Genomic DNA, 57671 nt, shown 5'->3' on the forward strand with positions numbered 1-57671 from the left:
AAAGTATTCGATCTGGTATTCTTTTATATTAACTATGGTTATGTCTGATGACAGCATACTTTTTAGAACACCACCAATTATTTAAATATTATCATTTAAAAATGGCAGACAATTTTAATCAACAGATATATAACCTTAATGACCGATGCTTAAAAATCATTGATAACAATCATTTAAGAAAAAATTTTGGCTCTAAACTTTGGCTCTAAACAATGCAGGACGAATATCTATAGTAAGCACTATATGGATAAAAATTCATTACCAATCTATATAGCGATTGACGAAATTACTGAGCAACCACGCCTTTCCTAATAATAAGTTTTTAGCCATTCAAAGAATAAGGCCGTAGCAGCTGGCTATCATCCGATCAACATTTACATACGACAGTTTCACAACGTCACAAGAAAACATCAAGCTGTTAGAACTTTAATGAGTTTACTACTGAAATAGAAATCATATAGTTGATAATTTGCAGACAGTATTTACCGTCACACTTAAATAAAAACGGCTCATTATTAAACATGAGTTATGGTTTTTAATTCTTGTTAATTTTATACCTTTTGGAGTTTTATAATGAAAAAGAATATTTTATCGCTAATCATGGGCGCTACTCTTGTACTACCAACTATGGCAATGGCGGCACCTGTTAACCATTCATCTATCAACCATAGTGACATTATGCCAGCAGATATGCGTGATGCTCCTGTCGAGAGTACTGTACAAGCGGAAGTAGAAGGTCCTGATGGTGAGCTTCTTGCTACCCAGCCAGGTGCTGTCGATGTCGAAGAGTCAGATACCACTGATATAGACATGGGCGATGAAGCAGATGATATGAATGACGAAACTGACGATATGGATAATGAAGCAAGCGATGACACGGTAGCTCTAATGACCAATACTGAAGCAGCAGCCAGTCCTGAAGCAACGCCAAGCGCTGAAGCAATGACTACTGCCACAACTGCTCAGGCTCCTGTACATAATGCTCAAGCCCCTAATATGCAGCACAGCAATGCAAATTATCAGCCATTGATTGCAGGTGAAGCTGCTTCTGATAACAAAACTGCAGATGCTGTTAGTACCTTGCAAGAAAAGAAAAAAGACAAGCGTGGTGAATTATTAGCCACTCAGCCAGCCAATGTACAGTTTAAGGAAAACCGTCGTATCGCTGTATCGCGCTAAGCAGATAGGTAGTTTATTGTTTCAGTTCTTGAGAATATCTTATACGTAAAAAAGGCAGCCATAAGGCTGCCTTTTTTGTTGTACATGACTATAAAGTCTGGCTATTTTTTCGCAGTATTTATTTCTTAGCTTTGGTCACGCCAGCTTCTTGTAACAATGCGCCAAGTGTGCCCATTTTACTTGGGGTTTCAGCTTTATCACTTCTTACAGGCTTGCTACGATTATTGCTCGCATTGTCTTTATCCTGACGCTTACCACGTGGCTTAGACGGACGCTTATCAGCAGCTGGGCGATTGCTATTTGCCTGATTGCTGCGTGGGCGACTGGTTTTCTCACCATCTGTACTGGCTGTCGTAGACTTGGCAGCAGTACGTACAGGTTTTTCAGATTCAGGTTTCATGCTAAATCCGATACGACCACGTTTCTCATCGATAGAGATGACACGTACTGACACGATATCGCCAGGTTTGACACGGTTCATGGGATCAGCGACAAAGTCATTGGCCATCTGCGAGATATGTACCAAGCCATCCTGATGCACACCGACATCAACAAAACAACCAAAGGCCGTTACGTTGGTGACTACCCCTTCTAATGTCATGCCTTCGCTCAAATCTTTGATGCTATTGACGTCATCACGGAAATTGGCCGTTTTAAACTCAGGGCGTGGATCACGGGCAGGTTTAGCAAGCTCCTCGATAATCGCTTTTACACTGACATTATCGTCGTTAGCAGCCAATGTAGTCGTATCAATAGTATTTAACACACCATCATTACCGATGACTTCTGGCAGCGGCTTACCCGCTTGTGCGAGTAAGCTATCGACCAGCGCATAGCTCTCTGGATGCACACCAGTGGCATCTAATGGATTGCTACCATTGTGAATACGCAAGAAACCAGCTGCTTGCTCAAACGTCTTAGCACCTAAGCGTGGGACATTTTTGAGGGCTTCACGGCTATCAAACGCACCGTGCTCTTTGCGATAGGTGACAATTTGCTGTGCCACATTGCGATTAAGACCCGCGATGTGAGCCAAGATAGCTGGGCTGGCGGTATTTACATCCACACCAACGGCATTCACGCTATCTTGAGTCACTTTATCGAGACTGTCTGCGAGTTGATTTTGATTGACGTCATGCTGATATTGACCCACACCAATGGCTTTTGGATCAACTTTAACGAGCTCTGACAACGGATCTTGCAAGCGACGCGCAATAGAAACTGCACCGCGAACTGACACATCCAAATTAGCCAACTCATCACTAGCAAGCTCACTGGCTGAGTAAACAGATGCGCCTGACTCATTAACAATGACGGCTTTGGCTTTTAGCGTATCATTCGCAGCCAAAATCTCTTTGATCATCGCATCTGTTTCGCGACTTGCAGTACCATTACCGATAGCGACCAAATCAACGTTATAAGTGCTTAATAGCGTATCGATAACTTTTTTGGCTTCACCCATTTTATTATCAGGTGCAAACGGATAGACGGTTGCAACAACAGGCTTGTCTTCGCTGTCTAGCATGACATGGCCTTGCGCATCGACAATCGACATTTTTACGCCATGACGGATGCCAGGATCAACACCTAAGATTACTTTAGGGCCTGCAGGTGCAGACATTAATAAATGCTGTAGATTGCTAGCAAACACATCGATAGCATCTGCTTCTGCTGCCAAACGCTTCTCAGTCAGCAAGCGGTGCTCGATATGCGGGCGCCATTTGTCTTTCCACAAGCTACTGGCTGCCGCTGCCAAAAACTCACGGCGTTCTGCTGGTGTTTTGGCATCGACGTCGAAATGACTGATAATTTTTTCGATAAATGGTGCGTCTTCGCCTTCAATTTTTAGACCCAAGACGTTTTCTTGACGGCCACGTAACATCGCCAATAAGCGATGATTTGGCAGTCGAGCAAGGCTTTCGCTATGTTCAAAATAGTCTTTGAATTTTTCGCCAACTTCGCGCTTTTCTTCACTGGCAACGGCGGAGACGATATTGGCAGTTTTGGCAAAACCACTGCGCAAGTTGTCTAGCAAGCCCAATGCTTGTGTCCATTCATCAACGATGATGGCTTGCACGCCCGCGAGTTGTTTTTCGATATCGCTAAAATCAACCTCGATTTCATTACCACTATCATCAGTGATATTTGACTGGATTTGATAACCAGCCAAGGCATCCGTTGGGGTGATTTCTTGCGTCAAGACCGCTTGGGCGGCAATATCGAGACCAGCGGCACGGGCTTTGGCAGCGGGTGAACGGCGACGCGGGCGATATGGCAGATAGATGTCTTCAAGCTCAAGCTTGGACGTCGCATTATCAATACGCGTCTGTAGCTCATCGGTCAGATTGCCCTGTGTGCTTAGCAACTCAGTAATTTTGAGGCGACGTGTTGCCATGTCACGCTCATAATTGAGAGACTTCTCTAAAGCACGCAGCTGCGCATCATCAAGGTTTTGAGTCTTTTCTTTGCGGTAACGCGCAATAAAAGGAACCGTCGCGCCTTCATCGTAAAGTTTGACAAACGCATTGACTTGAGCAGTCTTAATGCCAAGCGCGCGAGCAAGCTTGTCGTGAATATTCGCGTGTGTGGTTGCATCTAAAACCTGTGCATTTGTCGAGGTTTGAGATGACGTCAAGGTATCAGTGCTACTCATATACGTATCAATCGTTGAGAAATGTAGCTTTGCATTATAGCAAAAGCTGCATGAATAAAAATACCTTTTATCTTTTCGTTATTTATTGCTCATTTTGAGGCGTAAATCGTTTTATATCAGATGTCCTAAGGACTTGTTAAACAAACGCATACAGCATTTATCCTTATGGGTGATGCAATTCGCGGTGCAATCTTATACACTAAAGTATCAATAACACAAATATTGATATGTGCTGACATATTGAACAATAGTCTTTAATTTTATGAAGTACTTATTCGCAACCAATAATTAAATAATGATACTTGGTTAGCAGTCATTTTTTACTCATGGCTTTTTATTTATAGTCTCTGCTAACCGCCGTTTTTGCTAACAATAATTTTTATAAAAGGATGCCTGTATGCCTGATAATACCAGCCCCGATACTTTGACTCAGCGTATTTTAGTCGTCGATGACGATGCACGTCTGCGCTCGTTGTTACAACGCTTTCTGGAAGACGACGGCTTTGTCGTTCGTACTGCTCATGATGGCAGCCAGATGGACAAACTCATGCAGCGTGAGCTTTTCTCTTTGGTCGTGTTAGATTTGATGCTACCAGGCGAAGACGGTATCAGTATCTGTAAGCGTCTGCGTGAAGACAATGCGGACATTCCTATCATTATGCTTACCGCCAAAGGTGGCGATGCGGACCGTATCGCAGGTCTAGAAGCGGGTGCAGATGACTATCTGCCCAAGCCTTTTAATCCAAAAGAGCTATTGGCTCGTATCAAAGCCGTACTACGCCGTCAAAACCGCGAGCTGCCAGGTGCGCCAAGTCATCAAATGGAAGTGGTCGAATTTGGTCCATGGACATTGGATCTATCGACTCGTACGCTCAAACGCGATGGTAACGTAGTCACTTTGACGACAGGTGAGTTTTCAGTATTGAAGGCATTGGTGCAACATCCACGTGAGCCATTGACACGTGACAAGTTGATGAACCTTGCCCGTGGTCGTGAATGGGGTGCAATGGAGCGCTCTATCGATGTCCAAGTATCACGCTTACGTCGCCTGATTGAAGACAACCCTTCTCAAGCACGCTACATCCAGACTGTTTGGGGCGTGGGCTATGTATTCGTTCCTGATGAAGCCGAGGTAGAATCTATCAAGAGTGAATAACTTTTGAGTGATCTAATTTCTTTTAATATAGGCCGTGTTTGGTTACTCACAAACACGTGCCAATATGATGAGCATGTCTGTGAAGAACCCTATTATTTTTCAAAACATACCCTGCACGTTAGTGACAGGGTTTTTAGGTGCTGGCAAGACCACCGTCATTAATCAATTACTGGCCACAAAGCCGAATGACGAACGCTGGGCTTTATTGATCAATGAGTTTGGCCGTATCGGTATTGATGGCGCACTCCTAGCAAGCTCCCAAGATAACGATCTTGAGCAAAAAAATATCGCCATTCGTGAAGTCAGTGGTGGTTGTATTTGCTGCACCAGTCAGCTGCCCTTACAAATTGCGATCAGTCGTCTGCTCAGTGAGCATCATCCACAGCGATTAATAATCGAACCCACAGGATTGGCACATCCACGCGAGCTGATACTACAACTCAGTGCTTCACATTGGCAAACGGCACTAAAAATGAATGCGGTCATAACCGTACTGAGTGGCGTGCAGTGGCAACAGAGTAAGTATCGTGACCATGATGGTTTTCAAGCGCATGTCCGTGATGCTGATGTGCTGATAATAAATCGCTATGACCAGTTAAATACTAGCGAAAAACAATCCTTGCTAGAATGGATAGCCACGCTAAATTCACAAGTAAAAATTATTTGGGCAGCATCAGGATTAACGGCAACTGAAATAACAGACTCATCAGATCTCCATTTAGCAGATAATCTTGTAGCACATGCATATTCGACAACATTGAACGACCAACTGAACAAGCCCAGCTATATCATTTCGAATCAACGAAAAGTCAGTATCGCTCACCCTCAAAAATCTATGAGTGGTTTGCTACCTCAAGCCAATTCTCTAGCAGCTATGCCATCATCGAATTCATTTATAGATGAGAACGAAGCTCAAGCCAGTATTGATAATGACCTGCCCTATCGCTACCATGAAGATCAGCAAGATTTTCAGTTGGCTGGATGGCGACTACCTGCACACTACATACTAAACGCTGACGATTTACAGGATTGGTTATTAGCACTGCCAAACTGGCAACGCATCAAAGGCGTGGTACATACTTCTGATGGCTGGATGCAGATCAATTTTAACCCTGGTAGTCTAACCACCAAAACCATTGACCCACAGACTGATAGTCGATTGGAAGTTATTTTGCAATTAGACAATGCTGTCGATACAAATGCTGCCGATACAGATATAGAAGAAACTGAGAATGATGCCAAAGCCTCATCGGCCTTGATAGATTGGGAAGCATGCGATCGCGAACTGATGGCACTGGTTATGTAGTAATAGACAAAAAAAGGGCGGACATTGCGATATAAAATAGCAATGTCCGCCCTTTTTCTTTTTTAGCGTAGTTGACTGTCCTTACTGCCCCGACGATTGAACAACTCGGCAGCTCTCGCCTCTTGTTCAAGTTCTGTCTGACAACCTACGCAGTGTTGAATACCTGGTACGGCTAAACGCCTTGCCTCTGGAATAGAATTGCCACATTCATCACACAGCTCAGCACTATCACCCGTTGGCAGCGAACGTCGTGCCCGTTCTAATGCATCATTAACGGTCGCATCCATTTGCTCGTGCTCAGCACCATCTCTTGACCAACCACCTGCCATAATTTTATCCTATTTTTTATTCATTATAATTAGACAATACAAATGTCTTTAATAACAAATAGATGGGGCTATCTATGGTTAATTGCAACCTGCGATAATTTACAGAACCATCAGCAAAGAGTGATAAAGTCGATTCAACTCAAAAACCTCACTGCTAGTCTTTTGGTTGTAGCTCAACGACTTGCCCACGCACGCCAATACTGTCATCACTCATCAGACAGACATAACCTGCCATAATATCCTCAGGCGTTTTTAAGCTCATAGGGTTTTCACCTGGATACGCATGTGCGCGCATGTTGGTACGAGTACCACCCGGATTGACACAGTTAAAACGTAGGTTGGTGGTGTTTTGTGTCTCTTGAGTAAAGATATCACTCATACCTTCTACTGCTTGTTTTGAGAGGGCATAAGCACCCCAAAACGCGCGCGGATGCGTGCCTACTGTGCTAGAAGTAAAAACGATAGAACCATGATCAGCATCTTTTAGCAGTGGCAATAGCGCTTGAGTAAGCATAAAGGTCGCCGTGAAATTCACTTTCATCACTTGCGCAAACGTATCGATATCATACATCTCAAGTGGCGTTAGCTGTCCAAGCACACCCGCATTATGCAAGATACCATCTAGCTTACCAACTTCTTTATTGATTAGTCCTTCGAGTTGCTGCATTTCAGCATAAGTTGCCCCTTCTAGATTCATTGGCAGCATGGCAGGCTGCTTGCCACCAAGGCTCTCAATCTCATCATAGACGTATTCAAGTTTGCTGCTAGTACGGCCTAATAACAAGACAGTGGCACCATAACGGGCATAGGTCAATGCGGCAACACGGCCAATACCATCCCCTGCACCAGTCACCAAAATAGTCTTACCATCTAAGCATTTATCAGGTGGCACAAAGCCGCGAATGTCGTCATGAGTCAAAGTCTGTGTAAGGCTTTGGACGGTTTTTTTATCATTTTTCTGATCAGCTGGCTGATTATTATTGTCACTCATGGCATGGCTCACTACTTATCATTAAATCGTTGAGGATATGTACTGGTGATTATGAATCTGACGTTATTTATATTGATGCGCTAATTCTCCTGATACTCTAATTCTACTAAGGCAGCTTATAAAAAGACTACTCAAAAAAGAACAGTCTATAAATACTCAAACTTACCTGAAGAGAGCAGCAATTTATTTAACTGCTCAGGGGTGTCTGTAATATAGTCGGCGCCCCATTTTTTCAAAGACTTTTGATCTTCGGGTGGAATATATCCATAAGCGGCCAAAATCGTTGGCATACCAGCGGCGTTGCCAGCTTCAATATCACGTATATGGTCACCGACATAGAGGACGCAGCCAGCCGCCCCGCGAGGAATACCGAGCTTCTCTAGCGCCATATACATGGGCTCTGGATCTGGTTTGGTACGAGATACATCATCTGGACAAACCAAAACTGCACAGCGTTCATCCAATTGCATCACACTTAATAGCTTCTCTGCCAGATAGCGCGGCTTATTGGTGACAATACCCCATGGCACCCCTTTTCCTTCCAGCTCAGTCAGTACCGTGTCCAGCCCTTGAAACACGCAACTGTCGACACAGATATCTGCTTCATAATCCTCTAAGAATTGTTGGCGAAAATCAAGCAATGCTTCATCGCTGACTTCTAATTGATTATTGTGTCTTAGCATCAATTGCACCATGGCTGAAGCACCCGCAGAGACTTGCTCACGGATTTCTACTTCAGACGGCGCTTGCCAATTATTTTCGAGACTCATTTTGCCAATGATACGAACAAAATCAGCAGCAGTATCGATTAATGTCCCATCAAGGTCAAATAAAACAGCTTTTACAAATTGGGTCATAGTGAATGCTCTTGAGATTGATAATGGGTTTATTGAGAATATGGCGGATACAGGTCATCGACTACAGCATTAAACCAGTGGCTTTTGGACGGCTATCATATAATTGACATCAACGTTTTGGGCAAGCCAGTAGCGCTTCGTCAACGGATTATAATGCAGACCTATAATATCCTGACGGACAAATCCGGTATTGATTGCCATTTTATCTAACTCAGCTGGCGTAATAAATTTGGCATAGTCATGGGTACCACGATCAAGCAATTGCAGCACATACTCTGCACCAACGATGGCAAACAAATAGGACTTAGGATTGCGATTAATCGTTGATAGCACACAGACACCACCAGGAGCCAATAATTCATAACAAGCCTGTACAATCGAGCTGGGATCAGGCACGTGCTCCAGCATCTCCATACAAGTCACGACATCAAACTGACCCGCATGCGTTTTTGCCAATGCTTCAACCGGTATGTGCTGATAGCGAAGCGTATTCTCTAATCCACTTTGCTCTGCATGTAACGCAGCAGCTTTGAGGTTTTCTGTACCTAAATCAATCCCTGTCACATCAGCACCGCGGCGTGCCATAGACTCTGATAATATTCCACCGCCACACCCTACATCGAGTACTTTTTTGCCAGCAAGTCCCTGCTCAGCAGTTTTTTCAGCAGCAACATGAGTGGCACTGTCATTTTTATAACCACGCTTGATGTTTTCTTCTATCCAGTTCAAACGTAAAGGATTGATCTCATGTAGCGTTGCAAACGCGCCAGTATTGCTCCACCATTCACTCGCCAAGTTATTAAATTTTTCGACTTCACTAGGATCCACGTTGATGGTGTTAGACTCTATATTATGTAAAACGCTATTCTTATTTTGGTCACTTGAAGTTGACGAAGAATTCAAAGCTGAGCTCATGGTATTTTCCTTGATTGTCACTATAGTTATTATCGTTTGCAGTGCACGATTATGTGCTCAATATTAGCATGCGAGCAGCGGTTTTGTCGTAAGTACATCGTCACTGATTGTGAATAGCTTTAGAAATTTACTGCTTTCATTCGGCAGGGTTTTCATAGAGAATGGATAAATAGCATTTTGACAAAATCCAATAATGATACTTCTCGTTATCGCCAACCGCGTATAGCAACGAACTCTGAGTTTCAGAAACAATACGTCTGAAAAGTTACAAGTAATATACCTTAAATAATAGCTAACAGCTTTACAACTGTCGGTTAAGAATACAATTCACAAATACATATCTTTTACGTTATCATAGTCGATACTTTGCTATTGTTCGATTATACTCGACACTGTCTGGTTCCAGACGCTTTAAAAGCTGTATATTTTGAAGTGTCCTGTGTTTCACAACCATATAGACACCAACCTCTTAACCAACTCTAAGCCTCCACACCTCAAGGATAAAGTATGAAACGTGTCATCACACTGACTGGCCTAGCCATGGCCATTGGACTTGCCTCTATGGGCGCACAAGCTGCAGATTATGTCGCCGGAAAAGATTATCGTGTGCTAGACAATCCAGAGAAAATCAGCGGTGATGCTATCATTGTTCGTGAATTTTTTTGGTATGGTTGCCCGCATTGTAATGTCCTCAACCCACATATGGAAAAATGGGCAAAGAGCAAAGACAAAGACGTTGCTTTCTTTAAAACACCAGCTGCACTTAACCCTGTTTGGGAAGCCAGTGCCCGTGGCTTTTATTCTGCCCAGCTTCTAGGGTTTGAAAACAAGACTCATGATGCCCTATTTGATGCCATCCATAAAGACGGTAAGAAGTTGTTTGACCAGTCTTCATTGAGCAAATGGTATGCAACAAAAGGCGTTGATGAAAAGAAATTCAACAGCCTTTATAACTCATTCGCGGTTGGTACAAAAATCGGTCGTTCACAAGAAGGTGCTAAGCGCTATCAGCTCTCTGGTGTTCCTGCCGTTGTCGTACAAGGTAAATATGTTGTGACTGGTGAAAGTGCGACCATACCTAAGGTTGTAGATTACCTAGTCGATAAAGTACGTACTGAGAAAAAATAATCTAAGCACTATTTTTTTATAGCTGATGTCGCACATAAAAAAGCCAATCCTCAAGTGATTGGCTTTTTTATGTCTTAACCGTCGTTTTCATTTTTATAGAGTCAATCCAAAATAAAAAGGGCCACATACGATCATTATTTTCTACTGGTATAAACATCGCTTGCTAGCTGTTTACTAATATGACAAAGGCCTCGAAAAGCTCATCCCAGTAGAAACTTACTCTTCTTAAAATGGATCGACTTTAGATAGATATTATTTCTTTAGCTGCGATAAAATAGCCACTTCGCGAATATAACTGGCCAAATCTTCTTTGGATTCTGCCATCAGCTCATCGTCGTGCGTATGTTTGGCGTATTCAATCCATAGCAATAATTGGTACATGCTATTTTGCTCAGACGCTTTATACTGTTTGACGAACTGCTTAAGCGTACCTTCATCATTAATATTTAAGCGTTCTGCCCAACTTTCTATCTTAGAGATTTGCTCTTTAGGAAAAAATGCATCAAACAATGCTTTGACCAATTCGTGGCGGTTTTCTTCGCTAATCAGCTTACCGACTCGCTTGGTTTGGCGAATGCGAGCATTAGCGCTGGTGATATCAGCCAATGCCATGAGCTCTGCCATAAAATAATCACTGGCTGGCAAGTTCTTCAGCTGCTTTTTCGATAAGCTGGCAAGCGGTATCGACAACTGTTGCAAGCGCTCATGGGCTTTTTTGAGTTCTGTGCGCGAGACGCGCATATCCTGTTCTTTCCAGTCAATCATAAAAGCTTTCCAAAATAATAAGTAATAAAATTAATAGTGTCTGGTATCACTACCAACGATTTTTTTCACGATGTTTTGCCAGTACTTTGATACCTTGTGGCATCGCATCAGCAAGACGACGCTGTAAACTGTCGGTGATGAATACTGAACGATGCTTGCCGCCCGTACAGCCTATTGCTACTGTCACCGTATGGCGATTATTGTGCAAAAACTCTGGTAGCCAACGAGTCAGAAATCTGTCTATATCATCCGTCAATTCAGCCACTTCTGGATAGTCAGCAAAGAATGCGGTCACTTCAGTGTCCAGACCTGTCAAAGTACGCAGTTTAGGATCCCAATGCGGGTTGGGTAAAACTCTCACATCAAAGACAAAGTCAGCATCAATAGGGCTACCATGTTTAAAGCCAAAAGAAAGCAGATTAACGACTATCTGATTGTCCACGCCAAGATGTTCACGCAAGCTGTCTTTTAATTGATGAATATTCAGACTACTGGTATCAATTTTGATGTCGGCATGAACTGCAATTGGTTCTAATAGTTCCACTTCTTTTTTGATGGCAGCAGGTAGATTAAAAGCCACATGCTTGATATTGTCATTATCAATATCCTGCGACATCAAAGGATGTACGCGTCGTGTCGCATTAAAACGTGCAATCAATGTACTCTCTTGTGCCGTCACATACACCACTTTCACCGCATGTGTCCCATACATTTTCTTTAGGGAAGCATAAATCTCTGCAAAGTTGGATAGATCCGCTTGCGGCGTTCGAATGTCAACGCCGAGCGCAATACGATGAATGCCACTTTCATTGACCAGTTTATGGGCTGCATTTGGCAATAAAGATAACGGTAAATTATCAATAGAGTAATACCCCAGATCTTCTAAGATATTCAATACTGAGGTTTTACCAGATCCTGAACGTCCTGATACAACTAGGATACTGAGCTTATCAGCCGCTATTTTACACGCTGCCTGCTCAGATTGATCGTTATTTTGACCCTGATTTATATCCATGACCTACCCATCCTAGTTCATTGCAGCCTGCAAATTACGATAGTCAGCTTTTATAAATCAGATACGGAGTCAGGCTCGCTTAGACTACCAGTGGTAGTGCTTTCACTCACTTTACTTGTCTCTAAATTATCTTGAACCGACTGTATGTCATAACGACTGATCTACCGCCACCCATTGATTGTCCAATAACCGTGCCCGTCCTAGCCAAGCTGCAACTAAAATAACCATGTTCTCATTTTTTGTATTAAATATTGTAGAATCACTCACAACAGACCCTAACGCTTCGGTTTTTACTTCTAGATAATCAATAGTGAAACCTGCGTCGCTAATGCGTGTACGCGTCTCTACTAATAGGTCGCCAAACGCTTTCTGACTCAGTGCAATATTTTTTAATTTCTGTGCTAAGTCTTGCAATGCTTGATGCAGAACAGGGGCAACTTGTCGTTCAGACCCGCTCAAGTACTGGTTACGCGACGATAGTGCCAGACCATCATCAGCACGAACAATGGGCGCACCAATGATGTCAATGGGATAGCTCAAATCACGTACCAACTGCTTAATGATAGCAAGCTGCTGATAGTCTTTTTGTCCAAAAATTGCCACATCTGGTTGCACAATGTTGAACAGTTTAGACACCACAATACCAACACCATCAAAGTGACCGGCACGCGATTGACCACATAATTGATCAGTGATGGCACCCGCCAACACAGTAGTAGGGGGTGGCAATACTGGATACATCTCATCAACGCTAGGGGCAAACACATAATCTGCGCCAACCGTTGCAAGCTTAGCCACATCTGCCTCTAGCGTACGCGGATAACTGTCAAAATCTTCACCAACCCCAAACTGAGTAGGATTGACAAAGATACTCACCACCACCACATCTGCATGTTGCTTAGCAATCTTCACTAATTCAAGGTGGCCATCATGCAGGTTGCCCATCGTGGGTACTAAGGCAATACGCGGTTGGCTGCTCTGATTCTCGTTTTCTTGACAACGATAAGACCGTAAAGCGGCACGCAATGCTGAGATATGATGATGAATAATAGGCATGATTAAATATTCTTCTATCTATAATCGTAAAACAAACTATCAATTGAATTGATGCTGTTCAGTAGGGAAGCTGCCTTCACGCACTGACTGCTGATAAAGGGCAAATGCCCCTTCAATACTGTGCGCAGTATTACGCTCATCTGTCAGAAAATCATGAACAAAGCGTGGCACACGGCCGTGAGCCATGCCTAACATGTCATGCATAACCAAGACTTGGCCGTTAGTATCTGCACCAGCACCAATGCCAATAACTGGCACGGCAACCGCATCTGTCACTGCTTTTGCAAGCTCAGCAGGCACACATTCTAATACTAGTAGTGCAGCACCTGCAGCGACAACTGCTTTGGCATCAGTAAGCAATTTGTCCGCCGCTTCATCACCACGACCTTGAATTTTGTAGCCACCAAAGACATTGACTGATTGCGGCGTCAGACCGAGATGCACACAAGTCGGCGTGCCCGCTTGCGCTAAGGTCGTCACCAATTCACAAAGCTCACTACCGCCTTCAATTTTTATGACATGCGCCCCTGCTTGCATTAGCGTTCGGCTATTGGCTATGGCTTCTGGCAACGTCACATAACTCATAAACGGTAGGTCAGCCAAGATCAGCGCGTGTTTGTTACTACGGGCAATATTAGCAGTATGATAAGCCATATCATCGACCGTCACGGGCAGCGTTGAGTCATGGCCTTGCACGACCATGCCCAAACTATCACCGATTAAGATGGTATCAATCTGCGCCTTGTCCATCATCCGTGCAAACATCGAGTCATAGCACGTCAAGCAAGTGAACTTGGTACCGTCTTTTTTAAATTTATTTAACGTAGATAATGTCGTCATATGACCCTCAATTAATCTGCAGTGCCTTTAATTATCAATACTGCTAACCACTATCTTGACTGTGACAAAGAAAACCTCATAAGGTGTTCCCAATCACTTAGCACAGTTTACTTGGTATCAGTTATTTAAATTCAGTCACCTGATAATAATCTTAGACCTGTCCAATCGAGACTTTGCGAATAGTCATCTATCGATTTTCCTGCGATGGCTAAACTTGGTGCCAACTCTCGCAGTGGTATTAAGACAAAATTGCGCTCACCTAAGCCAGCATGCGGTATCGTAAGCTGTGGCTCAACCATCTGCGCCTCACCATATAGCAAAATATCAACATCTAGACTACGTTCACCCCAGTAGCGCAACCGTGCTCGCTTGGCCATGCTTTCTAACTGCTGACAAAAGGCAAGCAGCTCATAGGGTGTGAGCGTTGTCTCAAAACCAGCCACTGCATTGACAAAATCTGGCTGATCTTGCGGCCCCATCGGTGCTGAAGCATAAAAAGAAGACACGCTTATTTCGCGTATCTGTTCATGTGCTCGCATCATTGCAAGCGCTTGCTCTAAATGCTCTGTAGGAGAACCCAACTCATTAGCGAGATTACTGCCCAATCCCACGTAACAGGTAATCCAATTGGTATGATCCGCATTGTTATCCATATTACGCATTTTCAGTGCTAGGCTGACGGCGGCGGCGCTTCGATGGTACAGGGCCTTTATTATCAGCTACTTGCACAGCAGGCATCTGATCGCTCATATCTTGCTTCGCTTTAGCAGGCTTTGTAGTAGTCGCTTTCACCGATTTTTTGGCTCTTGCAGGTGCAGTGGCCTTCTCTGCGCCTTTACGTGCTACTATTTTTACAGCGTTAGCATCACCTTCATCAGTCGATTTAACGGCGGGCTTAGGCACTTTTTTTGCATATTTCGCTGCTGGCGGTGCTTTGTCATTACTGCCCTTCGCGTCGCTATTGCCTTGTACTTCGATATTGCTCGCACTATCTATAGTAGGCTGACGACGGCGACGCTTGTGTGGGATCGGCTCATTATTCATACTGACTAGCGCAGGTGATCTTGCGATCGAGCGAGTTGGTCTAGCTGATGCATGAGCTTCTGGCTGGCTAGTGTTTGACGGCTGCGACGCGTTATCTTCTGATAATTGCTTTTGTAATGGCGGCACGACGTTTGCGTGCTCTATAACAAACAACGGCTTAGGCTTAATCTGTTGGCTTGCCGATTGCTTATTACTATTGGCAAGAGACAACTGCTGTAGCTGAGCAAGCTCATTACTGTCTTGTTCTACTTGCTGCTTGCTGTGTCTGCCACTGTCATTACGGCCAGTGTTAGATTGGCTTGCAGCACGGCGACGACGGGCTGGAATATTTGACGAATCGTTTACCATTGTTTGATTGTTTCTACCTTTTTCAGCACGGTCATCGGCTTTGCTTTGCTTTGTACTGTTTTGATTAGGTGTTGCGTTATCAATAGCCTGTGTGTTTGGTTCTTGACGATTACGTCCGCGACCACGTTGCCCTTTTTTATAAGCACCTCGGCGAATATTCTCATCAAACTCATCAACAGCTTGCTCTTGGTCTTGCTCAGACAGTGTCTGATACGTCTGCCACCAATCACCCATACCATTGGTAGACTCTGATAGCGGATGCTCAGCATCACCGCATTGCTCACGCAATAACAAAAAGTCAAAACCCGCACGGAAGCGTGGATGCTCAGAGAGCTGGACGATTTGTTTGCTACGTGGGGCTGCAAGTTTTGGCTGTAATACCCAAATATCACGGATAAACTGCTCTGCAAACTTAGGAATCGCGGTCTTAATACGTTGACGGTCAATCACTTTACCAGCAGCATGCATTTGTGCTTCAGCAAATGGCATATTACGCTTTTTAGCTTTTGCCAACTGATGGAGATAGTTTTCCCACAATAATGCGGCATAAAAGAACGCAGGATTGATACTTTTGCCCGCTGCAATACGTTTGTCCGTATTGATAGCTACTTGTTTGACGAGCGCACTTGGCTCAGACGGTGGATAAATAATGAGACTATCAATCGCGCCTGATTCAAACAATAGTGGCAACAAAGGCACTAGATAGCCGCCAGTAAACATCTTTTGCGTTTCATCATACAGACGATGCGGTGATATTTGCTCAAGCAGCGCCCAGTTCCCGTCGTTAAACTGCTGAGACAAAGCTTCATCAAATTCAAAGCCTAGCTTGGCCTTGAAACGCAAAGCACGTAACAAGCGCACGGGATCTTCTTCAATACGCACTGGCGCATTGCCCAATAGACGAATGATTCTATTGTCAATATCATCGAGCGCACCGCAAAAGTCATGAACGATGCCTTTGAGCGGCTGATAATAAAGCGCATTAATAGAAAAATCACGACGGGAGAAATCTTGTTTGATATCGCCCCAAACATTGTCGCGCAGGATCATACCGTCTTGATTGGTATTAGCATCACTGGTTGGTGGGCCACGGAAAGTAGCAACTTCTATCAACTCGCGACCTGAATACACATGCGCTAATTGGAAGCGACGACCGATAATGCGGCAGCGCTTACCAAAGACATCTTTAATCTCATGCGGTTTGGCATCAGTGACCGCATCAAAGTCTTTCGGGCGCAGACCTAATAAAGTATCGCGCACACCACCGCCGACGATATATGCGTCAAACCCAGCTCGGGTTAAAGTGGCAATTACTTCAGTAATGGAATTGGGTAATTCAGATTTATTCAGTTCTAACTGCTTGGCGGCACGCTCGGCCATGCATCTACTCCTCGCCGGTATTCTTTGACCACCCCTGATGAACACAGCGTTTATCAGGCGGATGTACCCACTAGTTTAACAAATTTTGGACGCAGTAGGTGTGTTATGACATTTACTTACGTGCTATTTTGTCAATATCGGGGTTAATTAAAGCAAAATAATGCCCTTAATCTTGTACGCTTAAACGTCCTCGATTTTTCTCAACGGTTTTTGCACCGATACCTTTAACCTTTGCTAACTCATCAACTGTCTTAAAATTACCAAACATCTCACGATATAAAATAATCGCTTGGGCCTTACTGCTGCCGATACCATTGAGTGAAACCAACTCACCTTCGCTGGCACGATTGATATTCACGGTATATTGCTCACGCGCTTGAGTTTTGGCATTTTCTTGTGACAACAGGTACTCATAGGCACGCTGAGGATCGTCAAAACAGGGCGCTGCATTAGCATCGTTAAGTATCAAAATAGCCAAAACACAACCTAAAATAGCTGTCTTGGTTACGCTAGCAAACGAGTCTTTAGGATGAGCGTTCATGTTGTTTCGCCGCTTCCCACAATGCATCCATCTCTGTTATATCGCTGTCTTCCAAACGCTTGCCAGCTGCATCTAATTGCGCTTCAATATAACCAAAACGTGACTTAAATTTATGTACACACGTCAGCGTTGCTGTTTCTGCATCAAGATTTAACTTGCGTGCGACATTGACTAGGGCAAACATACAATCACCCAGTTCTTTTTCGACTTCTCTGATATTGGCTTTGCTTATGTCATATTTAGCAGCTTCTTTGGATTTATCCGTCAATTCACTTTTTAGCTCGGCAATCTCTTCATCTAGCTTATCCACTGCCCCTGCAATACCTTCCCAATCAAACCCCAATTTTGAGGCCTGCTTTTGTACATCTTGTGCTTGCATGAGCGCACTGCCTACTTTGGTATTATCCAGACGTCGCTTTGGTTTACCGCGTGCCTCACGTGCGTGCTGCTCTTCCGCTTTAATCTCATCCCAACGTACTTTTACCGCTGCATCATCTTTCAAGTTTTCGGCCTCAAACACATGCGGATGACGACGAATCAGCTTCTCTTGTAAGGTGGTAATAACGTCACTCATATCAAAGCGCCCTTGCTCAGCATACATCTGACAATGAAACACCACTTGCAGTAGCACATCGCCCAGCTCGCCTTTGATATCTTCATCATCATCGCTTTGTACCGCTTCGCCTAGCTCATAAGCCTCTTCGATGGCATAAGGAATGAGGCTATGATTGCTTTGCTTCTTATCCCATGGACAATCAACTCGCAGCCGCGCCATCAATGCTAAAAGATCATCAAGCTGGCCTGTGGCTTCTGGTGTTCCTTGTACTGGTACAGGCACTGTGATTTTATTGTCGAGAGTATTCATAAGGGAAGCTCTTATCGTTTTGTTTGTTATTTTATTCGGTGGCTTAGTATAAAGTTAATCAATAACTATTGGCGCGCGTTTGGTTCATCATTGAGTGGTTAGTGTATCATTGAACTCTGATTGGCCTATAATTGTGCTATCTACTTTATTATTTTACCACTGCTCACGCGCAAGGAATTTTTACCATTATGTCTACTTCTGCGACCATTAGCTATCAGCCAAAGACTGAATTCAATCCTATTACGATCAGCTCATTCAAAGCTTACGATATACGCGGTGAGCTTGGCGTTAATCTGGATGAAGAGATTGCTTACCGTATTGGGCGTGCCTTTGCGCAGATTCTACATCAGCGTCATAGTACAGTAAGTAAGACTCATGACAATGATATGACAAATCTAAAACCTGCCATTGTCATCGGTAGCGACATTCGCCATTCTAGTGAACAGCTTAAACAGGCTACCATAGCAGGTATTATTGATGCTGGTATTGATGTGATTGATTTGGGTATGACTGGTACTGAGGAGGTATATTTTGCCACCAGTCATTATCAGGCATTGGGTGGTATCGAAGTGACTGCCAGTCACAACCCTATCAATTATAATGGCTTGAAATTGATCAAAGAACATTCAAAACCAATCAGTGCTGATGATGGTTTGGCAGAGATTCAGGCACTTGCAGAATCTGGCAAATTCACGACTGACAATCCATCAGGAAAACTAAAATTATTGACCGATAAAAGCGCTTATGTCGATCATGTCATGACCTTTATCGATACTGATAAACTAAAGCCACTCAAACTGATTATTAATTCAGGCAATGGCAGCGCCGGGCCAGTAGTTGATTTGTTGATTGAAAAACTTGCACAAGCTGATGCACCGACTGAAGTGATTAAATTACATCATGCCCCTGATGGCAGCTTTCCTAACGGCATTCCCAACCCTATGATTGAAGCCAATAGAGTGGCTACCCAGCAAACTGTTTTAAAGCATAAGGCCGATCTTGGTATTGCTTTTGATGGTGACTTTGATCGCTGCTTTTTATTCGATGAACGTGGCGAATTTATCGATGGTAGCTACATCGTTGGTATGCTTGCGCAAGCGTTTTTGAATAAATATCCAAGTGAATCAATCGTCTATGATCCGCGAGTGATCTATAATACCGAAGCGGTGATAGAAGAACATAACGGTAAGGCCGTCATCAGTAAATCTGGACACTCATTCATTAAGCAAGTCATGCGTGACTCTGGCGCGGTATACGGTGGTGAGATGTCTGCCCATCACTATTTCCGTGACTTCTTCTATTGTGATAGCGGCATGATTCCTTGGCTATTAACCATTGAGCTGTTGTCTATCACTGGTAAAACACTATCCGAATTGGTCACAGGCTATATTGCCGCCTATCCTAGCTCAGGTGAACTAAACTTTCGTCTTACAACCTATGACTCACCAACAATTATTAGCGCAATTGAAGATAAATTCAGCAACGAGCAACCAATTAAATCAACACTCGATGGTTTAAGTCTGAATTTTGGTGACTGGCGCTTCAATCTGCGTGCTTCAAATACTGAGCCGCTTATCAGATTGAATATTGAAAGTCGCGGTGATCAACCGTTACTGGCTGCTAAAACTCAAGAAATTCAGCAATGGCTAGCAACGCAAGGTGCCGTACCAGCATAAAGTGATTACCCCAGTAAAATAATTCTGATTGTCAGTCGAAAAAGGCTCGCTAATGAGTATTAGCGAGCCTTTTTTCTATACACAGAAAACCTTAAATCAAACTATTTAGTTCGACCAATACCCATATAGTCACCTACTAAGCTATTAATTTGCGAGCGTGTCAGGGCATTTTGCGCATCAAATACTGGCATGGCTTGTTGATTGATTTTGCCAATATCCAATTGATCTCGTGGTGACCAACTCACGATAAAAATTGCCTGAGCCTCACGAAGTTGCTCGTAAGGAGTGTCAGTCAACTCAAGTAAAGGTTGCTGCTGATAAAGCACAGCAAGTTCGGCCTTCGCTTTATCACTATAGACTATCGTACGAATATTATAAGACCACAACAAAGCCAATAATGGATGAATGGCGGAGCCAGCAGTACGTCCGGATCCGGCTTTATAGCTACCACCCCAAACCATCACGGTTTTATTATCGATAAAACCATCAAAATACTGCCAGAATTTACGGAATATCAGCTCTTTTTGGTCTTCGTTGATGTGCATGACTGACTGCAACAGCGGCATATTCAAACTGTGCGTTTGGCTTGACTGCTGTAACTTAGACAACTCAGTCGGGAGCGTGTTACCACCGAAGCCCCAACCTGCTTGTAAGTAGCTACTACCAACCCGTTCATCCAACCCCATAATACGACTGACTTGCTTGATATCGACCTGTTGACTGTCCGCCAAGCGTGACATCTCATTCATAAAACTCACTCGCGTTGCGAGCATCGCCATGATACTACTACGGGCAAATTCTATCGTCGCAATATCAGCGTGATGGGCGGCACGCGCGTGCTGCATCAAAGGTTTTAACACTTCTAGATGTTGACTACTGTTGGCGGTTTTTTCACCGAGTAACCACAATGAAGGATTTAACATTGAACTATAAGCATCGCCGTCTTGCAAAAAGACAAATGGCAGATAGTATACCCAAGCACGCTGTAACTGCTGAGCCAAATCGGCTACATGGCCTAATTGCTCAATGCCGCTCATAACCACAGGTAGCGCCTGCTGATGGCTTTGATTAAACGCGATAATCCAACTGTCTTCTGTCCATACCAATTTGATGCTATCTAAAAATAACCAGTAAAATGCCACAGTGCTTTGATTATCAACTTCGTCATGACTTGCCGATTCATAGCATTTGATTAGCGTATCGGCACTATCGGGCAACGCTTTGCTAGTAATAACCTGCTGCTGCTCATACATCTGCCACAGCGCTTGTAAATGATGCTCAAAACCATATTGCTGTATCTGCTGAGTTAATAAATCCATATCCGCATACAAATGGATGCGTTGACCTAAGCTTGCCAGCACCACGGCACTGGTAATGGCTTCAATACTATGACCAATAAGCACACAAACTTGATTGCTATCAGTACCTTGTGGTTTAGATATATTCATATACTTGGGAGTATTATCATTTATAGAATCAGCGCTCATAAGCTTACCTTTTCACTTTATTAATGTATCGGCAGCAGAATTAAGACAGCTGTCTAATGCGTTGTAGCAGCTGGTCAGTAGAGGTATCAAATTGTCCTTGAGACTCTTGCTGCGTGTGTTGCATCGCTTGATGTACGGCCTCTGCCATTTGCTTACCCATCTCCACGCCCCATTGATCAAACGGGTTGATATCCCAAATACTGGCCATGACGTAGACCTTATGTTCATAAAGCGCAATCAGCGCTCCCAAACTATGCGGCGTCAGCTCATCGATCAGCAACGTGGTTGAAGGCTGATTGCCACGGTAATATTTATATTTATCGGCATTGGTGGCAGTTTCAGAAATCTCTTCGCTATTACTAGAAGCATCTGCCACAGCAGCATTGCCAAACGCCAGTACGCGACTTTGTGCCAAACAATTGGCTAAAGACAGTTCATGCTGTTGTTGTAAAGAGGCGTTTTTTACTTCGCCACTATAGCGGCGCACGCAAGCGATAAAGTCGCAAGAGACTTGCTGTGTCCCTTGATGCAGCAATTGATAAAACGCATGCTGAGCATTGGAGCCAATCTCACCCCATAGAATCGGGCATGTATCATAGTCAATATGATCGCCATGCTGGGTAACCGACTTACCATTACTTTCCATTTCTAACTGAGTTAAGTAGCTTGGTAAATAGCTGAGACGACCATCGTAGGGTAATACAGTATGAGCATTCACCTGTAAAAAGGTACTGTTCCAAACGGCAAGCAGCCCTAGTAATACCGGTAGGTTCTCCGAAAAATCAGCTTGCGAAAAGTGCTCGTCCATACTGTGAGCTCCAGCCAATAACTCTTTGAAGCCAAACATACCGATACGAATAGCAATGGCCAGCCCAATCGCCGACCATAAAGAAAATCGACCGCCGACCCATTCCCAAAGCTGTAATTGATGCTCAGGATGAATCCCCCAAGCACTCATTTTCTTACTATTGGCAGAGATGCCAATAAAGTGGCGGCGTAACACACTGTCTTCAGTGCCCGCACGTAGCTTAGCAGTGGCAAGTAGCCATGACAACGCTGTCTTAGCATTGGATAACGTATCGACAGTACCAAAGGATTTGGATGAGATAATAAATAAGGTTGTCTCAGGATTTAGATGTTTCAGCAAGTTATCAAGCTGCGTGCCATCCATGTTGGAGACGAAGTGCACTTCAATCTCGGTGTCTGCCCATTCATCAAGCGCTGTCGTCGCCATGAGCGGTCCAAGATCAGAGCCACCAACGCCAATATTAACGACATCAGTGATAGCCTTACCTGAAAAACCACGCCATGTACCACTACGAACCCGCTCAGATAGTCTCGCTACCTGCGCTAAACTGTGATGTACATCAGCAACGATATTTTGATTTTCAACTTGTAAAGTGGCTGTTTCTGGCAGACGTAGCGCCGTGTGTAGCGCTGCACGCTCTTCACTGGTATTTACCAAGGCGCCCTGCATAAGCGCATCAATACGGGTCGACAATTCACAGCTCTCTGCTAGCTTAAATAGAGTTGCCAGTACCTGCTCATCAATACATTGCTTGCTATAGTCCATATACAGCGCGCCAGCTTGCATACTAAAACGCGCAGCACGACTGTCATCCTGTGCAAACAGCTGTGCAAGTGACCACGGATGCTTTGCAAGCGTTTTTAGTTGCTGCCAGTATTTAGAATGGCGAGCACTGTGATAGCTTATATCATCTTTGATATCAACCATCAGCTATTCATCTTCTGCTAATTGCTGCTCGGCGAAATAGATAAACGCCTGCATATATGAGCGCATATCACCTGCATCATAGCTGTTACCGTGCATCGTCGTGACATTCACTCCGTACTCACTGATCAAGGCATCAATGGCATCCGTCAGCTGAATCTCACCACCGACTGAGGCTTTGGTATTGGCTAAGTAGTCAAAGATATGGTTGCTAAAGACATAACGACCAACGACTGCTAATTTAGAAGGTGCATCGGCTAAGTTAGGCTTTTCTACAAACCCTGCGACTTTAAAGCTAGTGTTAGTGTCTGATTGCTCATCAATATTACTGGCATCGCTCAGCTTAGCAATACCGTATTTATGCACATCTTCATCAGCGACTTTATCGACTAATATTTGTGAATGGTTGTCTTCGCCGAAGGCATCAATCATAAACGCTAAATTATCAGCAGCCATATCGCCAGTAAATGGATCAAGCACGACATCTGGAAGCAGAACGGCAAAGTCATGCTCACCGATGATTGGTCGAGCAACAAGTACCGCATGGCCAAGCCCTAAAGCTTTACCCTGACGTATCATCGATACTGTCACATCCTCTGGTAGCCAGTTTAAGCTATCCGCCAGCTCGTCTTTACCTTTCGCTCTAAGCTGATTGTCTAGCTCAGCATTGATATCAAAGTAGTTTTCAATCGCACTTTTTTGTGCATGACCAACCAAGACAATATGCTTGATACCCGCAGCGATTGCCTCTTCGACCACATAATGGATAGCAGGACGATTACCTAGCGGCAATAGCTCTTTTGGCACAGATTTGGACAATGGCAGCATACGTGTACCAAAGCCTGCAACGGGGATAACGGCGTGAGTGATTTTTTTCATAGTGTGTTAACTAAATTAAAAAGATGAGTAAAAAGAAGACAATCATAACGCATTATTAGACAGCTGTAACTCAATACAACTTAAGATCCATTATAGTCATTCAGATTCATGCTCTGTCAATGCTACGGGAAATTTACTTTATCCATGAGGACTGGTACAAGAACGCTTTGAGTTTTTATTGTTCATTTTGAAAAAAAAAGACACCCCATTGTAGGGGTGTCTTTTTTTTTATTCAATACAGTTCTGGTGTTTAATAGACTTATGCCTATTTTACCAACCAGTAACTTCTTTTAGCTTTTCGCCAAGCTTAGATGGGTCACGCGTATACGCGATGCCAGCATCTTCAAACGCTTTGAATTTCTCTTCAGCAGTACCTTGACCACCAGAGATGATAGCGCCAGCATGACCCATACGCTTGCCTTCTGGAGCGGTAACACCAGCGATATAACCAACAACTGGCTTAGTCACATGGTCTTTGATATAAGCAGCAGCTTCTTCTTCAGCAGTACCACCGATCTCACCGATTAGGATGATAGCTTCAGTTTGTGGATCAGCTTCGAACAATTTCAATGCGTCAATCTGGTTCATACCAGGGATAGGATCACCACCGATACCGATACAAGTTGATTGACCAAAACCAAGCTTAGTCGTCTGAGCTACGGCTTCATAAGTCAAAGTACCAGAGCGTGAGATAATGCCCACTTTACCTGGCTGATGAATGTGGCCTGGCATGATGCCGATTTTGCACTGACCTGGCGTGATAACGCCTGGGCAGTTAGGACCAACAAGACGCACATCGCCCGCTTCTTCAAGATAGCGTTTGGCTTTTAGCATATCGATAGTCGGTACGCCTTCAGTGATCACTACGATCAACTTAACGCCAGCATCGATTGCTTCAACGATAGAATCTAGTACGAATGGTGCTGGTACATAGATAACAGAAGCATCCGCTTGAGTCGCTTCCATGGCTTCTGCCATTGTATTAAATACTGGTAGGCCTAGATGCGTTTGACCGCCTTTACCTGGTGTTACGCCGCCGACTACTTTAGTACCGTATTCGATTGCTTGCTCAGAGTGGAACGTACCATTTTTACCAGTGAAACCTTGTACCAATACTTTGGTATCTTTATCGATTAATACACTCATTATTTATTCCTTGTATTCGGTTGTCTTGTGATAGCGACTCTTAGTACCATTTTTATTCAATGTTAATGGTCAATTTTTATATAAAAGCTACTATCACGCGTTGACTACTATGCTTTAGTGTTTATTTCTAGACACTAATCATTAAAGACTTAGGCTTTAACCGCATCGACAATTTTTTGAGCGGCATCTGCTAGGCCTTGAGCTGTAGTCAGCTTAAGACCAGACTCTTCTAGAATTTGTAAGCCTTTTTCAGCATTATTACCTTCTAGACGTACAACGACAGGTACTTGTACATCGACTTCTTTAACAGCAGCGATAATGGCTTCTGCAATCATGTCACAACGTACGATACCACCGAAGATATTGATTAGAACACCTTCAACGCTGCTGTCTTCAAGAATGATCTTGAATGCTTCAACAACGCGATCTTTAGTTGCGCCGCCGCCAACGTCCAAGAAGTTAGCAGGCTTGCCACCATACAATTTGATGATATCCATTGTTGCCATTGCAAGACCAGCACCGTTAACCATACAACCGATGTTACCTTCTAGGGCAACGTAGTTTAGGTCAAACTCAGCAGCTTTAAGCTCACGCTCGTTTTCTTGAGTTTTGTCTTGTAGTGCTGCAATTTTAGGTAGACGGTATAGTGCGTTTGAATCGATACCAATTTTGCCATCAACACAAACGATTTCGCCGTTTTCACGAACCGCTAATGGGTTAATTTCCATTAATGCAAAGTCGTTTTCAACAAATGCTTTATAAGCACCAGTCATTAATTTAACGAACTGATTGATTTGCTTGCCTTCTAGACCAAGTTTGAACGCAACATCGCGCGCTTGGAAAGGCATTAGACCAACTAAAGGATCAACATGTACTTTAAAGATTTTTTCTGGAGTGCTGTGTGCAACTTCTTCGATATCAACACCACCTTCGGTTGATGCCATAAAGGTCACACGACGAGTCGCACGATCAACCACTGCGCCAAGATATAGCTCAGTTTGTACTGGATACATATCTTCTGCAACCAATACGAAGTTGACTGGTTGACCATCAGCGTCAGTTTGGAACGTAACTAGGTTAGTACCAATTAGCTCTTCAGCAACTTGCTTGGCTTCTTCACGAGTTTTAACCAGCTTTACACCACCAGCTTTACCGCGACCACCAGCATGTACTTGCGCTTTAATTACCGCAATGTCAGTTGGGGTTTTATCAAAAGCAGCAGCAGCTTCGTCGCCGTTATGGGCAATGATGCCCTCTTGAATCGGCAAACCGTAGCTTTTTAATAGCTCTTTTGCTTGATACTCATGTAAATTCATTGATTGTATCCTTTATTTTTTACAATTAATAAAAAGTGAAATCAAGTGCGCGCATATACATATGAATCATACGTCTGACGCACTCATGATTGTGGCATCACCAAAACAGCGATACCACAATCAGGTTGTAAATCGATAATAAAACTGCTTATTTTTTACGCTTTTTGCGCTGAATGGCGTGAATAGCACGGCCATCAGCAGACAGAGCAGCTTCGTGCACGGCTTCTGAAATCGTTGGATGCGCAAACGTCATCAACTGTAGGTCTTCAATACTAGAGACAAATTCCATCGCGATCATACCTTGATGGACGATATCACCAGCACCCGCAGAGATTGCATGCATACCTAGCAGACGATCTGTTTTAGCATCAGCCACTACTTTGATAGAGCCTTGCGCTTCGCTTTGGGCTAGTGCACGGCCGTTAGCAGCTAAGTTGAACGAGCCTGTTTTAACTTCATAGCCAGCTGCTTCCGCTTCTTGCTCAGTCAAGCCTACCCATGCGATTTCTGGGTGAGTATAAATGACATTGATGATAGTGTCATAGTTAACTTGAGCTTTTTCGCCATGAATACGCTCAACAGCCATCATGCCTTCTTCCATTGCTTTGTGCGCAAGCATAGGACCACGTACCAAGTCACCGATAGCATAAACACCATCAAGATTGGTTTTGCACTGATCGTTTACATCGATAAGACCACGTTCGGTCAATGTAACGCCACTGTCATCACCCAATAGTTTTTCAGCATAGGCACGGCGACCAACACAAACGATTAGTTTGTCGAAGCTTTCCTCAGATGATTCACCTTTGCTTTCGCTAGTGACAACAACTTGATCATCTTTGACTTCAGCATTGATCACTTTGGTATCAACACGAATATCAAGACCTTGCTTTTTGAGCATTTTGCCTGCTTCTTTGGCAATGTCTTTATCAGCAGCGGCTAAGAAGCTTGGCAGCGCTTCATAAACAACGACTTCTGCGCCCAAACGACGCCATACTGAACCAAGCTCAAGACCGATAACACCAGCACCAATAACGCCTAGACGCTTGGGTACTTCAGTGAAATCAAGTGCGCCAGTTGAATCAACAATACGGTCGCCATCAGTTTTTGCAACAGGAATATCAATAGGAACAGAACCTGCCGCAAGAATGACATTCTTAGCAGTGATGGTCGTTTCGGTTTCGTCAGCAAGTGCGGTAAATTTAACGGTTTTGTCAGCGCCTTTGCCGTCAACCAATGTGCCCCAGCCTTGTAGCCAGTCAACGCCATTGCCTTTTAATAATGCTGCAACGCCGCCCGTCAATTGCTTGACGATGCCTTCTTTACGCGCAATCATTTGTTCGATATCAATAGCGACATCGCCTGTGCTGATACCATGTTCAGCAAGGTCATGCTTAGTCGCTTCATAACGATGCGAGCTATCAAGTAAGGCTTTTGATGGGATACAACCAACGTTTAAGCAAGTGCCGCCAAGCGCTGGCTCACCTTTATAAACACGTTTTTCGATACAAGCAACGCTCATACCCAATTGACCTGCACGAATAGCTGCTTCGTAACCACCAGGACCGCCGCCGATGACGACTAAATCATAATTATCTTTCATAGTACGTTCCTATTTCCAATTTTATTTATCATTCAAACTGAGGATTGTCTCGTTAATAAATAAGCGATGTTTTTACTCAGTGTGTTTCTATTTAATGGTTAATACACCATGTCAGCGAAACACTCTTATTTATAAATAAACAGCTAACACCACCATTTAAACCAAAGTTAAAAAGCTTGTATCAGCGTTTGCCAATACAAGCTTAAAAGCTTACAAGTCTAGTAGTAACATCGCTGGATCTTCGACCAATTCTTTGATAGTTACTAAGAACTGTACCGCTTCTTTACCATCAATCATACGATGGTCATAAGAGAGTGCCAAGTACATCATTGGTAGGATTTCAACTTTGCCATCGACAGCCATTGGGCGGTCATTGATCGCATGCATACCTAGGATAGCAGTTTGTGGCGGGTTCAAGATAGGCGTTGACATCAATGAGCCGAATACACCACCGTTTGAGATAGTGAAAGTACCGCCAGTCATGTCATCCAGACCAAGTTTGCCTTTTTGAGCAAGGCCACCAAGCTCACGAATACGGCTTTCGACATCAGCCATGCTCATGCTGTCTGTATCACGTAATACTGGAACAACCAAGCCGCGATCTGAAGAGACTGCAACACCGATATCATAGAAACCATGATAAACAATGTCGTCGCCGTCTAGTGAAGCGTTGACTGCTGGGAAGCGTTTAAGTGCTTCAGTTGCCGCTTTCACGAACAATGACATAAAGCCTAAACGTACGCCATGACGTTTTTCGAACTTATCTTTATATTTAGCACGCATATCCATCAACGGCTTCATGTTCACTTCGTTAAACGTCGTCAACATGGCTGTATCTTGTGATGCTGATAATAGACGCTCAGCAACACGCTTACGAAGACGAGTCATTGGAACGCGTTTTTCAGTACGCTCGCCCATTGATTCAGCAACAGGACGACCGCTATCAGATTTGATGCTGCTGTCTGATTTCAGTGTTGGGTTAGCCATATCCGTTTTGGTGACACGACCACCGCGGCCGCTGCCTTCCACTTCTTTAGGATCTACGCCAGACTCTTTTGCTGCTTTACGAACTGCTGGACTTTGATCTTTATGATCAGCGTCGTCTTTTTTGTCTGTTACTTGTACTGGCTCGCCACCATCTGCCGCTTGTTTTTCTTGTGCTGGTGCAGCTGATTGCTCTGTATCTGCGGCTGGTGCTTCGCCTGCACTTGCGCCCGCTTCAAATTGAGCGATAAGCTCATCAGACAACACAGTATCATCAACATGCTTAACGATTTTGGTGACAACGCCATTATCAGGTGCGACCACTTCTAATACAACTTTATCAGTTTCGATTTCAGCCAATAGGTCATCACGGTTAACTTGCTGACCTTCAGTAACATGCCATTCAACGATTGTGCCGTCGGCAACCGATTCTGGAAAAACGGGGGCTTTGATATCAGCCATCGATATACTCCTTAGATTTGGATATTCATATTTATTATTAAGTCGTGATAGGCAGTCAGTACCATTTAACATACTACGTGAATTGTATTAAAGGATACTGACTGTCATCGCCTGATTCATTTATCTTCTACAGTCTTTTGATTAGACCGTTTATTACTTAGACAACTCATCAACACTGATACCAAGACCACCAGCGATCAATGCTTGCTGCTGCTGAGCATGTAATTTTGGTGAACCTGTCGCAGGTGCTGCACTGGCAGGACGTGCCACCGGCTCCATGACTTTTGCCTTGGTTGGGTGTGGTACGACAATACGGAACATATGCGGTGCCAAATAATACCAAGCACCTTGGTTCAACGGCTCTTCTTGCGTCCATACGATTTCTGTTAGGTTGCTGTATTTTTCGATCTCAGCGACTAAGCGCGTCTCTGGCAATGGATAAAGCTGCTCAATACGAACGATAGCCACATGGTCTAGACCCAATGCACGGCGCTGCTCAAGCAAATCATAATAAACCTTACCACCACACAGCACCATACGGGTTACTTTGTCTGCGTTGTGATCATCCATCTCTGGCAATACGGTTTCAAACTTACCATTCGCAAGTTCTTCTAGATTTGAAGTTGCTAATTTATGACGTAGCAAGCTCTTTGGCGACATCACAATCAATGGCTTACGAATCGGACGTACTGCTTGACGACGTAATGCATGATAAATTTGCGCAGGCGTCGTCGGCGTGATGACCTGCATGTTGTCTTCAGCACATAGCTGTAAGAAACGCTCAAGACGCGCAGATGAATGCTCAGGGCCTTGACCTTCAAAGCCATGTGGTAGCAACATAGTCAGACCACACACACGCTGCCACTTCGTCTCACCACTTGAGATAAATTGGTCAATAACAACCTGAGCACCGTTAACGAAATCACCAAACTGTGCTTCCCAAACGATCAATGCGTTCGGTACTGTCGTAGCATAACCATATTCGAAGGCTAGTACGGCTTCTTCTGACAACAATGAGTTATAAGTCGCAAAGCGCGCTTGAGTTTCACTCATATGAGCCAGCGGCACATACATGCTGCCGTCATTGATATTGTATATTTCACTATGACGATGAGAGAAAGTACCACGGCCGACATCTTCACCTGTAATACGTACCAATACATCATCATTATCAACCAATGATGCATAAGCCAATGTCTCAGCAGCACCCCAGTTAAGAGGCTCTTCACCAGTTTGCATAGCCAAGCGTTGCTCAACTACTTTTTGAACTTGGCGTTGTAGCTTGTAGCCCTCTGGCATTTCGGCCATGCGGCGTCCATAACCCTTGAGTTTTTCGATATCGACACTGGTATCCCAATCATCAACCAAGTCGTGACCTAGATAAGGTTTCCAGTCTACAAATAGCTGCTCATTAGGCTGTTGAACTAGAGAGCTGACAACGTAATCACCACGGTCTAAAGACTCACGATAATCATCTTCGTACTGCTTTTCTTCTTCAGCACTCAAAATACCTTCGGCGATCAGTTTCTGTGCGTAGATAGTACGAGTGGTAGGAAGCTTTTTGATGACAGCATACATCAATGGCTGAGTTGCTGAAGGCTCGTCGGCTTCATTGTGACCGTTACGGCGATAGCAGAACAAATCAATGATAATGTCTTTGTCAAACTGATGGCGATAATCTAAGGCCAACTGAGCGGCAAACACCACTGCTTCAGGATCATCACCATTCACATGCAGAATAGGAGCATGGACCATTTTGGCAACGTCAGTACAGTATTCCGTTGAACGAACATCTTCTTGACGGCTAGTAGTAAAACCAACTTGGTTGTTGATAACAACATGTACAGTACCGCCAGTGGTATAAGCACGGGTTTGTGACATTTGGAAGGTTTCTTGAACCACACCCTGACCAGCAAAAGCCGCATCGCCGTGAATGACAATCGGTAATACTGAGTTGCCACCTTTATTATCTAATAATGGCTGGTCGTTACGACGTACTTGACGAGCACGTACTGAGCCTTGTAGTACTGGCGCGACAATCTCAAGATGAGACGGGTTAAAGGCTAAAGCCAAATGCGCTTCGCCGCCTGGTGTCATTACGTTAGATGAAAAACCATTGTGATATTTAACATCACCTGAGCCTTTTTCTGGCTGTACCTTACCATCAAACTCATCAAACAAGTCTGCAGGGTTTTTACCTAAGATATTGACCAATAGGTTTAAACGCCCACGGTGAGCCATGCCAATGACCACCTCTTTTGTGCCATAACCACCAGCACGTTGGATGATTTCGTTGATAGCAGGAATAAAGCTCTCACCGCCTTCTAGTCCAAAACGCTTAACACCCGTATATTTACGAGCGAGGTATTTTTCTAGACCTTCAGCAGCGGTTAGGCGCTCAAGAATAGATAGACGCTTTTCTTTATCAAATTTGATGTAACCTAGGTTGGTTTCTAGGTATTCTTCCATCCAGCGTTTTTCTGTACTGGTGGTAACATGCATGTACTCGACACCGATGTGACCACAGTAAACACGCTCCATGATTTCGATAATTTCACGCAGTGGCGCTTCATTTTTACCGATTACTAAATCATTGGTAGGGAATACGGTATCAAGATCAGCTTCTGACAAGTTGTGATAAGCCAGTGTCAGATCTTCTACTTCGGCACGTGGATGCAAATCTAAAGGATCAAGCTTAGCGCGGCGATGCCCACGGCGACGATATGCCGAGATTAATTGCTGGACACCCATCTGCTTAGGATCGCCGTTAGATGAGCTGCTAGAACCGGTGTCAGTGCTGCTACTCTTATTCGCCGTCTGGTTGCGAGCAAGTAGTAAGAACTGATCTTTGATAGCGTTATGCTGAGCATCGTTTTGTGACTTGTACTGTTCGAAGTACGTTTGCCACTCAGTATCAACACTATCAGGGTCGGTTAGGTATTGCTCATAAAGAGCTTCTATATAGTTGGCGTTATCGGCAGCCAGTTCGGTATGTACTTGGCCAGATTTTTCTTTGGTTATACTATTCATAATAATCGTCTATTTGATAGATAAATGAATGGAATTGTGCTTATTATTGTGTCAGTCGTTGTATGCTCAGGCCTCTAGACAATTTGTCCTATCCTGTTAAATACTATTCGATAAAACACTTTTATCCCTAAGTATTGCCATCACCATAGAATATTGCTGTCATTGTCTAAAGAAGCAAGTGATGCTAAATAGTGGTAACAAGTCTTATTGCAATACCCGTTTAAAAAAATATTTGTGAACGCTCAGTTTTCTTATCTGACTCGTTTCACAACATTAATTTATATATACTTCTTTGAGTTATAACCAACCCATTAATGGTAAGCTATTAATAGGTGGTTAATTTTTCAGCTAGCCTATAAACTGGCTATCGCCGCTGAAACAGCTTCTATTTGCTGATAAATCTTGTCATTTCAGACAAACATACATTGCTGTATAGATTATCATGCTCACTTTTTGCGACATAGTTTGTTTGTTCAATACTAAGTATTTACGTAATGAATATCTAGTATCAATTATAAACGCATAATGACCATGAGCATAGTGTTTTAGCCTAGTATTGCCATACGATATCCAATCCATACAGGCCATTTGGTCAAAAAACACGCTGTAATAGTCTGATTAAATCGTAGACACGATTATACCAAAAATTACCTATGTCTATATCTGATTATATAGGCTGATTGTTTATATACTATGTATTCTTACATACGACCAACGTATTGCCCATAAAGTCTTACGCTCGACCGACCGAGGACTTATCTGTTGATTCATCAAATCTATGGCTATTTTTACGCCAAATAATCCCCAGCAAACCCATAAAAGGCTTATTCGTACAAGGACGACTGTCAAAAATAGTGCGTCTGTATGTCGTCTTTTTAACCAACAAAAACACCACCTAACGAATAGGTGGTGTTTTACGTATTGAATCTATTAAAACAAGGCAATTATAAACGATTAACCTGCTTGGTCAATTAACATATTTCGTAGATGACCAATCGCTTTGGTTGGATTCAAACCTTTTGGACAAACGGATACGCAGTTCATGATACCACGGCAACGGAATAGGCTAAACGGATCATCCAAACGAGCCAAGCGCGCTTGAGTATCACCATCGCGGCTATCAGCCACGAAACGATAAGCATGTAACAATGCTGATGGGCCTAGGAATTTGTCAGGGTTCCACCAGAACGATGGGCAGCTGGTTGAACAGCATGCACATAAGATACATTCGTATAGGCCGTTCAGTTTTTCACGTTGCTCAGGTGATTGCAGACGCTCTGTCGGTGGTGCTGGCTGATCATTGATTAAGTACGGATGTACTTTTTCATATTGCTCATAGAATTGGTTCATATCGACGACCAAGTCACGAACCACTGGCAAACCAGGTAGCGGACGAACCGTTACTTTTTCTGGTAGCGTGTTCATGTTGATTAGACATGCTAGACCATTTTTGCCATTGATGTTCATACCATCAGAGCCACAAATGCCCTCACGGCAAGAGCGACGGAAGGTGAGCGTTTCATCTTCTTTCTTTAGGCGTAATAATACGTCAAGCAACATACGATCTGAATCAAGTAGTTCAATCGTATACGTTTGCATGCGCGGCGCTGCGTCCAGATCTGGATCGTAGCGATAGATTTCGATGGTGCGAGTACCTCGGCTCATAATGCTAAACTCCACACGTAGGTGATGGCGGGCATACAAAGATTGCAACATAGTCGCGCTAACTATCAATCAGTACTGATAACCAATATCGGATACCAATTAATAGCGTAGTAGCGCTGGCATGAGCATGTAGCTGGCGGTCACCTTTTTAATAAATGAATAAGGGATAAAACGTTAACGCTGCGTTTGTATATCAGCTATACATCAGGCGCATTGTCTAAAACTAGTAGACACGAACTTTTGGTTCAATATAGTCAACCGTCAATGGCACTTTACGAACAGGCTTATAAATGATGCGGTTGCCTTCAGAGTACCATAAGGTATGCTTCATCCAATCGTGGTCATTACGGCCATTTGGTGCATAGTCATCATCTTCTGGACGATCGTAGTCAGATACGCTGTGCGCGCCGCGGCTTTCATGACGCTGTGCAGCTGAGATCATTGTCGCTTTTGCTACTTCATATAAGTTAGCAACTTCGAACGCTTCGATACGTGCTGTGTTAAACACTTGAGATTTGTCACCTAGATGGATTTTGTCGATCTTTTCACCCAGTGCTAAAATCTTCTCAACGCCTTCATCCATCATTGCTTGCGTACGGAAAACGCTCGCATGTGTCTGCATAGTGGCACGAATCTCATCAGCCACGTCTTGCGCATTATAGCCTGCGGTAGACTGTTGCAGTTTGTCTAAACGACGAACCGTAAAGTCAAGTACACGAGGGTCAAGCGGCTTATAGTTGTGATCAGCGTGATGAAATTCATCAACGATATGCTTACCAGCTGCACGGCCAAATACCAATAGATCCAGTAGAGAGTTTGTACCTAGACGGTTAGCACCATGTACACTTACACAAGCACACTCGCCGATTGCATAAAGACCTTTAACCACATTGCCTTTAGCATATAGGCCGTCTTCATCCGTACCTGCTTCTAAATCCGGTACAATCACTTGACCATGAATAGTGGTTGGAATACCGCCCATCATGTAGTGAATAGTTGGGATTACTGGAATTGGCTCTTTAGTGATGTCAACGTTGGCAAAGTTTTTACCGATCTCAAATACTGATGGTAAGCGCTTCATGATGGTTTCAACACCTAGATGCGTCATGTCCATTACGATATGATCAGCATTAGGACCACAACCACGGCCTTCTTTGATTTCTTGATCCATTGAGCGCGATACTAGATCACGTGGTGCCAAGTCTTTCACGGTTGGTGCATAACGCTCCATGAACGCTTCACCATCTTTGTTACGCAAGATAGCACCTTCACCGCGGCAACCTTCGGTCAATAGTACACCTGCACCATGAACACCAGTTGGATGGAACTGCCAGAACTCCATGTCTTGCAATGGAATGCCAGCACGTACTGCCATGCCAATACCGTCACCAGTATTGATATAAGCATTGGTAGAAGCTGCGAAAATACGACCAGCACCACCTGTCGCTAGGACAGTAATTGGTGACTGGAATACAGCGATAGTACCTGTCTCTTGCTCAAGTGCAACCACACCGTTGATGTTACCCGCTTCGTCTTTGATCAAATCAAGCGCAATCCACTCGATAAAGAACTCAGTACCTTGCTCTAGGTTTTTCTGATATAACGTGTGCAGCAGTGCGTGACCAGTACGGTCGGCAGCAGCACAAGCACGTTGTACAGCTTTTTCGCCATAGTTAGACGTATGACCACCAAACGGGCGCTGATAAATCGTGCCATCTTCGTTACGGTCAAACGGCATGCCCATGTGCTCAAGCTCATAGACTACTTTTGGTGCTTCACGGCACATGTATTCGATAGCATCTTGGTCACCTAACCAATCTGATCCCTTAACGGTATCATAGAAGTGAAAGTGCCAGTTGTCATTGCTCATGTTACCCAAACTTGCACCGATACCACCCTGAGCGGCAACCGTGTGCGAACGTGTTGGGAATACTTTGGTAAGAACTGCAACCTTCATGCCCGCTTCCGCTAAATGCAATGAAGCACGCATACCTGAGCCACCACCACCAACGATAACTGCATCGTAGTTTAGGGTTTTAATATTACTAATGGTATTGTCTTGTCTAGTTGCCATTACGGTTTTCCTAATGCCTGTTAATGCTGAGAAGTAAATGAAAGACTATATAAAGCGCTTCCTATCACAGCCATGAAGGCTCATTAATTGGCCATTTCATACGCTTATAGAATAAGACAGCTTAACAATCTTTAAGCACTTCATTTGCATATCTATCGTTATACTGGACTGAGCCTATTCAGCCATCTATAAATCAATTGGCTGATCAGTAATGCTAGCCCAATGCTATGACTATTTTTGGCTACCAACGAATGGTTTTAAAATACTTTTCCAACCAATATAGTGACTGGACGCATCCGCTGTTATATATAGATATCAGAGCTTTTTATGAGAGGGTTAAACGGCAGCGATACTGAAACCGTTACCCCAAAAAATCATAAAGCCCCAAAATAGAAATACTAAAATAGCGATAATCATCAATGACTGGAGCACTAAACGTAGACCCGCTGCGCTTGAGCCTAGTTTGCCCGTCGTAATATAGTCAGTAAATACTGTCCACATTCCAACCCACGCATGACCAGCTAGTGCCAGTACGGCAACCAAACTGAATAGACGCATCGGTAGGCTGGTCATAAATGATGACCATTCAACGAAAGTGACATCGCCATGGGTCAAAAAGAAGCCCAGCAATACCACACTATAAACGGCTAAAACAACAGCACTAATACGCTGAATAATCCAATCACGTGAGCCTGAACCTGTCAGACCTGTAGCACTTTTGATTCCTGAATCATTTTTAATCATTAGAACATCACCCATACAAATGACGCGACAACTAAAATCGCTGCTATCACAAAACTGACCATAGAGGCAGTGCGGCCAGATTTTAGCTCTTCGTTCATGCCCATATCAGCAAATAAATGTTTGATACCCATCACAAAATGATATGCAATGGCGGCAACAAAGATCCATGCCAAAAAGCGCACAAGTACGTTGTCAAATACAGTCGCAAAACTCTCAGGCGACGCCAATGAGTTTTGTAGTATCCACAGCATGACAGGAATCAATAAAAATAAAATAATGCCAGAGATACGATGCAAGATAGAGGCGATCGCAATCGGTGAGCGATTAACGCTAATCACTTGGCTTAAAGGCAGATCAATAGGTCGGTTGCTTTTCACAGCGGGCATCCTTTTTGCGGTTATACTCCTGTATCTGCTATCAACGCTTGACATAAATGGTGTCAATTAAGCATCGAGCAACACACGAGACGAATAAAGTAAGGAAGAGCTAGCTGACTTCGTTTAGTTTGTGCTAAATATGAAGAAAGGATCATGTATAAAAGGTATTGATAAACTGTCCAATGTCGCTTTTTGAGCTGACAGGCCTATCAAACAACCCATCTATTATACAACAAAGAGAATAAACATGAGTAAGATCGACTAACCAGTCTATTTTTATTGGTCGTATGAATAGCAAGACAACGTTACTATGTCGGCTACATCAAAGCGGATCTTGTGCTAAACACTGAAGAATCGTGCTGAGCATTTAAAAAACAGAACAGTTAAAGAGCACTCAAACCATAGAATGCGGTTTGGTCTATCGAGACACCAGACAATCGTAAATAAGCATGAATAGAGAAAGCTCTAGACGACACTATATCATGACCACTTATCAATTCGCACAAAGCTAGGGCCAGTTAATTCCTACAATTATAAAATGACTGAGCAATAATTACAAATTTATCCCTTTTGTAAGCATACAGACACCTTTATCGCCCAAATAAATAGAGGCAAGTCATCATGATTTTTATCAGTCATTATTGTGACAAACTTTCAGTCACTCGCTGGGCATGCGCTGTCTGTTTTTGACTCTATTGTTGGTGAGTTTTTTGTTTTGACCATATCCAGACATCGAAAACATTAGCCTAACAATGATGCTGTAAACTTTCTAACTCCGCTAAGGATTTTCAGTAAAATAACCAACCAGACATATTTTGATACAAATATTACAGTGAATAACCACCGCTAAACCGCTTCAATCGGACACATGGTCCATAAAAGTTTTTTCAAATCATCAAGAATTGCTGCTAATATACCCTGCGTACTAAATGAGTTAAGCGCATTTTTACCGTTTAACCGACAATGACGCGAGGGTGAGCGTCTGTAGTAATTTTATTCTAACAAGTTAAATCAATGGAGAGCAATTTATGGCTGATACTAATGCCAAACTAACCGTGAATGGTGAAGAATACGAACTTCCTATTATTAAAGGTACTTTAGGGCGCCCAGTTATCGATATTGCTGCTTTACAAGAATCAGGATTTTGGTCATATGACCCTGGTTTTAAAGTAACTGCTCCTGTTGAATCAAAGATTACTTATATTGATGGTGGCAAAGGCGAGCTACTACACCGCGGCTATCCTATTGACGAGCTAGCGAACAACGCTGAATATCTAGAAGTGGCTTATGCACTGATTCATGGTGATTTACCAAACGCTGAGCAAAAAGCTGATTTCTTTGAAAAAATCCGTAAACACACGGGCGTTCATGATCAACTGCGTAAATTCTTTGAAGGCTTCCGCCGTGACGCGCATCCAATGGCTATTATGGTTGGTGTCGTTGGTGCGTTATCAGCGTTCTATCATGAAGACCTAGATGTCAGCAATGAAGACCATCGTGAAATCACGGCTATCCGTCTGATTGCTAAGATGCCAACGCTTGCTGCAATGAGTTATAAATACTCACAAGGCGAACCATTCATGTATCCGCGTAATGACTTTAACTACGCAGAAAACTTCTTATACATGATGTTTGCGACGCCTGCTGATGTTGATTATAAAACCAACGATGTCATTACTCGTGCAATGGACAAAATCTTTACTTTGCATGCTGACCATGAGCAAAACGCTTCAACGTCTACTGTACGTTTGGCTGGCTCTACTGGCGCAAACCCTTATGCCTGTATCGCTGCTGGCATCGCTGCATTATGGGGCCCATCACATGGCGGCGCGAACGAAGCCGTTCTTGAGATGCTAGATGAAATCGGTACTGTTGAGAACGTGCCTGAATTCATGGAAAAAGTGAAGAGCCGTGAAGTGAAGCTAATGGGCTTTGGCCACCGTGTTTACAAAAACTTCGATCCACGCGCTCAAGTAATGAAAGAGACGTGTGACGAAGTATTAGAAGCACTAGGCATCAACGATCCTAAGCTTGAATTGGCGATGGCACTAGAGAAAATTGCGCTAGAAGATCCGTTCTTCATCGAGCGTAACCTATATCCAAACGTTGATTTCTACTCTGGTATCATCTTGAAAGCCATCGGTATCCCAACGTCAATGTTTACCGTAATCTTTGCATTGGCTCGTACCTCAGGTTGGATCAGCCATTGGTTAGAAATGCACAGTGCACCGTTCAAAATCGGTCGCCCACGTCAGTTATACACTGGTGAAACGCGCCGCGAGTTTGTAAAAGTTGAAGAGCGCAAGTAAGCGAAAACAGTCTTTATTCAATAAAAAATCCCGCCATCGTGCGGGATTTTTATTGTCTTAATTTTTTTATTCAACACGCCCTAGTCAGTTATTGAAACTCTTTTAACGTTTGCTCATATTTGGCGATCTGCTCATCATAGCCTTCGATAGTTTCATTGAACTTAGCCATCAGTGCTTCAAACTCTTGTTGCTGCTTCTGTTTCATTTGCTGCATATCGACCACTTGCTGGGCTTCTATTTGCTCCCATACCTGATGCTGAATGATTAAACGGGCAAGCGCTGGACTTTTTGCGCTTACTCGTCCAGCAATCTCTGCATGTTCAAACAGCTGCGGTACCAAGGTCGCCATATTGATTAATGTATCAGAATCCTCTGCACTAAGCGGTGTTGTCACCGGTTGATATAAAGCGTCCATCGTTTGCTGATAGCGCTCTATTATTTGATCCTCGGTCAACATAACAGGTTTACGCGGTTCAAGACTGATGCGTTTTAATACCGTTAAATCACGCTCACCAACTTCTGTACTGGTATTGATATCGATGGCTGTATCTGAGTTCGTTACCTTCGCGGTGTCTGCTAAAGCTGCTGAATTAGCAGTGTCTATCGATTCAGAACTCGTATCATTGACACCAACTACAGATGCGGTCTCACTCTTTGCTGTTTCGTTATTACTATCCACGCGGGCACTAGTATTATCAGTAGCATCATCCAGTAATAAAAGATCCTCACTGTCGGATGCATCTGCCGCTTGCAATGATTCATACTCTGCTTGCAATCGTCGCTGTAGACTTTGGGCTTGTGCGACATATATCGGCTGAAATTGCGCTATGCGTGCGGCCGCTGAGTCACCTTTTGACATAGGCTGACTGTCTTCTACACTGGTTTTTTCACTGGTTTGATTTTCATCAGGCACAGGCTGTGTATTAGAGGACGGCTGACAACCCGTCAAAAACAGCACCCCTGTCAATGCGGCTACAAGCAATGTGGATGGGTAACAAGTATCAATATCAGGCTTTACTGGCAAAAATTTAAACATGAGAGTGCATATCCTTTGGTAAAGCAAACGTATTAACAGTTAAATTATGACTGCCATTCATCATTCATTGATTTTCAAGTGAGATGGTAGGTGAGTTATTAGCAGGTGTCGCCTCGACGATAGACTGTACTGTCAAAAACGGAATACAATCTTCTAAATCTCGGCAGTCTTGCCCTCGCTGACGACGCACAAAGTAATCTTGAACCATGCGAGCCTGCTGCTCGATACCATATTTAAAAAATGATTTGCCTACTTCTAGCACGTAATCATAACGTCGGTCGATAACCGCACCACGTACGACTTTCAATCCATGCTGTAATTGCCATACATGCGTTAGCTCATGTATCAGCCAGCTTTGTTTGCCTAAAGGAGCATCGCTAAAATCATCAATCCAATCGGCTGCGTTAAAGTAAATATTACCATTGGGGCTAACGGCATAGTGCTTTAGTACCCACCACGCTGTCTTCAATTGCACGTCATCGAGTCTGATACTGTCACCGAATACTGAATGGGCCAATCCACTCTCGCCAGCGGTCAAAAAACGTGACGGTGGCTTGTTTAAGCGACTGCGCACATATCGAGCAAAAAACCTCTTGGGAACGGATTCAGACATTATTAGCGCAATACCTTGTGATTTATCATAGGGTGTGTTGAATAAAATACTTATCAACGCGGTTTAACCCTTAATAGCGTTCGAAGACCCAAAATCAAAGTAGCTAAGACATAAGCTGTACACTTGGTTAGCTTTCATTAACATACTTTTGCGTTAGCCTAGCGTGTATGGCCTATAACAAGTACTATCCTTATAAACTAGCCTATTTTTACGGCTCATGTCTAATATTTATTAGTGCGAATTTATTAGTGCGAAAATCATGCCAAACAGGCAAGAGTGTTCAATTTCCAGAATAATGATGATTGTGGGATCGTGTGTCGATATTTAGATTCGACGATAAAAACCCGTCGCTCACGGCCGTTGTAGCTAGTAGCTAGCTTTTTAATTTTTAATAGAGAGTCTTATGCCACCTAACTTTCATGCTGATACTCCACTTGCTCAGCGTATGCGCCCCACCTCTCTCAATGCCATTATCGGTCAAGAGCATTTACTGGCCGCAGGTGCACCTTTGCGACGTTTGGTAGAACAAGGGCATTTGCCATCGATTATTTTGCATGGGGAAGCGGGTATTGGTAAAACAACCATTGCTATGCTGCTAGCAGATGCCGTTGGGCGTCCCTTTCATGCGCTGTCCGCGTTGAATACTGGAGTCAAACAGCTACGCGAAGTCCTAGACGCTAAAGACTCACTGGTATTTGAGTCACCTGTGGTGTTCATCGACGAGATTCATCGTTTTAATAAAGCGCAACAAGATGCACTACTGGGCGCAGTAGAGTCTGGCGATATCACTTTGATTGGTGCTACTACGGAGAACCCATCATTTAGCGTCAACAACGCTCTACTATCACGTTGTCAAGTTTATCGCTTAGAGCCGTTAACACCTGAGCAGATAGGCGCAGTGCTGCAACGAGCCCTTTCGGAAGACAACGTACTAAAAGAACTAACCGTCGACTTGCAAGCAAAAGATACCATCAGTCAGCTGGCTCATGGTGATGCTAGAAAGGCGTTAAATTTACTAGAGCTAGCGATTCAAACAGCTGATGCCAAACAGTCGCCAGTGATTATTGATGATGGATTGGTCAGCCGAGTGGCACAGACTGCTTTGGTAAGATATGACAAAGATGGTGAGCAGCATTACGATATTGTCTCAGCAATGATAAAGTCAGTCCGTGGCTCCGATCCGGATGCAGCTTTGTATTGGATGGCACGTATGCTCGTAGGCGGTGAGCCTGCTGATTTTATTGCGCGGCGCTTGGTGATTTTGGCCAGTGAAGATATCGGTAATGCCAACCCTAATGCCCTACTGTTGGCTGATGCCGCATTGCGAAGTGTGCAATCAATCGGCATGCCTGAGGCACGTATTATCTTAGGGCAAGTGGTGGTCTATCTGGCGACCAGTGCCAAAAGTAATAGTACGTATAAAGCGATCAATGCTGCGATGGCGTTGGCTGAAAAAGATGCCTCACCTGTACCGCTACATCTACGCAATGGCGTGACCAAACTGATGCGTAGTCAAGGCTACGGTCAGGACTATGTCTATCCTCACGATTATCCCAACCACTACTATCCGCAGTCTTATTTACCAGAAAATTTAATCGGCACACGCTTTTATGAGTTTGCAGACAATCAACGAGAGCAGCACAGCAAACAATTTATGGATTGGCTAAAAACCCAAGCGCCGAGTAATGACTAACCATGCATGACACGGCTCGGTTCATTATCTAATATGCGCTTTAATGCACAAATAGTAGCGGTCATTGATAATACTTATCGCTGTTTTTGACAGGCTAGCCCATATAGTTTAGAGATGGGGCAGCACATTGGGCTGAAAAGCGTTAAAATGTCCTCATATTGATATATAAGTAATGATTAAATAACGCCTATAGTGGAACGATTTGCGCCAGCGCATTTTGCGTAACCGTAACAGCACGCTGTGACGGCGACTGCTACAATAGACAGATAACCCTTTATATTTCAAACCACCCCTATTTATAAATAATAAAATATTGAGACTTACTATGAGTTTAAATGCGATTCCTGAGATTATCGAAGACATTCGTGCTGGAAAAATGGTCATCTTGATGGATGATGAAGACCGCGAAAACGAAGGTGACATCATCATGGCAGCGACGCATGTCCGCCCTGAAGATATTAATTTTATGATCACTCACGCGCGCGGCTTGGTTTGTTTGACCTTGTCACAAGCGCGTTGCCAGCAATTGGCGCTACCGCTGATGTCAGATCGTAATGAGGCAAAGTTTAGCACCAACTTTACTGTGTCTATTGAAGCGGCTGAAGGCGTCACGACAGGTATTTCTGCTGCTGATCGCGCACGTACCATTCAAGCGGCAGTTTCTGCTACTGCTAAAGCTGAAGACATCGTTCAGCCTGGACATATTTTTCCAATTATGGCACAAAACGGCGGAGTTCTTCACCGTGCAGGCCACACAGAAGCGGGTTGTGATTTAGCACGTTTAGCAGGTCTAGAGCCTGCAGCGGTGATTGTCGAAATCATCAATGCAGATGGGACGATGGCGCGTCGTGATGATCTTGAGATATTTGCAAAAGAACATGACATCAAGATAGGCACGATTGCTGATCTTATCAACTATCGTATTGCCAATGAGCAAACCGTAGAAGAAATCGAGTCACGTCCTTTTGAGACTGAACATGGTACGTTCACCTTGCATCGTTTCCGCGAGTTTGGTGCTGATGAGACTCATTTAGCGTTGGTCAAAGGCGATGTCAGCGAAGGCGTCAGTACGGTACGTGTACATGGTTTTCACCCATTGCGTGATTTATTTGCGGCTAAAAATGATATGACGGGTCGTAGTGGCTGGAGCGTACAAGCGGCACTAAAAGAAATTAGCGCCTCAGATCGCGGTGTATTGGTTTGGATTGGTAACAATCAACCCGTTGATTTAGGGGATGCCTTAGATAAAGCTGCAGACAATGAATCACAATCAATGCTCACTCAACAGCCGTATCGTAGCGTTGGTGTTGGCGCACAAATATTACGTCATTTAGGGGTTCGTGATATGCGCTTATTATCATCGCCAATGAAGTTTTATGCATTGTCAGGTTTTGATCTAAACGTGGTCGATTTCGTTCATGCACCGCAACAAGACTAATATCTGTTTGCACCATTGAGTGAAAAATCAATGATAAAAAAGGCACGCTAGCGTAATATTAGCGTGCCTTTTTTGTTTTTAACTATCGACTTTCAACGCACAAGAGTTTCTTTAAAAAACCTGATAATCACTTCATATAGAAATCAGCTTAACACTCAGGCGTATGGCCAAATTTTGCTTCCAGTGCTAGTAGTCGCTGACGCTTTTCTGTTGTCCATGGCAATTTACCTTTCCCATTACTATCAAGACGTACGACGACTGCCTCTGCCGTAGCAACGATGATCTCTTGCGCGGTACTATAGTAACTATACTCCATCGCCATGCTGGTATTGCCTAAACGCTTGCAGCGGACGCCTAATAATAAAGTGTCTGGATAGGTGACTGGGCGTAAATACTGGCAGCTCGATTGTGCCAAGACCGTGACCATACTGCCATCAAACATACCTAATGCTTGCAAATAGCCAATGCGCGCTGACTCAGAATAACGATAATAAACCACATTGTTCAGATGATTAAAGGCATCCATCTCACCCCATTGTATAGGCTGATGATGAATCACAGGATAATGAGCCAATACTTCAGGGCGGTTTTCATTTTCGGCTTTAAACATAGCTGTTGCGTTTTCATTAGAATGGGTCATAACTTACCTTGCTTTTTATATTTTCTGTATTAACTATTGTGACTAGCTTTCGTTAACGTTGCGGCTTATCTAAGATTTCTGTCGTCAATAATGGGGTTGGTTTTGGCGCATGGGCAATCAGTTGGTTTAGCCATACAATTACTTCTGGTATGTCACTAGGTGCATTCATCACTTCTAAGTTATTTTGTCCATCCATTGATTTTTTGTCGGCTTGCACAATGCCAATCGCGCCCGCTTGTACTGGCTTTTTATTGTCGCTTGCTGAGGCTTTAGGTATCAATGTTTTTAACTGTTTACGGGCTTGCGCCAGATAACTGATGAGCTGATCTTGCTTACGCATATTGCTGGCTTGGGTCGCCAAATTCAATGTCATGATGACTTCATGAATGGTGAGTTGGTGGCGCGTTAATGTCGAATCACTGATAGTGGATTTGTTAGTGAGTTTATTCGTTGCCGCGTCTACCAGTTTTCGCTGCTGTAAATCAGCACTTTCATAGCTTCCGAGACGCTCATGACTATGCAAAAACTCTTGAATATTTTGAATCGCAAGGTTTTGTATTTGCCATGGGCTTGGTTGTGAGCTTTGCGCCTGCAAGCGCTCAATGTCTTTGAGCAAACTTTGCTTAATAACGATGGTTAAGGCGGGCGCAATCTCGTTGCTGCTTTGCGACAATTGCCAATGTAAACCTCGCAGTAGCTCTATCGCTGCACTGTCATTACTATCCGCCAAGAGCCTATCGGCGGCTTTTATTTGAATACGCAGTAAGTCCAGCTGATTTTGAGCTTGGTTATTGGCTTTGACTCGAGGCTCTGGCAACGTCTGCTGACTCATGGCAAACAAACGATCATCCATCTCGTTGAGTCGGCTGATGACTTGCTCATTACTCTGTAAGCGCTCATTGACGCTATGCTGAAAACGCTGCTGGCTAATATACAGCCATAATAAAGCGGCGATAAGTAATAAGATGACCAACCACTGCAGGCGCAACAAAAGCATATTTGCTTGTCGGCGCTGCTGAGTAGCAGAAAGCTCCTCAGGTAACGATTCAGGATTCATTGACATAAGGCAGTACCGTTATTGGTATAGGTAAACGTGTTTCAAGCAAATAAAAAAACGTAGGGTATTATGCGTTGGTGCTAATGGCTGAAAGAATAGTCTCTGGTGCCAAATCTTCCACACGCCAATGGTTTAACTGTTGCTCAGCGACCATATTGGCTAAGCGTTCACCCAATACGACGTAGGAAAAATCTGTTAGGGTCAGTGGTAGGGTTTGTTCTGTATCAAGCATGGTGTGAGTGCCTTGCTTTTTTTCTAGCGGCTTTGGTTGTCCGTCTTCAACGATACTTGACCAATGCTCAAAAGCCGCCGCGCTACTGATTACCACAACTGGCTTTGGCGGCTTTGATGGTGCTATCTCTGAGCTCACATCGTGCGTCAGAAACGTGTGTCGCCACTGCTGATACTGAGCCACCGCATCGATAGGCATCGTGCGCTCATACCACGCAATACTATCACTATGAACACCGCGTGCCTGTAATGTATCGACTAATAATCGTCGTCCACCAAGCCCGCGCCATATCAATAGCTTATCGCCTGCCTGTAGTTTTTTAATGTCAGGCATGGCTAGCATACCTTCATTATTGGCAATCTCAGGCTGTCGCACCTGATGCTCTAACTCATGAGCAAAGGTATTATTTAAGACAGCCGCCGTCGCCTCACCAACTGCAATGATATGGCTTGGTGGTTTTAAAGGTGCATCTACTTGATCATTTTCGTCATCTCGTACTTGATTCTCATGCTCCAGCCTTTGCCAAACGGCCAAACCTGCCGCTGCCGCCGTTGGGCTAACGATAACCAGTGCGTTGTACTCACCTGCCAACCATTGACGCATCAGTACGATGTCATGATCCGTCGTTGGACGTGGTTGTAACGTCAGCATTGGTATCTCGACCACGCTCAAACCTGCGGCTTTTAGGTGCTGCGTCAACGGTGCTGCTCGCTCTATTGGACGAGTGTTGATAACAATTTTTGGCATTACTTTTGACCCCTCACTAGCGTGGTTCTTGTGAATGGGTACAGGGGTGGCGTGGATTGACGTTGATGACATAGGTGTACCATGACAAAAGACTGATGGAGTGAGCTTGGTCATAGACCCACATAAGCAATCGCTGATCTATGACAAAAGTAATAGGGTCTGTTATTCAGGCTGATAAATCGCTGATAAGATATCTCCAGCACCCTCAGCGAGTAGCATTTCTGCGACATCGATACCCAGCTGATTGGCCTGTGTTTCTTGCTCATTCTGTGTGCCGACCAATGTCACTCGTTTGTCTGCTTTTAATAGCTCGCTACCATCCGCTTGACCCACTCGACCACGTAGCCACAATACATTGCCGCTGTCGTTGTTGCCATTATCACCATTGTCGTCATTATTGATACTGGTTTCATCGGCCATTTGCAAAACCGCATAAGCAGCGATTGGTACTTGGCAACCACCTTCCAAATGACGGTTCAGCGCGCGCTCAGCAATCAGTCGAATACGGGCTTTGTCATCATTGAGCGGTGCTAACAGCTTGAGCACTTCATCATCACCTTCACGGCATTCAATCGCCAAAGCGCCTTGTCCAACAGCAGGTAAGCAAGCTGCGATATCAAGCTCACCGCGTATTCTCTCGTCCAGTTCAATACGCTGCAATCCGCTGGTCGCTAAAATAATGGCATCATACTCACCAGCATCTAACTTACTTAGACGAGTGCCGACGTTGCCGCGCAAAGTTTTGATTTGCAGGTCAGGTCGATAGGCTTTGATCTGGCATTGACGACGTAAACTTGACGTCCCAACGACCGCACCCTGTGGTAGCTCATCAATACTACTATAAGTGTTTGAGACAAAAGCATCTGTTGGTGAAGCGCGTTTACAGTAGACACCTAATGTGAGGCCTTCGGGAAGCTGCATCGGCACATCTTTTAGCGAATGCACTGCTATATCTGCTTGTTTGTCATACAGCGCTTGTTCAAGCTCTTTTACAAACAATCCCTTACCACCGATTTTAGCCAAAGGTGTGTCCAATATCTTGTCACCCTTAGTGACAATTTTTAGTAAGTTGATCGTCAGCTCAGGATACAATGCCAATAAACGATCACGAATATGCTCTGCCTGCCATAATGCCAATGGGCTTTGACGTGTGGCGATGTTTAGAGTGGTCAAAACAGCTTGCTGTGGATTGCTCATAAAGGGCCTCAATAAGTTCGATATTAATATTGTAGTGGCTATAGTCCTAATGTCAGTACTATTCATATTTATACTGATTAATGTCGATATTACTCGATAGGGCAAGTTTGCCAAAGAATAGGCGACTCAAATGATTAATAGTAGATGCTGACGCAAAAAAATACCCCTATTTAAGCATAAATAAGGGTTTGATGATATGGAATGATTGGTCGCTATCAGGACAGCCTATTACATGCTTTGGATTTTATCACGTAAGGCAGGTAAGTGACGACGGCTTACCGCTAGCGTCTCTTCAATCCCCTTAAAACGTATCTGATACTGGCCTGCATCCAAAGTTTCTAAGAAGTCCAAATAACTAAGGTTGATGATAGCATTACGATGTACTCGGAACAGACGGTCATCAAACTCTTGTTCCAACTCTTTTAGCGTTTCATCAATTAATACAATACCCTCTTTATGACGCACTTTGACGTATTTTTGATCTGCCGCAAAATAATAAATATCTTTTAGCTTAATCAACTCAACGCCTCGATGCGTACGAGCAGCGATATGTTCACGTATTGGGCGCGCTGTCGGATCTTCAAGCTTGCGGATTTCATTTAATTGAGCCGCATTTAAGTTTTTTGCTTTATCCAAAGCCTCTATTAATTCATCTTTATTGGCAGGCTTCAATAAATAGCCAATCGCATTGGCTTTTAGCGCGGCAATCGCGTAGTGATCATAAGCGGTGACGAATATAATCGCTGGTGGATGCTCAAGTTTGGAAAGCTCTTGAGCACAGCGAACGCCATCCATTTCAGGCATACGAATATCTAACAATATGATATCTGGCTGCTGAGTTTTTACGGCGATGATGGCTTCTGCACCAGTAGTAGCCTGAGCAACTACCTCGTGGCCTGACTCCTGTACAATTCTCACCAAGCGCTCACGCGCTAGGGGCTCATCATCACAAACTACGATACGCATGCAAACTCCTATCCAAGGACATACTTAATATTTTTTTCAATAGTATTACGATTATATTAGCACTCATTATCAATCACATAGAATATAAAATCTCGTTTATTTGATAAAATTTTGACAAAACCTATTATTTTTTGTAGCAAATAAGATATTTTTACTATTGGGCCTTGTTCTCATTTTAAAAATAGTGATAAAAATGAGATAAATTGTCATCAAACGATAAAAATAGTGCAAAGGTTATCAATTCGCTATTTGATGCGGTTTGGCAAAACTTAGCTACTTTCAACCCATGTAGAGGACTGTCGATTAGGGCGTACTCATTTGTAATACCTATTGATTGAGCGCAAAGCATAAATTAGTGAGCGCAACATACAATACCTGCTTTAAGATGCTGCAATAAATGTGCCACACAATGTTTTTACGCGGGCAAAGTTAAGCACAACGGCTTTAAGTATGATGAATAATAGAAAGTACAACGATAGAATAGAAAAGTGGACGTTATAAACTGACGTCTTGGAGAGGATAATCAATAACAGTGCTGATTTGCGTGCTGGCCACCATGCTGTGAATATCTGCCTCTTGACCAAAATGCGCGCGTAAACGATCCGCTTGAATATAAAAATCCATATGTTGGCGCAAATCATGGTTGATGATTAATGTCTTTTTGGGGAGTTCAACATCGATTGTTATCGTGACTCGATGGTGTTGCCAAGTAACTTTGATACTGATGCAGATAGTTTCAGTGGTCATCTCTACCACATTGAGCAGTATTTTCTCTAGCACGCTTTGTAGCGTTAGCGCAGTGATAACCATGTCATACATGACATCTTCATTCGGTAATTGCCACTTTACATCGAGTTTATCTGCCAGACGGCTAGACTCAATCGCAAGATAATGCTCACAAAGAGCCACTTCTTCTTCGAAACTAATCTCACGTGTGCCACTAAAACTGGCACGGAATAATGCAGAGACGTGCTGTAATAAAGCAGAGGCCCTTGGAGGATTAGACTCAATTAATGACACGAGCGTATTGATGGTATTGAAGAAAAAGTGCGGGGCTGTACGGGCTTTGATTAAGTCGTTTTGTGCGGTCAGTTTATGTTCAAACGATAATTTTAGAGCATTCAACTCACGGTAGCTACGCAAAAAATATAATAAAAATACGGTCGTAAATCCACCAGTAAGCACTGTATTGAGCACTATATTGAGCATAAAAGTATGATAATCATACTCCAACCATCCAAAATTAATCATAAACAGCGTCACTGACGCCATAGATATGGTCGCAGCAAACATCAGTAGCAGCACGATACGAACACTCACGCTAAAAACACTGGCGCTCTTAAACGCAGGACGAAGATAGTCAATCAGATAAAGCGGTGGAATAACGGTTAAAAAATTCTGTATCACACTACGTAAAAACTGAATCATGAATTCTGACCAAGTTGCTAGGCTATGGCGCTCCATCACAGTCAGAAACAATGACCAAAAAAAGACATACGTCAGCCACTGCCAAGGCCTCATGACTTCCAGGAGTTTAGGAATAAAAAACTCTAAGCGTGTAGCTAGTAAGGCAACCTCATCATTTGCTATACTCGAGTTCTTATTCTTTTGACTTGTCTTGTACCGATATGAACGCCAATTCTTCAAAACCTAGTAATCCTGAATCAAGTAAAAGTTCATCTGACTCTGATTTTAGCACAGATGCTTCTATAACAAATACCACGACACAGACTGCGCCTGCCAGCAGCCAAGGTCAACAAATGTGGGGTGGGCGATTTAGTGAAGCGACGGACAGCTTTGTGGCTGCTTTCACTGCCTCTGTCGGCTTTGATCAACGCTTTGCTCGTCACGATATTCAGGGCTCGATTGCTCATGCAACGATGCTCAAAGAATGCGACATCTTGACCGCTGATGAAGTTGCTACGATTATCGAAGGTCTTCATCAGGTGTTACGTGAGATTGAAGCAGGTGAATTCAACTGGTCAATCGCGCTTGAAGACGTGCATATGAATGTCGAATCACGTCTGACCGATATCGTCGGTGCCGTTGGCAAAAAACTACATACTGGACGTAGCCGTAACGATCAGGTTGCGACTGACATTCGTCTTTGGTTACGTGAAGAGACGGATAACATCATCGCCCTATTGGTACGTCTGCAAAGTGGCTTACTTGATTTGGCCGAGCAGCATACCGATACCATTATGCCAGGCTTTACCCATTTGCAAACCGCACAGCCGGTCAGCTTTGGCCATCATGTGATGGCATGGTTTGAGATGTTGTATCGCGATACCGAACGTCTGGTTGACGCGCGCCGCCGTATCAATCAGATGCCACTGGGTAGCGCAGCCCTAGCTGGTACGACTTTCCCAATCGATCGTACGATTACTGCTGAATTGCTTGGTTTTGAAGGCATTTGCCAAAACTCACTCGATGCCGTCTCAGACCGTGATTTTGCGATTGAGTTCACTTCAGCTGCCTCTATCCTGATGATGCACATGTCACGCATGAGCGAAGAGATTATCTTGTGGATGTCAGCGCAGTTTAACTTTGTGCAGATACCAGATCGCTTCTGTACCGGCTCATCTATCATGCCGCAAAAGAAAAACCCTGACGTGCCTGAATTGGTACGCGGTAAAGCAGCCCGTGTTTTTGGGCAGCTGATGACATTGCTTAGCTTGATGAAAAGCCAGCCACTTGCCTATAATAAAGACAACCAAGAAGACAAAGAGCCGTTGTTTGATTGCGTCGATACCTTAACAGGGTCGCTACTTGCGTTTGCTGATATGCTACCGAATATCACACCAAACAAAGAGAACATGCGCGCCGCCACGATGAAAGGCTATGCGACTGCAACTGATTTGGCAGATTACTTAGTACGTCAAGGCGTGGCGTTCCGTGATGCTCATGAAGTGGTTGGTAATGCCGTTGCTTTGGGTATCGCCGAGGGCGTTGATCTAAGTGATTTGTCATTGGCACAGCTACAGCAATTTAGCGATGCCATCGGTGAGGATGTTTTTGACTATCTAACGCTAGAAGGCTCATTGGCAGCTCGTGACCATTTGGGTGGCACTGCGCCAAACCAAGTCAAGCAAGCCGTGGTCAATGGTCGTGCTCGTTTGAAAGTATTTGCTTAAAAGCTACTTTACAACCGAGTAGTTTATTACTCTAATAATCGAAAAACACCCGCTACTTAGGCGGGTGTTTTTGTTACCATAAGCAGGTAACGTCATTTAAAATATATTTATAAAGACCCATACATAATAAGGAACGCCTTATGACTGAGACTTTTAACCCTCAAGCCAATACTGTATTTTGCCGTAAGTATCAGCAAGAGTTGCCAAAAATGGCGCATCCGCCCTTCCCTAATAAAAAAGGTCAAGAGTTACAAGATACGGTATCTGATAAAGCGTGGAAAGAGTGGATTGAACAACAAACCATGCTTATCAATGAGAACCATCTAAGCATGATGGACCCTGCGGCCAAAAAGTTTTTAACCGAACAGCGCGATAAGTTCTTGGACAATGAAGACTATGAGCGTGCTCAAGGTTGGACACCAGAAAGCTAACACGGTTTTGCTGTCTAACAGACATAAAAAAACGCGCTTCATATAGCGCGTTTTTTATGGCAGAAGAGAAAGTACCGTTTCTCCTATCAGCCTTCATCACTCTCTGATGTTTCAAAACCAGAGAGTGATATGGTGTTTGATACCGTATTCCCTTGACGGGCAGCCAAGCGATCATTGGCTTCTTGCACGGCTTTTTCGACTATTGCATAGTCCGAATGACGCACATCTTGACCACTAATATAGTTAATCACTAGCTCTGCGACATTCTGTGCGTGATCACCGATACGCTCAAGCGATCGCAATATCCACATAATATTGATGACTTTTGACACGTGACGCGAGTCTTCCATAATATAGGTCATCAAGGCGCGAATGGCTGACTGATACTCAGTATTGACCACGCTGTCATTGCGCATCACCTCAAACGCTTGCTCCGCATTCGATTGGCTAAAGGCTTCTAGTGAGTTGTTGAGCATCAAACGAACTTGATTGCTCAAGTGCTGTACTTCAGCATAGCCATATGCAGATTTGCCTTGTGCTGCGATTTTGCTGGCCATACGCGCGATTTTTACTGCTTCGTCGCCGATGCGTTCCAAATCGACCACACCTTTACTGATCGACATGACTAAGCGCAAATCACTGGCAGCTGGCTGGCGTTTGGCAACCAATAATAAAATATGTTCATCAAGCTCGACCTCCATTCGATTGATATCGAAGTCCATATCGATGACCTCTTGCGCCAGTATCTCGTCTTTGTCGATAAGGGCATGAATGGCTCTGGCTACTTGGTTGGCAGCCCTATCACCCATGTATAAAAACAAACGGATGGCTTCATCAAGATCTTGGTCAAAACTTTTGGAGATATGCTTATCACTTTGCATAAGAGGTATTCCCTGAAATACATGTTTTAATCGCGAGGTATACTTATTAAGTTAGAAAATCGGCTCATGACTTGCTAATCAGCTTTGTCTGCTCGTACCAATGTCAATGTCAATCTTAATCCATCCATATTAGGGCGTGTCCTCATTTCACAAATGGAGATAAAAATAAGATAAATTGCCGTTAAACGAGAAAAACAGCGTCGATAATATCGAGATATTGACCAGCTATTTGACGATGTTTGGCAAAATTTAGCCATTTTTAGCCCAGTTAGATGACTATCGATTGAATTGAGGACACGCCCTAGCCATAACGACCTGTAATATAGTCTTCTGTCGCTGTTTGAGCAGGTTTGGTGAATATCTGATCGGTCTCACCCATCTCAATCATATCGCCCAAATACATATAGACCGTGTAGTCAGATACACGCGCGGCTTGCTGCATATTGTGAGTGACGATGGCGATCGTATAGTCTTTTTTAAGATCTTCAATCAAATCTTCGATCGCACCCGTCGAGATAGGATCAAGCGCTGATGTCGGCTCATCGAGCAACAAAACTTCAGGCTTGGTCGCGACACTACGGGCGATACATAGGCGCTGCTGCTGTCCACCTGATAACGACAGACCAGAAGCCTTTAGTTTGTCTTTTACTTCTGGCCATAGCGCTGATTTTTTCAGTGCCCACTCCACGCGATGATCCAGCTCATCCTTGCTCAGCTTTTCATACAGTCGTACACCAAAGGCAACATTGTCATAGATTGACATCGGGAACGGCGTTGGCTTCTGAAAGACCATACCCACTTGTGCGCGTAATAGGTTCACATCGATGTCTTTACCCAAGATGTTTTTGCCATCTAGATTGATGCTACCTTCTGCACGCATACCAGGATATAGATCATACATACGGTTAAAGGTGCGCAGTAGCGTGGACTTACCACAACCTGAAGGACCGATAAAGGCGGTGACTTTTTTGTCCGCGATATCGATATTGATGTTTTTTAATGCCTGAAAATCATCGTAATAGAAGCTGAGATCTCGGACTTCCATTTTTGCAGCAGGCATGTTTTTGGGAATATCCTGAATCGTTTGCTTATTAAAATCAGCGGTGTTCGGTTGCTGTGATTGTGTGCTAGTAGACATGGGTCTATTTAATAGGCTGCCTGTTGCCGTATCAAAGTTATCAGCAGTCGTGTTTGTACGGACTTTGCTTATGACATCATTCATAATGTTCCAACCTAGCTCAATTAATTTCATATAAGTTTAAGTAAATGCTTAGCGTACTACGGTCTGCTCTCAGCCTTTATTTGGGCTGACCTCTACCACCGATAAATCTTGCCAAAATATTCAACACTAGGACAGATGCTGTGATAAGTAGTGCTGCCGCCCAAGCCAATGTATGCCAGTTGTCATAAGGACTCATCGCAAACTGGTAGATGGTATTGGGTAAGTTGGCAATGGGCTGACCCATATCTGTACTGAAATATTGATTGTTAAGTGCGGTAAATAGCAACGGTGCCGTCTCACCAGTGATTCGAGCAAAGGCCAGTAACACACCTGTGGTCAGTCCAGCTCTCGCTGCTTTTACCGTAACTTGTGTGACCAGTTTCCATTTAGGAGTACCGAGTGCATAGGCCGCTTCGCGCAAACTATTGGGTACTAGGTTCAGCATGTTTTCTGTCGTACGCACAACCACAGGAATGACAATCAATGCCAATGCCAACGCGCCTGCCCAACCAGAAAAGCTTTGACCTTTTACCATCAGTGCATAGATAAATAGACCAATCACAATCGATGGCGCTGACAACAAAATATCGTTTAAAAAACGGGTGACCTTGCCAAGCATACTGCCTTTAGAAAACTCAGATAAATATATACCGGTCATAAGGCCAATAGGGGCACCGATGAACAATCCTGAAAATGCCAACATGACCGAACCAACGATGGCATTGCGTAAGCCGCCCGCACTCATCGGTGGCGGCGTATCAGCGGTAAAGATTGGCAACTGCACCATGCCTTGGAAACCTTCGACAAACAAAGTCACCAAAATCCATGATAACCAAAATAAGCCAAAAACCATCGCGGATATGGCAAAGCCTAATCCCAATTTATTGGTCAAACGACGCTTGTTATACAAGCTTTGGTTATAGCGGCTAGTGCTGCTTGGCTTAGTAGGTAGTGGTGCATTGATCGCATTGTTAGCAGGCATAATATTTATTTCCCATATCTTTTATCAATATCTATCAAGGTCCAACCAGTCCATAAAAGACTTATCGGTTGCCTGCTTTGTGATCCATGCGCATGAGCATTAGTTTTGCTAAAGACAGCACAATGAAAGTGATGACAAATAAGATTAAGCCCAAATGTAATAAAGACGCTAGATGTAGCTCACTAGACGCTTCGGCAAATTCATTGGCCAAGGCCGAGGTAATCGTCACGCCTGAAGTAAAGAGACTCGGACTGATATTGAAAGCATTACCAATCAAAAAGGTAACTGCCATCGTCTCACCCAATGCACGACCAAGTCCCAAAATCACGCCGCCAACGACACCAGCTTTGGTATAAGGCAAGATAATCTTGAACATGACTTCCCACGTCGTCGCGCCCATACCGTATGCTGACTCTTTCAACAGATCTGGCACGACAGAAAAAACATCGCGCATAGTGGCAGCGATGAACGGTATGATCATGATGGCAAGCACTAGAGAGGCGGTGAACATACCCAGTCCCATAGGGGCACCTGCAAACAATTTACCGATAATAGGCAAAGGGCCGATGTGCTCAATAAACCATGGCTGAATGTGATCACCAAAGAATGGCGCAAATACGAACAGTCCCCACATGCCATAAATAATAGATGGGATACCAGCCAACAACTCAATGGCGATACCAAGTGGTTTTTTGAGGAACTTAGGGCACATCTCGGTTAAAAATATCGCAATACCGAAACTGACTGGAACCGCGATAACAATAGCGATAAATGACGTGACTAAGGTGCCGTAAATAGGCGCTAATGCCCCGTATTCATTGGCGACTGTATCCCAGTTATTGCTGGTATAAAACCCCAGACCAAACGCTTGAATGCTCGGCCACGCCCCAACAATTAGAGACGCCAAAATGCCCCCTAAAGATAGGAGGACGAGTATGGCAAACGCTTTGGTAGAGTTAACAAATAAAGCGTCGTAACGTTTTTGTTTAGCCAGTTGGGACCTTAAATCTGTCATACGCGTCTCAGCATTGAATGGGATGAGTCAAAGTATTAAAAAGAATCATTGGGTTTTAACACAACAAACTTAAACGGTATGAGCAGATATATCTATCGATAGTATCCGTCAAACTTATGATCAAAGTTGCAATCAAATTTGCTGTGTTAAAACCTCTCAAATAACTACCGGAGAATAGTTATTCGAGAGGGTAACGGGTAAGCGACTAAATAGTATTTAACACATAGTATTTAGCACTTTTCGCGTTACTGAGCTGGCTTATAGACTGGTTGTCCATCACTGCCTTTTACTTCGTTCCATTTATCTTTGAACAAGGCCACTGCTGTGTCAGAGAATGGTACATAGTCTAGCGCCATCGCATCATCATCACCTTGGGTATAAGCCCAGTCAAAGAAGTTCAACACGCCAGCGACTTGCTGAGGATTCTCTGGTTGTTTATGTACTAAGATAAAGGTCGCAGCAGCGATAGGCCATGCTTGCTCAGTCTCAGAGTTGGTGATGACTTTATAAAAGCCTTCTTGTTGTGACCAGTCGA

General features: G+C 43.8%; 48 protein-coding genes (1 of these 48 running past the window's edge). 10 read left to right on the plus strand and 38 right to left on the minus strand.

The genetic code is table 11. The annotated features are described in order from the left end of the window. Positions 1–573: 573 nt before the first annotated feature. A complete protein-coding gene (locus tag QL982_RS02690; protein WP_290190152.1) occupies positions 574–1179 on the plus strand; it encodes a hypothetical protein in 606 nt (201 codons plus the stop codon). 118 nt (positions 1180–1297) lie between these two features. On the opposite strand, the gene QL982_RS02695 is transcribed toward QL982_RS02690, so the two are convergent. After that, complete coding sequence (locus QL982_RS02695; RefSeq protein ID WP_290162701.1) at positions 1298–3832, minus strand: Tex family protein; 2535 nt, start codon at positions 3830–3832, stop codon at positions 1298–1300. 397 nt (positions 3833–4229) lie between these two features. Between QL982_RS02695 and ompR the strand changes: the two genes are divergently transcribed. Together ompR and QL982_RS02705 are read left to right on the plus strand one after the other, a co-directional pair. Next, entirely contained in the window at positions 4230–4988 is a 759-nt protein-coding gene (ompR, locus tag QL982_RS02700; RefSeq protein ID WP_290162699.1) for a two-component system response regulator OmpR, read from the plus strand. A 73-nt stretch (positions 4989–5061) separates the two neighbouring features. Further along, complete coding sequence (locus tag QL982_RS02705) at positions 5062–6294, plus strand: GTP-binding protein (protein ID WP_290162698.1); 1233 nt, start codon at positions 5062–5064, stop codon at positions 6292–6294. Between the two features lie 62 nt (positions 6295–6356). Here QL982_RS02705 and QL982_RS02710 read toward each other — a convergent pair whose 3' ends face one another. From QL982_RS02710 to ubiG, 4 genes are all read right to left on the minus strand, one after another. Next, complete coding sequence (locus QL982_RS02710; RefSeq protein ID WP_290162696.1) at positions 6357–6623, minus strand: DksA/TraR family C4-type zinc finger protein; 267 nt, start codon at positions 6621–6623, stop codon at positions 6357–6359. Positions 6624–6777: 154 nt separating this feature from the next. Continuing rightward, on the minus strand, positions 6778–7614 hold the full coding sequence (locus QL982_RS02715) for a YciK family oxidoreductase (RefSeq protein ID WP_290162694.1): 837 nt from the start codon (positions 7612–7614) through the stop codon (positions 6778–6780). Positions 7615–7760: 146 nt separating this feature from the next. Next, a complete protein-coding gene (locus tag QL982_RS02720) occupies positions 7761–8471 on the minus strand; it encodes an HAD-IA family hydrolase (protein ID WP_290162691.1) in 711 nt (236 codons plus the stop codon). A 69-nt stretch (positions 8472–8540) separates the two neighbouring features. Continuing rightward, on the minus strand, positions 8541–9386 hold the full coding sequence (ubiG, locus tag QL982_RS02725; RefSeq protein WP_290162690.1) for a bifunctional 2-polyprenyl-6-hydroxyphenol methylase/3-demethylubiquinol 3-O-methyltransferase UbiG: 846 nt from the start codon (positions 9384–9386) through the stop codon (positions 8541–8543). Positions 9387–9893: 507 nt separating this feature from the next. Between ubiG and QL982_RS02730 the strand changes: the two genes are divergently transcribed. After that, positions 9894–10514, plus strand: coding sequence for a thiol:disulfide interchange protein DsbA/DsbL (locus tag QL982_RS02730; protein WP_290190153.1), 621 nt, complete (start codon positions 9894–9896; stop codon positions 10512–10514). Between the two features lie 252 nt (positions 10515–10766). Here the strand turns inward: QL982_RS02730 and yjgA are convergent, their stop codons facing one another. From yjgA to mazG, 8 genes are all read right to left on the minus strand, one after another. After that, positions 10767–11279 carry a ribosome biogenesis factor YjgA gene (gene yjgA, locus QL982_RS02735; RefSeq protein WP_290162687.1) on the minus strand — a complete coding sequence of 171 codons (513 nt, stop codon included), beginning with the start codon at positions 11277–11279 and terminating at the stop codon, positions 10767–10769. A 49-nt stretch (positions 11280–11328) separates the two neighbouring features. Beyond that, positions 11329–12294: an RNase adapter RapZ gene (gene rapZ, locus QL982_RS02740; RefSeq protein WP_290162685.1), complete on the minus strand. Its 966-nt coding sequence runs from the start codon at positions 12292–12294 to the stop codon at positions 11329–11331. 147 nt (positions 12295–12441) lie between these two features. Then, a complete protein-coding gene (panC, locus tag QL982_RS02745) occupies positions 12442–13350 on the minus strand; it encodes a pantoate--beta-alanine ligase (protein WP_290162683.1) in 909 nt (302 codons plus the stop codon). A 39-nt stretch (positions 13351–13389) separates the two neighbouring features. Continuing rightward, positions 13390–14190 carry a 3-methyl-2-oxobutanoate hydroxymethyltransferase gene (panB, locus tag QL982_RS02750; protein ID WP_290162681.1) on the minus strand — a complete coding sequence of 267 codons (801 nt, stop codon included), beginning with the start codon at positions 14188–14190 and terminating at the stop codon, positions 13390–13392. A 131-nt stretch (positions 14191–14321) separates the two neighbouring features. Then, entirely contained in the window at positions 14322–14852 is a 531-nt protein-coding gene (folK, locus tag QL982_RS02755) for a 2-amino-4-hydroxy-6-hydroxymethyldihydropteridine diphosphokinase (RefSeq protein WP_290162679.1), read from the minus strand. Further along, the gene (pcnB, locus tag QL982_RS02760) at positions 14845–16962 is read right to left on the minus strand and encodes a polynucleotide adenylyltransferase PcnB (protein WP_290162677.1); all 2118 of its coding nucleotides are present in this window, start codon (positions 16960–16962) and stop codon (positions 14845–14847) included. Before pcnB ends, folK begins: the two co-directional genes overlap by 8 nt. Positions 16963–17128: 166 nt before the next feature. Next, positions 17129–17503, minus strand: coding sequence for a ComEA family DNA-binding protein (locus tag QL982_RS02765; RefSeq protein WP_290162675.1), 375 nt, complete (start codon positions 17501–17503; stop codon positions 17129–17131). After that, on the minus strand, positions 17487–18368 hold the full coding sequence (gene mazG / locus QL982_RS02770) for a nucleoside triphosphate pyrophosphohydrolase (protein WP_290162673.1): 882 nt from the start codon (positions 18366–18368) through the stop codon (positions 17487–17489). The genes QL982_RS02765 and mazG overlap by 17 nt, the downstream gene beginning before the upstream one ends. Before the next feature lie 188 nt (positions 18369–18556). On the opposite strand from mazG, the gene QL982_RS02775 reads away from it, so the two are divergent. Beyond that, positions 18557–20044 carry a phosphomannomutase CpsG gene (locus tag QL982_RS02775; RefSeq protein WP_290162671.1) on the plus strand — a complete coding sequence of 496 codons (1488 nt, stop codon included), beginning with the start codon at positions 18557–18559 and terminating at the stop codon, positions 20042–20044. Positions 20045–20145: 101 nt separating this feature from the next. Here the strand turns inward: QL982_RS02775 and QL982_RS02780 are convergent, their stop codons facing one another. From QL982_RS02780 to sdhC, 12 genes are all read right to left on the minus strand, one after another. After that, positions 20146–21531, minus strand: a complete 1386-nt coding sequence (locus QL982_RS02780; protein ID WP_290162669.1) for a UDP-glucose/GDP-mannose dehydrogenase family protein — start codon at positions 21529–21531, stop codon at positions 20146–20148. Positions 21532–21571: 40 nt separating this feature from the next. Further along, positions 21572–23266 (minus strand): glucose-6-phosphate isomerase, encoded by a 1695-nt coding sequence (gene pgi / locus QL982_RS02785; RefSeq protein ID WP_290162667.1) that lies wholly within the window; start codon positions 23264–23266, stop codon positions 21572–21574. 3 nt (positions 23267–23269) lie between these two features. Then, entirely contained in the window at positions 23270–24142 is an 873-nt protein-coding gene (locus QL982_RS02790; protein ID WP_290162665.1) for a UTP--glucose-1-phosphate uridylyltransferase, read from the minus strand. 270 nt (positions 24143–24412) lie between these two features. Then, positions 24413–25288 carry a succinate--CoA ligase subunit alpha gene (gene sucD / locus QL982_RS02795; RefSeq protein WP_110922029.1) on the minus strand — a complete coding sequence of 292 codons (876 nt, stop codon included), beginning with the start codon at positions 25286–25288 and terminating at the stop codon, positions 24413–24415. Positions 25289–25437: 149 nt separating this feature from the next. Continuing rightward, positions 25438–26604, minus strand: coding sequence for an ADP-forming succinate--CoA ligase subunit beta (gene sucC / locus QL982_RS02800; protein WP_197128689.1), 1167 nt, complete (start codon positions 26602–26604; stop codon positions 25438–25440). 148 nt (positions 26605–26752) lie between these two features. Then, positions 26753–28207, minus strand: coding sequence for a dihydrolipoyl dehydrogenase (lpdA, locus tag QL982_RS02805; protein WP_290162658.1), 1455 nt, complete (start codon positions 28205–28207; stop codon positions 26753–26755). A 210-nt stretch (positions 28208–28417) separates the two neighbouring features. Continuing rightward, positions 28418–29653 carry a 2-oxoglutarate dehydrogenase complex dihydrolipoyllysine-residue succinyltransferase gene (gene odhB / locus QL982_RS02810; RefSeq protein WP_290162656.1) on the minus strand — a complete coding sequence of 412 codons (1236 nt, stop codon included), beginning with the start codon at positions 29651–29653 and terminating at the stop codon, positions 28418–28420. Between the two features lie 153 nt (positions 29654–29806). Beyond that, on the minus strand, positions 29807–32683 hold the full coding sequence (locus QL982_RS02815; RefSeq protein WP_290162654.1) for a 2-oxoglutarate dehydrogenase E1 component: 2877 nt from the start codon (positions 32681–32683) through the stop codon (positions 29807–29809). 954 nt (positions 32684–33637) lie between these two features. Next, on the minus strand, positions 33638–34348 hold the full coding sequence (locus tag QL982_RS02820; RefSeq protein WP_055123743.1) for a succinate dehydrogenase iron-sulfur subunit: 711 nt from the start codon (positions 34346–34348) through the stop codon (positions 33638–33640). A gap of 223 nt (positions 34349–34571) precedes the next feature. Further along, positions 34572–36422 carry a succinate dehydrogenase flavoprotein subunit gene (sdhA, locus tag QL982_RS02825; protein ID WP_290162650.1) on the minus strand — a complete coding sequence of 617 codons (1851 nt, stop codon included), beginning with the start codon at positions 36420–36422 and terminating at the stop codon, positions 34572–34574. 336 nt (positions 36423–36758) lie between these two features. Beyond that, positions 36759–37163: a succinate dehydrogenase, hydrophobic membrane anchor protein gene (gene sdhD / locus QL982_RS02830; RefSeq protein WP_290162705.1), complete on the minus strand. Its 405-nt coding sequence runs from the start codon at positions 37161–37163 to the stop codon at positions 36759–36761. A gap of 2 nt (positions 37164–37165) precedes the next feature. Beyond that, positions 37166–37552, minus strand: a complete 387-nt coding sequence (gene sdhC, locus QL982_RS02835) for a succinate dehydrogenase, cytochrome b556 subunit (RefSeq protein WP_082624524.1) — start codon at positions 37550–37552, stop codon at positions 37166–37168. Between the two features lie 1019 nt (positions 37553–38571). Between sdhC and gltA the strand changes: the two genes are divergently transcribed. Next, positions 38572–39852, plus strand: a complete 1281-nt coding sequence (gltA, locus tag QL982_RS02840) for a citrate synthase (RefSeq protein ID WP_290162646.1) — start codon at positions 38572–38574, stop codon at positions 39850–39852. 88 nt (positions 39853–39940) lie between these two features. On the opposite strand, the gene QL982_RS02845 is transcribed toward gltA, so the two are convergent. Both QL982_RS02845 and QL982_RS02850 read right to left on the minus strand, forming a co-directional pair. Beyond that, positions 39941–40888 (minus strand): hypothetical protein, encoded by a 948-nt coding sequence (locus QL982_RS02845; RefSeq protein ID WP_290190154.1) that lies wholly within the window; start codon positions 40886–40888, stop codon positions 39941–39943. Between the two features lie 64 nt (positions 40889–40952). Beyond that, on the minus strand, positions 40953–41501 hold the full coding sequence (locus QL982_RS02850; RefSeq protein WP_290190155.1) for a type IV secretion protein Rhs: 549 nt from the start codon (positions 41499–41501) through the stop codon (positions 40953–40955). A 403-nt stretch (positions 41502–41904) separates the two neighbouring features. Between QL982_RS02850 and QL982_RS02855 the strand changes: the two genes are divergently transcribed. Both QL982_RS02855 and ribBA read left to right on the plus strand, forming a co-directional pair. Then, on the plus strand, positions 41905–43194 hold the full coding sequence (locus QL982_RS02855; RefSeq protein WP_290190156.1) for a replication-associated recombination protein A: 1290 nt from the start codon (positions 41905–41907) through the stop codon (positions 43192–43194). Positions 43195–43519: 325 nt separating this feature from the next. Beyond that, complete coding sequence (gene ribBA / locus QL982_RS02860; RefSeq protein ID WP_290190157.1) at positions 43520–44632, plus strand: bifunctional 3,4-dihydroxy-2-butanone-4-phosphate synthase/GTP cyclohydrolase II; 1113 nt, start codon at positions 43520–43522, stop codon at positions 44630–44632. Between the two features lie 148 nt (positions 44633–44780). Here the strand turns inward: ribBA and QL982_RS02865 are convergent, their stop codons facing one another. From QL982_RS02865 to QL982_RS02890, 6 genes are all read right to left on the minus strand, one after another. After that, on the minus strand, positions 44781–45272 hold the full coding sequence (locus QL982_RS02865) for an acyl-CoA thioesterase (protein ID WP_290190158.1): 492 nt from the start codon (positions 45270–45272) through the stop codon (positions 44781–44783). A gap of 52 nt (positions 45273–45324) precedes the next feature. Further along, positions 45325–46335: a hypothetical protein gene (locus QL982_RS02870; RefSeq protein ID WP_290162633.1), complete on the minus strand. Its 1011-nt coding sequence runs from the start codon at positions 46333–46335 to the stop codon at positions 45325–45327. Between the two features lie 61 nt (positions 46336–46396). Further along, entirely contained in the window at positions 46397–47422 is a 1026-nt protein-coding gene (locus tag QL982_RS02875; protein WP_290162631.1) for a uroporphyrinogen-III synthase, read from the minus strand. Between the two features lie 48 nt (positions 47423–47470). After that, entirely contained in the window at positions 47471–48505 is a 1035-nt protein-coding gene (gene hemC / locus QL982_RS02880; protein WP_290162630.1) for a hydroxymethylbilane synthase, read from the minus strand. 228 nt (positions 48506–48733) lie between these two features. Beyond that, a complete protein-coding gene (locus tag QL982_RS02885) occupies positions 48734–49471 on the minus strand; it encodes a LytTR family DNA-binding domain-containing protein (RefSeq protein ID WP_290190159.1) in 738 nt (245 codons plus the stop codon). 495 nt (positions 49472–49966) lie between these two features. Next, complete coding sequence (locus QL982_RS02890) at positions 49967–50899, minus strand: histidine kinase (RefSeq protein ID WP_290162274.1); 933 nt, start codon at positions 50897–50899, stop codon at positions 49967–49969. A 332-nt stretch (positions 50900–51231) separates the two neighbouring features. On the opposite strand from QL982_RS02890, the gene argH reads away from it, so the two are divergent. Together argH and QL982_RS02900 are read left to right on the plus strand one after the other, a co-directional pair. Further along, complete coding sequence (gene argH / locus QL982_RS02895) at positions 51232–52605, plus strand: argininosuccinate lyase (protein ID WP_290162371.1); 1374 nt, start codon at positions 51232–51234, stop codon at positions 52603–52605. Between the two features lie 140 nt (positions 52606–52745). Then, positions 52746–53036 carry an oxidative damage protection protein gene (locus QL982_RS02900; protein WP_290162277.1) on the plus strand — a complete coding sequence of 97 codons (291 nt, stop codon included), beginning with the start codon at positions 52746–52748 and terminating at the stop codon, positions 53034–53036. A gap of 86 nt (positions 53037–53122) precedes the next feature. Here QL982_RS02900 and phoU read toward each other — a convergent pair whose 3' ends face one another. The 5 genes from phoU to pstS form a co-directional block, all read right to left on the minus strand. Beyond that, entirely contained in the window at positions 53123–53917 is a 795-nt protein-coding gene (phoU, locus tag QL982_RS02905; protein ID WP_290162279.1) for a phosphate signaling complex protein PhoU, read from the minus strand. A 301-nt stretch (positions 53918–54218) separates the two neighbouring features. Beyond that, on the minus strand, positions 54219–54977 hold the full coding sequence (pstB, locus tag QL982_RS02910; protein ID WP_290162373.1) for a phosphate ABC transporter ATP-binding protein PstB: 759 nt from the start codon (positions 54975–54977) through the stop codon (positions 54219–54221). A 238-nt stretch (positions 54978–55215) separates the two neighbouring features. After that, the gene (gene pstA, locus QL982_RS02915; protein WP_238052766.1) at positions 55216–56121 is read right to left on the minus strand and encodes a phosphate ABC transporter permease PstA; all 906 of its coding nucleotides are present in this window, start codon (positions 56119–56121) and stop codon (positions 55216–55218) included. 61 nt (positions 56122–56182) lie between these two features. Beyond that, on the minus strand, positions 56183–57136 hold the full coding sequence (gene pstC / locus QL982_RS02920) for a phosphate ABC transporter permease subunit PstC (RefSeq protein WP_290162283.1): 954 nt from the start codon (positions 57134–57136) through the stop codon (positions 56183–56185). Positions 57137–57381: 245 nt separating this feature from the next. Further along, on the minus strand, positions 57382–57671 hold the 3' end of the coding sequence (gene pstS, locus QL982_RS02925) for a phosphate ABC transporter substrate-binding protein PstS (protein WP_290162285.1). It continues 877 nt past the right edge of the window; only the last 290 of its 1167 coding nucleotides appear in the window; the start codon falls outside the window, past its right edge; the stop codon is at positions 57382–57384.

The organism is Psychrobacter sp. 5A.1 (assembly GCF_030407455.1).
Classification (GTDB): Bacteria; Pseudomonadota; Gammaproteobacteria; order Pseudomonadales; family Moraxellaceae; genus Psychrobacter.

Coding starts and splice junctions, on each gene's coding strand:
- QL982_RS02765 (WP_290162675.1), bottom strand. CDS start 17,503: ATGAACGCTCATCCTAAAGACTCGTTTGCTAGCGTAACCAAGACAGCT.
- lpdA (WP_290162658.1), bottom strand. CDS start 28,207: ATGAAAGATAATTATGATTTAGTCGTCATCGGCGGCGGTCCTGGTGGT.
- phoU (WP_290162279.1), bottom strand. CDS start 53,917: ATGCAAAGTGATAAGCATATCTCCAAAAGTTTTGACCAAGATCTTGAT.
- QL982_RS02875 (WP_290162631.1), bottom strand. CDS start 47,422: ATGACCAAGCTCACTCCATCAGTCTTTTGTCATGGTACACCTATGTCA.
- QL982_RS02780 (WP_290162669.1), bottom strand. CDS start 21,531: ATGAGCGCTGATTCTATAAATGATAATACTCCCAAGTATATGAATATA.
- QL982_RS02790 (WP_290162665.1), bottom strand. CDS start 24,142: ATGAAAAAAATCACTCACGCCGTTATCCCCGTTGCAGGCTTTGGTACA.
- rapZ (WP_290162685.1), bottom strand. CDS start 12,294: ATGGATATAAATCAGGGTCAAAATAACGATCAATCTGAGCAGGCAGCG.
- QL982_RS02815 (WP_290162654.1), bottom strand. CDS start 32,683: ATGAATAGTATAACCAAAGAAAAATCTGGCCAAGTACATACCGAACTG.
- QL982_RS02820 (WP_055123743.1), bottom strand. CDS start 34,348: ATGAGCCGAGGTACTCGCACCATCGAAATCTATCGCTACGATCCAGAT.
- ubiG (WP_290162690.1), bottom strand. CDS start 9,386: ATGAGCTCAGCTTTGAATTCTTCGTCAACTTCAAGTGACCAAAATAAG.
- pstC (WP_290162283.1), bottom strand. CDS start 57,136: ATGACAGATTTAAGGTCCCAACTGGCTAAACAAAAACGTTACGACGCT.
- QL982_RS02865 (WP_290190158.1), bottom strand. CDS start 45,272: ATGACCCATTCTAATGAAAACGCAACAGCTATGTTTAAAGCCGAAAAT.
- odhB (WP_290162656.1), bottom strand. CDS start 29,653: ATGGCTGATATCAAAGCCCCCGTTTTTCCAGAATCGGTTGCCGACGGC.
- folK (WP_290162679.1), bottom strand. CDS start 14,852: ATGCGTAATATGGATAACAATGCGGATCATACCAATTGGATTACCTGT.
- QL982_RS02890 (WP_290162274.1), bottom strand. CDS start 50,899: ATGATTCAGTTTTTACGTAGTGTGATACAGAATTTTTTAACCGTTATT.
- gltA (WP_290162646.1), top strand. CDS start 38,572: ATGGCTGATACTAATGCCAAACTAACCGTGAATGGTGAAGAATACGAA.
- argH (WP_290162371.1), top strand. CDS start 51,232: ATGTGGGGTGGGCGATTTAGTGAAGCGACGGACAGCTTTGTGGCTGCT.
- QL982_RS02705 (WP_290162698.1), top strand. CDS start 5,062: ATGTCTGTGAAGAACCCTATTATTTTTCAAAACATACCCTGCACGTTA.
- panB (WP_290162681.1), bottom strand. CDS start 14,190: ATGACGACATTATCTACGTTAAATAAATTTAAAAAAGACGGTACCAAG.
- QL982_RS02775 (WP_290162671.1), top strand. CDS start 18,557: ATGTCTACTTCTGCGACCATTAGCTATCAGCCAAAGACTGAATTCAAT.
- QL982_RS02850 (WP_290190155.1), bottom strand. CDS start 41,501: ATGTCTGAATCCGTTCCCAAGAGGTTTTTTGCTCGATATGTGCGCAGT.
- pstA (WP_238052766.1), bottom strand. CDS start 56,121: ATGCCTGCTAACAATGCGATCAATGCACCACTACCTACTAAGCCAAGC.
- ribBA (WP_290190157.1), top strand. CDS start 43,520: ATGAGTTTAAATGCGATTCCTGAGATTATCGAAGACATTCGTGCTGGA.
- sdhA (WP_290162650.1), bottom strand. CDS start 36,422: ATGGCAACTAGACAAGACAATACCATTAGTAATATTAAAACCCTAAAC.
- QL982_RS02855 (WP_290190156.1), top strand. CDS start 41,905: ATGCCACCTAACTTTCATGCTGATACTCCACTTGCTCAGCGTATGCGC.
- QL982_RS02900 (WP_290162277.1), top strand. CDS start 52,746: ATGACTGAGACTTTTAACCCTCAAGCCAATACTGTATTTTGCCGTAAG.
- QL982_RS02885 (WP_290190159.1), bottom strand. CDS start 49,471: ATGCGTATCGTAGTTTGTGATGATGAGCCCCTAGCGCGTGAGCGCTTG.
- pstB (WP_290162373.1), bottom strand. CDS start 54,977: ATGCCTGCTGCAAAAATGGAAGTCCGAGATCTCAGCTTCTATTACGAT.
- QL982_RS02715 (WP_290162694.1), bottom strand. CDS start 7,614: ATGAGTGACAATAATAATCAGCCAGCTGATCAGAAAAATGATAAAAAA.
- panC (WP_290162683.1), bottom strand. CDS start 13,350: ATGCCTATTATTCATCATCATATCTCAGCATTGCGTGCCGCTTTACGG.
- QL982_RS02720 (WP_290162691.1), bottom strand. CDS start 8,471: ATGACCCAATTTGTAAAAGCTGTTTTATTTGACCTTGATGGGACATTA.
- QL982_RS02845 (WP_290190154.1), bottom strand. CDS start 40,888: ATGTTTAAATTTTTGCCAGTAAAGCCTGATATTGATACTTGTTACCCA.
- mazG (WP_290162673.1), bottom strand. CDS start 18,368: ATGAATACTCTCGACAATAAAATCACAGTGCCTGTACCAGTACAAGGA.
- pcnB (WP_290162677.1), bottom strand. CDS start 16,962: ATGGCCGAGCGTGCCGCCAAGCAGTTAGAACTGAATAAATCTGAATTA.
- pgi (WP_290162667.1), bottom strand. CDS start 23,266: ATGGTTGATATCAAAGATGATATAAGCTATCACAGTGCTCGCCATTCT.
- QL982_RS02730 (WP_290190153.1), top strand. CDS start 9,894: ATGAAACGTGTCATCACACTGACTGGCCTAGCCATGGCCATTGGACTT.
- ompR (WP_290162699.1), top strand. CDS start 4,230: ATGCCTGATAATACCAGCCCCGATACTTTGACTCAGCGTATTTTAGTC.
- QL982_RS02690 (WP_290190152.1), top strand. CDS start 574: ATGAAAAAGAATATTTTATCGCTAATCATGGGCGCTACTCTTGTACTA.
- sucD (WP_110922029.1), bottom strand. CDS start 25,288: ATGAGTGTATTAATCGATAAAGATACCAAAGTATTGGTACAAGGTTTC.
- hemC (WP_290162630.1), bottom strand. CDS start 48,505: ATGAGCAATCCACAGCAAGCTGTTTTGACCACTCTAAACATCGCCACA.
- yjgA (WP_290162687.1), bottom strand. CDS start 11,279: ATGATTGACTGGAAAGAACAGGATATGCGCGTCTCGCGCACAGAACTC.
- QL982_RS02870 (WP_290162633.1), bottom strand. CDS start 46,335: ATGTCAATGAATCCTGAATCGTTACCTGAGGAGCTTTCTGCTACTCAG.
- QL982_RS02695 (WP_290162701.1), bottom strand. CDS start 3,832: ATGAGTAGCACTGATACCTTGACGTCATCTCAAACCTCGACAAATGCA.
- sucC (WP_197128689.1), bottom strand. CDS start 26,604: ATGAATTTACATGAGTATCAAGCAAAAGAGCTATTAAAAAGCTACGGT.
- QL982_RS02710 (WP_290162696.1), bottom strand. CDS start 6,623: ATGGCAGGTGGTTGGTCAAGAGATGGTGCTGAGCACGAGCAAATGGAT.
- sdhC (WP_082624524.1), bottom strand. CDS start 37,552: ATGCCCGCTGTGAAAAGCAACCGACCTATTGATCTGCCTTTAAGCCAA.